At 35.8% G+C, this 57,671-nt stretch carries 46 protein-coding genes (2 of these 46 cut by a window edge); 16 read left to right on the forward strand and 30 right to left on the reverse strand.

Annotation, left to right across the window (positions count from 1 at the left end; translation table 11 throughout):
- The 11 genes in view from JK139_RS03370 to mraZ are tightly spaced (at most 41 nt apart) and all read right to left on the reverse strand, a layout consistent with a single transcriptional unit that may run on beyond the window.
- Positions 1-261, reverse strand: partial view of a cell division protein FtsQ/DivIB gene (locus JK139_RS03370; RefSeq protein WP_218330594.1) — the beginning only. The gene continues 819 nt to the left of window position 1, outside the view; 261 of the gene's 1,080 nt are visible here — the first part of the coding sequence; it begins with the start codon at positions 259-261; the stop codon falls past the left edge of the window.
- 2 nt (positions 262-263) lie between these two features.
- Positions 264-1,625: a UDP-N-acetylmuramate--L-alanine ligase gene (gene murC, locus JK139_RS03375; RefSeq protein WP_074420708.1), complete on the reverse strand. Its 1,362-nt coding sequence runs from the start codon at positions 1,623-1,625 to the stop codon at positions 264-266.
- Positions 1,622-2,707, reverse strand: coding sequence for an undecaprenyldiphospho-muramoylpentapeptide beta-N-acetylglucosaminyltransferase (murG, locus tag JK139_RS03380; protein ID WP_218330595.1), 1,086 nt, complete (start codon positions 2,705-2,707; stop codon positions 1,622-1,624). Before murG ends, murC begins: the two co-directional genes overlap by 4 nt.
- 41 nt (positions 2,708-2,748) lie before the next feature.
- Positions 2,749-4,062 carry an FtsW/RodA/SpoVE family cell cycle protein gene (locus JK139_RS03385; RefSeq protein WP_081299039.1) on the reverse strand — a complete coding sequence of 438 codons (1,314 nt, stop codon included), beginning with the start codon at positions 4,060-4,062 and terminating at the stop codon, positions 2,749-2,751.
- A gap of 3 nt (positions 4,063-4,065) precedes the next feature.
- Positions 4,066-5,451 (reverse strand): UDP-N-acetylmuramoyl-L-alanine--D-glutamate ligase, encoded by a 1,386-nt coding sequence (gene murD, locus JK139_RS03390; protein WP_074417866.1) that lies wholly within the window; start codon positions 5,449-5,451, stop codon positions 4,066-4,068.
- Between the two features lie 9 nt (positions 5,452-5,460).
- Positions 5,461-6,774, reverse strand: coding sequence for a phospho-N-acetylmuramoyl-pentapeptide-transferase (gene mraY, locus JK139_RS03395; RefSeq protein WP_074417867.1), 1,314 nt, complete (start codon positions 6,772-6,774; stop codon positions 5,461-5,463).
- A gap of 30 nt (positions 6,775-6,804) precedes the next feature.
- A complete protein-coding gene (locus tag JK139_RS03400; protein ID WP_218330596.1) occupies positions 6,805-8,265 on the reverse strand; it encodes a UDP-N-acetylmuramoyl-L-alanyl-D-glutamate--2,6-diaminopimelate ligase in 1,461 nt (486 codons plus the stop codon).
- A 5-nt stretch (positions 8,266-8,270) separates the two neighbouring features.
- Positions 8,271-10,379 (reverse strand): penicillin-binding protein, encoded by a 2,109-nt coding sequence (locus JK139_RS03405; RefSeq protein WP_074420707.1) that lies wholly within the window; start codon positions 10,377-10,379, stop codon positions 8,271-8,273.
- Positions 10,380-10,385: 6 nt separating this feature from the next.
- Entirely contained in the window at positions 10,386-10,715 is a 330-nt protein-coding gene (locus tag JK139_RS03410) for an FtsL-like putative cell division protein (protein ID WP_074420706.1), read from the reverse strand.
- Between the two features lie 17 nt (positions 10,716-10,732).
- A complete protein-coding gene (rsmH, locus tag JK139_RS03415) occupies positions 10,733-11,632 on the reverse strand; it encodes a 16S rRNA (cytosine(1402)-N(4))-methyltransferase RsmH (protein WP_074420705.1) in 900 nt (299 codons plus the stop codon).
- Between the two features lie 30 nt (positions 11,633-11,662).
- Positions 11,663-12,121 carry a division/cell wall cluster transcriptional repressor MraZ gene (gene mraZ, locus JK139_RS03420; protein ID WP_074417871.1) on the reverse strand — a complete coding sequence of 153 codons (459 nt, stop codon included), beginning with the start codon at positions 12,119-12,121 and terminating at the stop codon, positions 11,663-11,665.
- Between the two features lie 362 nt (positions 12,122-12,483).
- Between mraZ and JK139_RS03425 the strand changes: the two genes are divergently transcribed.
- Positions 12,484-13,740 (forward strand): S-adenosylmethionine:tRNA ribosyltransferase-isomerase, encoded by a 1,257-nt coding sequence (locus tag JK139_RS03425; protein ID WP_074417872.1) that lies wholly within the window; start codon positions 12,484-12,486, stop codon positions 13,738-13,740.
- On the opposite strand, the gene JK139_RS03430 is transcribed toward JK139_RS03425, so the two are convergent.
- From JK139_RS03430 to JK139_RS03470, 9 genes are all read right to left on the reverse strand, one after another.
- Entirely contained in the window at positions 13,737-15,068 is a 1,332-nt protein-coding gene (locus JK139_RS03430; protein ID WP_228733102.1) for a sensor histidine kinase, read from the reverse strand. The genes JK139_RS03425 and JK139_RS03430 overlap by 4 nt on opposite strands.
- A gap of 110 nt (positions 15,069-15,178) precedes the next feature.
- Positions 15,179-15,835: a CoA transferase subunit B gene (locus JK139_RS03435; protein WP_074417873.1), complete on the reverse strand. Its 657-nt coding sequence runs from the start codon at positions 15,833-15,835 to the stop codon at positions 15,179-15,181.
- 42 nt (positions 15,836-15,877) lie between these two features.
- Complete coding sequence (locus tag JK139_RS03440; protein WP_074417874.1) at positions 15,878-16,576, reverse strand: CoA transferase subunit A; 699 nt, start codon at positions 16,574-16,576, stop codon at positions 15,878-15,880.
- A 163-nt stretch (positions 16,577-16,739) separates the two neighbouring features.
- On the reverse strand, positions 16,740-17,060 hold the full coding sequence (locus JK139_RS03445) for a DUF4296 domain-containing protein (RefSeq protein WP_074417875.1): 321 nt from the start codon (positions 17,058-17,060) through the stop codon (positions 16,740-16,742).
- Positions 17,061-17,182: 122 nt separating this feature from the next.
- Positions 17,183-18,106 (reverse strand): type IX secretion system protein PorD, encoded by a 924-nt coding sequence (gene porD / locus JK139_RS03450; protein ID WP_074417876.1) that lies wholly within the window; start codon positions 18,104-18,106, stop codon positions 17,183-17,185.
- Complete coding sequence (gene coaBC / locus JK139_RS03455; RefSeq protein WP_074419970.1) at positions 18,099-19,301, reverse strand: bifunctional phosphopantothenoylcysteine decarboxylase/phosphopantothenate--cysteine ligase CoaBC; 1,203 nt, start codon at positions 19,299-19,301, stop codon at positions 18,099-18,101. The genes porD and coaBC overlap by 8 nt, the downstream gene beginning before the upstream one ends.
- Positions 19,302-19,381: 80 nt before the next feature.
- Entirely contained in the window at positions 19,382-19,666 is a 285-nt protein-coding gene (locus JK139_RS03460; RefSeq protein ID WP_228733104.1) for a DNA-directed RNA polymerase subunit omega, read from the reverse strand.
- Positions 19,667-19,694: 28 nt separating this feature from the next.
- The gene (locus JK139_RS03465; protein WP_074419969.1) at positions 19,695-20,546 is read right to left on the reverse strand and encodes an outer membrane protein assembly factor BamD; all 852 of its coding nucleotides are present in this window, start codon (positions 20,544-20,546) and stop codon (positions 19,695-19,697) included.
- Between the two features lie 194 nt (positions 20,547-20,740).
- On the reverse strand, positions 20,741-22,252 hold the full coding sequence (locus JK139_RS03470; protein WP_074417879.1) for an OmpA family protein: 1,512 nt from the start codon (positions 22,250-22,252) through the stop codon (positions 20,741-20,743).
- A 217-nt stretch (positions 22,253-22,469) separates the two neighbouring features.
- Here JK139_RS03470 and JK139_RS03475 point away from each other — a divergent pair, with 217 nt between their 5' ends.
- From JK139_RS03475 to JK139_RS03485, 3 genes are all read left to right on the forward strand, one after another.
- Positions 22,470-23,432, forward strand: coding sequence for a polyprenyl synthetase family protein (locus tag JK139_RS03475; RefSeq protein ID WP_074417880.1), 963 nt, complete (start codon positions 22,470-22,472; stop codon positions 23,430-23,432).
- 331 nt (positions 23,433-23,763) lie between these two features.
- Entirely contained in the window at positions 23,764-25,461 is a 1,698-nt protein-coding gene (gene recJ / locus JK139_RS03480; RefSeq protein WP_074417881.1) for a single-stranded-DNA-specific exonuclease RecJ, read from the forward strand.
- 115 nt (positions 25,462-25,576) lie between these two features.
- Positions 25,577-26,269 (forward strand): methyltransferase domain-containing protein, encoded by a 693-nt coding sequence (locus JK139_RS03485; protein ID WP_218330597.1) that lies wholly within the window; start codon positions 25,577-25,579, stop codon positions 26,267-26,269.
- Positions 26,270-26,370: 101 nt separating this feature from the next.
- Here the strand turns inward: JK139_RS03485 and htpG are convergent, their stop codons facing one another.
- The 3 genes from htpG to JK139_RS03500 form a co-directional block, all read right to left on the reverse strand.
- Positions 26,371-28,269, reverse strand: a complete 1,899-nt coding sequence (gene htpG / locus JK139_RS03490) for a molecular chaperone HtpG (protein ID WP_176712986.1) — start codon at positions 28,267-28,269, stop codon at positions 26,371-26,373.
- Positions 28,270-28,428: 159 nt separating this feature from the next.
- Positions 28,429-30,504 carry a DUF5689 domain-containing protein gene (locus JK139_RS03495; protein WP_218330598.1) on the reverse strand — a complete coding sequence of 692 codons (2,076 nt, stop codon included), beginning with the start codon at positions 30,502-30,504 and terminating at the stop codon, positions 28,429-28,431.
- Positions 30,505-30,514: 10 nt separating this feature from the next.
- Positions 30,515-33,073: a TonB-dependent receptor gene (locus JK139_RS03500; protein WP_218330599.1), complete on the reverse strand. Its 2,559-nt coding sequence runs from the start codon at positions 33,071-33,073 to the stop codon at positions 30,515-30,517.
- Between the two features lie 176 nt (positions 33,074-33,249).
- On the opposite strand from JK139_RS03500, the gene JK139_RS03505 reads away from it, so the two are divergent.
- Positions 33,250-34,263 carry an endonuclease/exonuclease/phosphatase family protein gene (locus tag JK139_RS03505; RefSeq protein ID WP_074419205.1) on the forward strand — a complete coding sequence of 338 codons (1,014 nt, stop codon included), beginning with the start codon at positions 33,250-33,252 and terminating at the stop codon, positions 34,261-34,263.
- 466 nt (positions 34,264-34,729) lie between these two features.
- Here the strand turns inward: JK139_RS03505 and JK139_RS03510 are convergent, their stop codons facing one another.
- The 5 genes from JK139_RS03510 to JK139_RS03530 all read right to left on the reverse strand — a co-directional run bounded on the left by JK139_RS03510 (position 34,730) and on the right by JK139_RS03530 (position 40,939).
- A complete protein-coding gene (locus JK139_RS03510; RefSeq protein WP_074419206.1) occupies positions 34,730-35,695 on the reverse strand; it encodes a YitT family protein in 966 nt (321 codons plus the stop codon).
- A gap of 113 nt (positions 35,696-35,808) precedes the next feature.
- Positions 35,809-38,304: a M14 family metallopeptidase gene (locus JK139_RS03515; RefSeq protein WP_218330600.1), complete on the reverse strand. Its 2,496-nt coding sequence runs from the start codon at positions 38,302-38,304 to the stop codon at positions 35,809-35,811.
- A 136-nt stretch (positions 38,305-38,440) separates the two neighbouring features.
- Complete coding sequence (locus tag JK139_RS03520; protein ID WP_074419208.1) at positions 38,441-38,845, reverse strand: hypothetical protein; 405 nt, start codon at positions 38,843-38,845, stop codon at positions 38,441-38,443.
- 211 nt (positions 38,846-39,056) lie between these two features.
- Positions 39,057-40,214, reverse strand: coding sequence for a homogentisate 1,2-dioxygenase (locus JK139_RS03525; RefSeq protein WP_218330601.1), 1,158 nt, complete (start codon positions 40,212-40,214; stop codon positions 39,057-39,059).
- A 254-nt stretch (positions 40,215-40,468) separates the two neighbouring features.
- The gene (locus tag JK139_RS03530; RefSeq protein WP_218330602.1) at positions 40,469-40,939 is read right to left on the reverse strand and encodes a hypothetical protein; all 471 of its coding nucleotides are present in this window, start codon (positions 40,937-40,939) and stop codon (positions 40,469-40,471) included.
- 243 nt (positions 40,940-41,182) lie between these two features.
- On the opposite strand from JK139_RS03530, the gene JK139_RS03535 reads away from it, so the two are divergent.
- The 5 genes from JK139_RS03535 (at position 41,183) to JK139_RS03555 (ending at position 45,149) form a co-directional block, all read left to right on the forward strand.
- A complete protein-coding gene (locus JK139_RS03535) occupies positions 41,183-42,007 on the forward strand; it encodes a tetratricopeptide repeat protein (protein WP_218330603.1) in 825 nt (274 codons plus the stop codon).
- 51 nt (positions 42,008-42,058) lie between these two features.
- Entirely contained in the window at positions 42,059-42,709 is a 651-nt protein-coding gene (rpe, locus tag JK139_RS03540) for a ribulose-phosphate 3-epimerase (protein WP_075051631.1), read from the forward strand.
- 40 nt (positions 42,710-42,749) lie between these two features.
- Positions 42,750-43,199 carry a DUF1003 domain-containing protein gene (locus JK139_RS03545; RefSeq protein ID WP_075051630.1) on the forward strand — a complete coding sequence of 150 codons (450 nt, stop codon included), beginning with the start codon at positions 42,750-42,752 and terminating at the stop codon, positions 43,197-43,199.
- 33 nt (positions 43,200-43,232) lie between these two features.
- The gene (locus JK139_RS03550) at positions 43,233-43,904 is read left to right on the forward strand and encodes a MarC family protein (RefSeq protein WP_074419214.1); all 672 of its coding nucleotides are present in this window, start codon (positions 43,233-43,235) and stop codon (positions 43,902-43,904) included.
- A 264-nt stretch (positions 43,905-44,168) separates the two neighbouring features.
- Positions 44,169-45,149: a PhoH family protein gene (locus JK139_RS03555; protein ID WP_074419215.1), complete on the forward strand. Its 981-nt coding sequence runs from the start codon at positions 44,169-44,171 to the stop codon at positions 45,147-45,149.
- A 46-nt stretch (positions 45,150-45,195) separates the two neighbouring features.
- On the opposite strand, the gene JK139_RS03560 is transcribed toward JK139_RS03555, so the two are convergent.
- On the reverse strand, positions 45,196-46,401 hold the full coding sequence (locus JK139_RS03560; RefSeq protein WP_074419216.1) for a bifunctional 3,4-dihydroxy-2-butanone-4-phosphate synthase/GTP cyclohydrolase II: 1,206 nt from the start codon (positions 46,399-46,401) through the stop codon (positions 45,196-45,198).
- Between the two features lie 204 nt (positions 46,402-46,605).
- Here JK139_RS03560 and JK139_RS03565 point away from each other — a divergent pair, with 204 nt between their 5' ends.
- Both JK139_RS03565 and JK139_RS03570 read left to right on the forward strand, forming a co-directional pair.
- Complete coding sequence (locus JK139_RS03565) at positions 46,606-49,875, forward strand: TonB-dependent receptor (RefSeq protein ID WP_218330604.1); 3,270 nt, start codon at positions 46,606-46,608, stop codon at positions 49,873-49,875.
- A 168-nt stretch (positions 49,876-50,043) separates the two neighbouring features.
- Positions 50,044-53,325 (forward strand): TonB-dependent receptor, encoded by a 3,282-nt coding sequence (locus tag JK139_RS03570; protein ID WP_218330605.1) that lies wholly within the window; start codon positions 50,044-50,046, stop codon positions 53,323-53,325.
- Between the two features lie 73 nt (positions 53,326-53,398).
- Here the strand turns inward: JK139_RS03570 and JK139_RS03575 are convergent, their stop codons facing one another.
- Positions 53,399-54,214 (reverse strand): alpha/beta hydrolase, encoded by an 816-nt coding sequence (locus JK139_RS03575; RefSeq protein ID WP_075051627.1) that lies wholly within the window; start codon positions 54,212-54,214, stop codon positions 53,399-53,401.
- A gap of 267 nt (positions 54,215-54,481) precedes the next feature.
- On the opposite strand from JK139_RS03575, the gene JK139_RS03580 reads away from it, so the two are divergent.
- From JK139_RS03580 to JK139_RS03595, 4 genes are all read left to right on the forward strand, one after another.
- Positions 54,482-55,435 (forward strand): ATP-grasp domain-containing protein, encoded by a 954-nt coding sequence (locus JK139_RS03580; RefSeq protein WP_074419220.1) that lies wholly within the window; start codon positions 54,482-54,484, stop codon positions 55,433-55,435.
- A 41-nt stretch (positions 55,436-55,476) separates the two neighbouring features.
- Positions 55,477-56,586 (forward strand): carboxylate-amine ligase, encoded by a 1,110-nt coding sequence (locus JK139_RS03585; RefSeq protein WP_074419221.1) that lies wholly within the window; start codon positions 55,477-55,479, stop codon positions 56,584-56,586.
- Positions 56,587-56,816: 230 nt separating this feature from the next.
- Positions 56,817-57,296, forward strand: coding sequence for an RNA polymerase sigma factor (locus tag JK139_RS03590; RefSeq protein WP_218330606.1), 480 nt, complete (start codon positions 56,817-56,819; stop codon positions 57,294-57,296).
- Positions 57,296-57,671 carry the 5' end (the start) of an outer membrane beta-barrel protein gene (locus JK139_RS03595; protein ID WP_074419222.1) on the forward strand. It continues 1,064 nt past the right edge of the window, so 376 of the gene's 1,440 nt are visible here — the first part of the coding sequence; it begins with the start codon at positions 57,296-57,298; its stop codon lies off the right edge, out of view. Before JK139_RS03590 ends, JK139_RS03595 begins: the two co-directional genes overlap by 1 nt.

Raw genomic sequence — 57,671 nt, forward strand, 5'->3', positions numbered from 1 at the left:
TAAATAAATACTTTGGAGCGAATGCTGTGTAATTTTTCCATTCGTATTCAATAACGCTATAACATCTTTTTCATCTATAAAAGCATCCTCAAAATTTTTATCTAATTCAACACTTACGCCACTACACACCTGCTGGTTTTGCCTTTTAATGGCAGCTGACAATAAAACAATCATACCCACACCAAAAATTATCCAAAACAGATTGGCAATGCCTTTTCTGCTGAATAATTGTTTGAAACGAATATGAGTAAGTACGGCCATTTTTATTCTATTAGTTTTTCTTTTAAAGGTTCTATCATTTTATCAATATCTCCTGCACCGGCTGTTATCAGTAGCTCGGGCCGGTTCGTTGCTACCCAATGTATTAGTTCATCTTTCGATAGTAATAACACATTCGCACTATTCATTTTTTCTGTCAACAATGCAGCATCAACGCCAGGAATGGGTAATTCTCGTGCCGGATAAATTGGCAGTAGAATTACCTGATCTGCATTTTGTAAACTTTTTGCAAAAGCATCCGCAAAATCTTTTGTTCTACTGTATAAGTGTGGTTGAAAAACCAAGACCATTTTTTTATTTGGATAAAGACTGCGTACACCATGAATGAGTGCATCCAATTCAGCAGGATGATGTGCATAATCATCTATAAAAACATGTTGAGCTGTTTTTAAAATGAATTCAAATCTTCTTTTAACTCCTTTAAATGTGCTTATGCTTTCTTTGATTAAATGGTCGGCAATACCTAATTGTTTGGCTACGAGAATAGCAGCCAGGGCATTTTCAACATTATGCAAACCACCCATATTTAATTGAACGGATGTTAATTGCCAGTATTTTGCCTGAACCGTAAATACATAACCACCCTCCTGAATTTGAATTTGTGAAGCATGCACATCGGCGTCGGGAGTTGATAAAGCATAATTGTAGTGCACTACTGTTTTATTTAATTTGTCTGCACATGGTATTGTAGAATGATAAATTAAAGTTCCATCTTTTTTAATTTTTTTGGTAAAAGCAATAAAAGCCTCTTCTACTGCTTCAGCTGTACCATAAATATCTAAATGGTCTGGATCAATTGCAGTAACAATAGCAATATTGGGCAAAAGTTTTAAAAAGCTTCTATCATATTCATCGGCCTCTACCACTACTACATTATTTTCACTGCTCCAGAAATTAGATTGATAGTTAGTAGAAATACCACCTAAAAATGCATTACAACCATAGCCTGAATGTCTGAGAATGTGCGCAATCATGGTACTGGTAGTAGTTTTACCATGGGTACCACTAATACAAATATTAAAAGAATGAAGGGTAATCCATTGCAGCACATCGCTCCGTTTTACAATCAAATATTTTTTTTCGGCACAAAACACTAATTCTTTATTGTCTGCAGGTATTGCAGGTGTATATACCACCACATCTGTTTCAGCAGGAATAAGTTTGGTGTTTTCTTGATAATGTACAGCAATACCTTCAAGTTCTAATTGTTTCGTCAATGCGGTTTCGGTTCTGTCGTATCCACTTACATGTGCACCTTTAGCATGAAAATATCTTGCCAAAGCGCTCATGCCAATGCCGCCAATGCCAATAAAATAAACAGTCTGTATGTTTTTTAATTCAATCATTGAATCGTTTCTAAAATTTTTTCAGCAATCATATCTGCGGCATTCAACTTAGCCAGTGATGCAATATTTTTACTCAGTGTTTCCTGCAACGCCACATTTTGAATTAAATCAAGAATAGCAGGCACTAAGCCAGTATCAGCCTCATTGTCTTTTACCAAACGTGCAGCATTTTTTTGAACCAGATATTGTGCGTTAACGGTTTGATGATCTTCGGCTGCATATGGATAAGGTACAAATACAACAGGTTTCTTCACTACACACAACTCAGCAACAGACAGGGCTCCTGCTCTTGAAACCACCACATCGACAGCAGCATAAGCCATATTCATTTTTTCAATAAAAGCTTGAATACAAAATGAATTTGTTCCTTCTGACAAATGCTTATATTGTTGATAGGTATGTTGCCCGGTTTGCCAAATTAGCTGTAATCCATTGTCGGAAAACGATGCAATATTTTTTGCGATTGCATCATTAATACTTTTGGCACCAAGGCTTCCACCCAGAATTAAAATTGTTTTTTTGTTGTTCAATAACCCAAAATATTCCAGCGATTCATATTTTGAAATTTTGTTATTTATTATTTCCTCACGTACAGGATTACCTGAAATAATAATTTTTTCTTGAGGAAAATATTTTTGCATGTCCTCAAAAGCAACAAATACGTATTGTACTTTTTTTGCCAGAAGCTGATTAGATTTACCGGCTAAGGAATTACTTTCATGTATAAATGTTGGAATACCCTTACGCTGTGCTGTTCGCAATACCGGAAAACTGGAGTATCCACCTACACCAATCACAGCATCAGGTTTAAAATTGTTCAGTATTTGATTCACTTGCCAAAAACTTTTAATCAATTTAAAGGGCAAGGAAAAGTTTTTAAAGAGATTGGCTCTGTTATATCCGGCAATATCAATTCCATTAATTTTATAACCCGCCTGTGGTATTTTTTCCATTTCCATTTTTCCCTTCGCACCAACAAACAATAACGAAACAGCAGCTTTTTTTTCAAGTGCTTTTGCTATGGCCAATGCCGGAAAAATATGTCCGCCGGTTCCTCCTCCGGCAATCAAAATTTTAAGCATTCGTTATTAATTGTTGTATCATAATATTATACAATTTAGAATCAAGCGTTTTGTAATGGTACCTGAACTAACTTTTCATCTATATTTTGTTTCTCGTCTTCATTGGTTTTACCTTCTAACTGTTCAACATTTCTTGCTACACTTAGAATAATACCTATCGATGCGCAAGTAAATAAGAAAGAGCTTCCGCCCATACTAATTAAGGGTAGTGTAACGCCGGTAACGGGTACCATATTTACATTCACTGCCATATTTGCCATGGCCTGTATAACAAGGGTAAAGCTGAGTGCCAGCGCTAAAAATGCACCAAATGCATAAGGGCATCTTCTGAAAATACTGATACATCTGAATAAAAAAAGTAAGTAAATAAAAATAACAAACCCGCCTCCTAACAAGCCATACTCTTCAATAATGATGGCATAAATAAAATCATTATAAGCCTGCGGCAAATAATTCCGTTGTCTGCTATTACCAGGACCTAATCCCAATAAAACACCTCCATTGGCAATGGCAATTTTAGCCTGCTGTACCTGATAAGGTACTTCTGCATTGTTGGAATAAATAAAATCCTGTACCCTTTTTACCCAGGTAGATAACCGACCAAATGAATTGAGTTTTTCTATATTTTCTGTTTTATAGTTATTGCCGGGTTTTACCGGTTTGTAAGTAGTAATAGCAATGGTAATAATGATCATAACCGGAATGGAAGCCACCATCAATAATAAAAGAATGTGTTTAATACTTACACGGCCAATAAACATGAGTAATAAAGAAGTGGCACCTGTTAATAATGCATTTGACAAATTAGCAGGCATAATGAAAGCACAAACCAGAATAACCGGAATAACAATGGGGATAAACCCTTCTTTAAAATCTTTGATTACCCGTTGTTTTTTACTTAGCATTTTAGATAAATACATAAACAAAGCCAGCTTGGCAAAATCACTGGTTTGAAAAGTCATGTTAATAATGGGCAGTCTAATCCATCTGCTTCCATCATTAATTCGGGTACCAAATAATAAAGTATATAACAATAATGGAATGGAAACCAGAAACAATATTGTTGCTACTCTTGAAAAAATGGTATAATTAACTCTGTGCAAGAAATAAATAATCAGCATACCCATTACCATAAAAGCCAGTTGCTTAAATAAATAAATCTCATTATTGCCTTTATTCATTTTATAAGCAAGTGAACCGGTTGCACTATATACCACAAGTACTGATATTAAAGTCAGTAAAATAACGATACCCCATATGTATTTATCACCTCTTGTTTTTTGCAAGAGTTGTCCCTTCATACCTTCTATTGAAGATATTTGTGTAAAAAGTGTATCGCTATTTGCCTGACTCATTTTTTATAAATCTTTTACAGCAACTTTAAATTGATTACCCCTGTCTTCAAAATTTTTAAACAGGTCGAAGCTGGCACAGGCAGGGCTTAATAAGACAACATCACCCTTTGTTGCTAATTTAAAAGATTGTTCTACTGCATCTTTTGCGGAAGCTGTTTCGATGATTACCGGAACAACATTTTTAAAAGCAGTAACAATTTTTTTATTGTCGGTACCCATGCAAACAATTGCTTTTACCTTTTCTCTCACCAGGTCGGTAATCAGGCTATAATCGTTTCCTTTATCAATACCGCCCAGTATAAGAATAGTAGGCTTGTTCATACTCTCCAAAGCAAACCAGGTACTGTTTACATTGGTTGCCTTACTATCATTAATAAATTCAACACCGCGAACGGTTGCTACAAACTCCATTCGATGCGCAAGGCTTTGAAAATCATTCACCGCCTCTCTAATTTTTTCTTTTCTGATTCCTACTGTTGTTGCAGCAATACATGCAGCCATTGTGTTGTAAGTGTTATGCTTTCCTTTTAAAGCAAAATCATAAATGCTCATGCTTACGCGTTCTTCCTGAATGCGTAACATCATTTGATCTCCTTTTAGGTAAGCTCCGTTTTTAATTTCGTGTTTCATAGAGAATGATAAGGGGTTAGTATGAGTGATTGAAATTTTGTTTAATTCTTTTTTAATAACATCGTCATCATCGCAATAAATAAAATAATCATCGGTAGTTTGATTTTCAATAATCCTAAACTTACTGTTGACGTAGTTTTGAAAATTATATTCATATCTGTCTAAATGATCTTCTGTAATATTGAGCAGTACAGCAACATGTGGCTTAAAGGCAATAATATCATCTAATTGAAAAGAACTGATTTCGGCAACATACCATTGCTTAGGAGCTAATGCAACCTGTTTCGCAAATGAAATACCAATATTACCTACCATTGCACAATCCATTCCTGCCTTATCCAGAATATGATACATTAATGCTGTGGTAGTACTTTTGCCATTACTACCGGTTATTGCAATGATCTTGCTTTCGCCACAATACCGGTATGCCAATTCCACTTCACTGATAATGGGTATGCCTTTTTGTTTAACTTTTTTTATTATTTCATTTTTATCGGCTATTCCCGGACTTTTTACAACAATAGCTGCTTCCTCTATTTTATGAATTGAATGTAATTGCTCTTCAAACTCAATTCCAAATTGTTGCAACTCGAGTTTGTATTTTTCAGCAATTGTATTACCATCAGATACAAAGACTGAAAACCCTTTCTGCTTTGCAAGAATAGCAGCACCAACACCACTTTCGCCAGCACCTAATACTACTAACTTTCGATTAGCAGGGTTTTTAAAATCAATATGTTTAAATATATCTGGATGCATGGTATGATACTATCTAATTTTTAAGGTTACAATTGACAACAGCACACAAAAGATGGTTATAATCCAAAATCGTACAGCAATTTTACTTTCATGAAAACCTTTTTTCTGATAATGATGATGCAAAGGACTCATGAGAAAAATTCGCCTGCCTTCGCCAAACTTTTTCTTGGTGTATTTAAAATAAGCCACCTGAATAATTACACTTAATTCTTCAATTAAAAACACACCACAAAATATTGGTATCAATAATTCTTTCCGAACAATAATTGCCAATGAGGCAATAATTCCTCCTAACGCAAGGCTGCCGGTATCGCCCATGAAAACTTCTGCAGGATATGCATTGTACCATAAAAATCCAATACAGGCGCCAACAAATGCACCAACAAAAATGGAGAGTTCGCCCAAATTGGGGATATACATGATATTTAAATATTCAGCAAACTTTAAATTACCACTCACATAAACGAATATGCCCAATCCTGCACCAATAATGGCACTTACACCTGCTGCCAGTCCATCTAAACCGTCTGTTATATTTGCACCGTTCGAAACAGCAGCAATGATGAATGTTACAATTAATATATAAATAATCCAGGTATAAGCCTCGGCTCTGTTCCCCATCCAACTAATTAATTTACTATAATTAAATTCATGATTTTTGGTAAATGGAATGGTGGTGATGGGTGTTTTTACTTCAACAAATCTTCTGCTCTCGCCTTCAATATTTTTGGTAACAACATTAGAGCCTCTTGCTACAATTTCACCGGGATGCAACGATTTATTTACTTCTTTCGTAATAATTTCTCGTTCAACCGTTACATTACTATTAAAATATAAAGTGGCGCCAATAATAATACCCAAGCCAACCTGCCCAATAATTTTACTGACTCCGGCCAAACCATCACTGTTTTTCTTTTTGTATTGTTCACCCCGTTTACCTGCCAGCCTTCTTGCTTTAATTTTAAAATAATCATCTAAAAAACCAATTATTCCAAGCCATACTGTACAAAGCAACATGAGGCGTATGTAAACCTTACTTAAATCCGCAAATAATAAAGTTGGAATTATAATCGCCAATAAAATAATTATACCCCCCATAGTAGGAGTTCCCTTTTTCTGTTGCTCTCCTGCCAAACCCAAATCACGCACCGTTTCACCAATTTGTTTATCCTTCAAAAAAATAATTATCCTTTTACCATAAACTGTAGTAATAATTAACGATAATAATATAGCCATAGCTGCCCTGAAGGTGAGGTATTGAAATACACCTGCCCCCATTATGTTGAAGTGTTGTTTAAGCCAGCTAAATAATTCGTATAACATAGTTTATATTATTATCTATCATTTATAAATTCATTCAAACTTTGCAAACATTTCCCGCAATACTTGTTTATCATCGAATGGATATTTCACTCCGTTTATTTCCTGATATTTTTCGTGACCCTTTCCTGCTACAAGTATAATATCACCGGTATTTGCCATTTTAACGGCTTTTTCTATAGCCTGCCTTCTGTCGGGTATCGCAACATATTTTTTCTTTGCTGCAGTAGTCAATCCATTTTCCATATCAGCAAGAATATCCATTGGATTTTCGCTTCTGGGATTGTCGCTTGTAAAAATGGCCTTATTGCTTAAATCACATGCAACCTGCGCCATAATGGGTCTTTTGGTTTTATCCCTATCACCACCGCAACCCACTACAGTTATGATTTGCTGAAAATTTTTTTTTAATTTTATCAGTGTAGTTAATACATTTTCTAAAGCATCTGGTGTATGCGCATAATCAACAATTCCTATAACCTGATTTTTACTTATAATGTAATCAAACCTTCCCTCTGCTCCGGTTATACCACTGAGAACAGTTAATGTTTTTTCGGAATCTTCTTTTAAACATAATGCAGTACCATATACAGCCAATAAATTGTATGCATTAAATTCACCAATAAGCCTGAAATGAACCTCTTGCTTATTGATAAGCATTTGTAAACCCGTTAAAGCATTATCTAAAATTTTTCCTTTAAAATCAGATGAGGCTTTTAAACTGTAATAGTATTTTACAGCTCTGGTGTTTTGCAACATTACTTCACCACGTTTATCATCTTTATTAGAAAGTGCAAAAGCATTTTCTGTTAAATTATCAAAAAAGCTTTTTTTAACCCGGATATATTCTTCAAATGTTTTGTGGTAATCTAAATGATCGAGTGTAATATTGGTAAATATTGCTCCTTTAAACTGAAGACCTGTTATTCTATGTTGATGAATAGCATGGCTGCTGCATTCCATAAACACATGCGAACAATTTTCGGTAACCATTCTTTGCAATAATGCATTCAAGCTGATGGCATCTGGTGTGGTATGTGTGGCAGGAATAATGTTTTGATTGATTTGATTTTGAACAGTACTAATCAAACCGCATGAATATCCTAAACCTGAAAAAAGTTTGTACAACAATGTAGCCACCGTTGTTTTTCCATTGGTACCTGTAACACCCACCAATATCATTTTTTCGGAAGGATAATCATAAAAATTATGTGCCATATAAGCCACGGCTTCATGGGTACTGTTTACTTTAATGTAAGTAATATTTTTTTCAAATTGTAGTGGTAAAACTTCAGCAATAATTGCAATAGCACCATTAACAATAGCCGCATCAATGAATAAATGACCATCTGCCTTTTCGCCCTTTATGGCAATAAAAACTGAATTTTGTTCTACTTTACGTGAATCAATATATAAACCGGATATCGCAATATCGGTATTGCCATACACTTCCTGTAAACGCACTTTATATAATATATCCTGCAATAACTTCATGTTGCTTAATTTAATGCTACCGTTAATATTTGTCCTTTGGAAATTGTTTCGCCCGGTATAATGGACTGATCTATTACTTTACCTACTCCTTTGGCATTTACTTTTAAACCCATATTACCGCACAAATACATTACATCTTTTAAACCCATACCCTTTAAAGAAGGCATTCGATAAAGCTGTATTTTTTTTGTATATACAATTGCATGACTTGGGGTGCCTGCAATACCGGCCCAATCATCTACAATAGAAACCGAATCGGTTGTTTTTATTTTCAATGATTTTGCAATATTCAATAAGTCAGTTTTATAACCAATATAATTAAAATGCGTACTATCGTTTTTAGCAACTGCAAATTGCGTACTGCTTTGTTTAACGTAAAGGGTATATAGTCTGTCTGCAATTTCTTTAAACACAACACCAGCCACTGCTGCACCATAAAAAACTTTTGCAAAAGGCTTATTTTTGATTACCACAATGCAGGTATACTGCGGGTTGTTGGCGGGGAAATAACCTGCAAATGAAGATTGATAAACTTTATCTGCATATCCTTTATTTGCATCTGCTACCAGAGCGGTACCGGTTTTACCTGCAACAGTATAGGGTGTATTTTTAAAAAGCTCTTTAGCAGTACCATTTGTACATACGCCTTCCAAACATGATTGAACTTGTTTTAAAGTAGTATTACTGCAAACTTTATCAATAAGTGTTACTGGTTCAATTTTCTTTAATACATTACCTTCTTCTACAATTGCGTTGACCAAATAGGGTTTCATCATTACACCGTTGTTGGCAATAGCATTGTATAATGTGAGTATTTGCAAGGGGGTAACCTCCACATTGTATCCAAATGCCATCCAAGGTAGTGTAGTAGCACTCCAACTTCTGCTTCCGGGTTTAATGATGGTAGAATTTCTTTCTCCAACCAAATCAATTCCGGTAGTTTCATCCAATCTAAAATCATGTAATTTTTTAATGAATGATCGTGGATTATTTTTATAGGCATCCAACGCCATTTCGGCCACCCCAACATTTGAACTTAGTTCAAATGCATGTTTTGCAGTAACTTCAAAATGTCCATGTTGTTCTGCATCATAAATGGTTCTATCGGCAATTTTTAATGTACCGCCATGCAGGTTTACAGTTTGACCTAATGTAATTTTTTTATCTTCTAATAAAGCCATTAATGTTGCCAGCTTAAAAGTTGATCCCGGCTCTGATGCATTGATTGCATAGTTATAATTTTCATAATAACTACCATCAGTACCTTTACCCAGGTTGGCCATTGCTTTAATTTTACCAGTAGCTGTTTCCATTACAATGGCGCAACCGTGTTGTGCATCGTTTTGTACCAACATTTTCATGAGTGCATTTTCGGTAATTTCCTGAATCAACACATCAATATTTGTAATTATATCTTTTCCGTTTATTGCTTCTGTTTCGTAACCGGCATCTACCGGAACTCCCACTCCACCTGCAATGTATCGAACAAGGCGGCTTCCTGATTTGCCACGTAGAATACTATCATAACTTAATTCCAATCCCACTTTAAATGAATCCCGATCTAAGCCAATGGTTCTAAAAGCCAGCATTTTATATGGATTGAGCCGTATACTTTTATCATCAGCAATAAATCCGCTTTTATTTTTTCCCAAACGAACCAATGGAAAGTTTTTTAGTGTTGTGTATTGCTGATAGGTAATACTTCTTTTTAATAGAAAATAACGAAACTTCTCTCTGTAACCTTTCAGTAAAATTCTTTTATAACCTGCGGCAGATTCATCTTTAAAAAGATTGGCGAGTGAAATGCTGAGCGAATCAATATTTTCTCTGAACCTTTTTCCATTTCTTTCACGTAATCCATCAGCGCCAAAATCTACATATATATCAAATTGCGGAATACTGGTACTTAACATTTCGCCATCCTCACTATAAATGGTACCTCGCTCTGCATCGGTTTCTACATAACGTTCATGCAAACTGTCGCTTAAACTTTGCCAGTATTTTCCCTGTACCTGCTGAATATAAACAGCTTTGGCAAATATGGTAATACCAACCGCTACAATTAAAATGTAGGTTAGGTATACTCTCCATAATATGTCGCGTTTTACATCCATTTTATACTATTTCTTTTTAGTATATAATTTAACGGGTAATTCTTTGTTAATCTGAATACCCATTGGTTCAACTTTTTTTAAAATTTCTGTTTCTTCAGTTTTAAACATCACTTCACTTTTCAGTGTTTTATATTGATATTGTAAATCTTTGATATCATTTTTTGTTTTACTGATATTTCGAATTGTTTTATCAGCAACATGGCCATTAGCGATATACAGAACTGCCAAAAAACTAATGAATAAAATAAAAAACAGATTATTGGTAATCCATTCAGAATTAAAAAGCCTTTGCAATGGCTTTCCGTTTTTATTTTCTGTTTTATTATTCGTATTCATGGTATTGAATCATGCTTTTATAATTTTTCAGCTACTCTTAGCTTGGCACTTCTGCTCCTTGAATTCATTTTTATTTCACTCTCAGAAGGCACAATTGGTTTTTTGGATATCAGTTCAAACTCCTGTTTTTTGGGCGTTGAAATGAAAGGGTTTTCATCTTCAACTGTTGTTCCTTTAAAATAATTTTTCACCAGCCTGTCTTCTAATGAATGGAAAGTAATAAAAGCCGCACGGCCACTGGTTTTTAATATAGTCGGCAATTGCAGTAATAAATCATTGAGTGCCCCCAATTCATCATTTACTTCTATTCGTAATGCTTGAAATACCTGAGCAAAATATTTATTAGGATTACCCTTTACCATCTCTGCCAAAGCTGCTTTAAACTGTGCAACATTGCTTACGGAGGTATGCTGACGGTATTGAACAATATGCTTGGCTAAAGTTTTAGCATTGGTAACCTCACCGTATTTTTCAAATAACTTGTGTAATTGGTGTTCAGAATAAGTAGCAATAATTTTTTCAGCAGTTAATTCAGAACGACCGTCCATACGCATATCTAAAGGCCCATCGAATCGTATTGAAAACCCCCTTGATGCTTCATTGAACTGATGACTGCTTACACCTAAATCGGCTAAAATACCATCTACCTGAAACACACCATGCAATTTTAAAAATCGTTGTATGTGTCTGAAATTTTCAGGAACAAATACCATACGAGCATCATGCGGAAAATTTTGAAAAGCATCTGCATCCTGATCAAAAGCAAATAACCTACCCTCCGCATTCAGGTGCTTTAAAATTGCAGCAGAATGTCCACCTCCTCCAAAAGTGCAATCAACATAAATGCCATTGGGCTGAATGGCCAGCATATCAATTGTTTCTGAAAGAAGTACTGGTATATGGTAAGTATTATTCATTGTAGCGCAATTAAAAATGTAAAACCATGATTATATACCACCTTCTAAACCCGACATTACTTCTTTGGCTAAATCGCTAAAAGCTTCCGGTGAAAAATCTTCAAAGAGCTGTTTGTATTTACCTGCATCCCAAATTTCAAAACGATCAATAGCTGCTGCTAATACAATATCTTTTTGCAATCCTGCATACTCCTTTAAAGATGCCGGCAATAACATACGGCCGGCGCTATCCAATTCTACTTCAGTAGCACCTCCTAAAAACTGGCGACGGAATTGACGTACTTTTGGATCAAAATCATTTAACCGATTAATCTTAGCAATAATGACTTCCCAGCTTTTAAAAGGATATAGTGTGAGGCATTTTTCAAAACCACGACTGAGGATAAAACGAGACTCCCCTTCCGGCAACTGCTTTTTCAAGCCACCGGGCAAAAGGAAGCGACCTTTCGCATCTACTGTAGCCTCATATTCGCCGTGAAATCCGTTCATTTTTAAAATTGTGCTTTAAAATTACCATTTATTTACACAAAATAACACTTTTTCCCACTTTAAATACAAATTTTGAGTACTTGTATTTATCCACAAAAAATAACAGAGCCAAATCCTTACCTGCATTAACTTTCAGCGATTTTTGATGAAAATTAAGGTGAATTCAATGTGAATTAGTGTGGATAAGCTGCAAAAATGCTGTGAATACAGGCGTTTACAAAACTTATTTTTGAAAATTTAAATGATAAAAACCACCCAAACAGTATTTGCCGAAATGGCTATACCTTGAGTAAAAAAGGATGAATGGATGCTTTATTGAACATTAATCTTTCAAAACACCAGTTATAAAATATTATGTTGTTATGCAGAAATCTATCAACCCACAACAAATTGCTATTCAGGAATACCAGTATGAATTACCGGAAAATGCCATTGCTAAATATCCGTTAGCCAAACGTGATGAAAGTAAATTATTAGTATACAAACAATCAACTATACATACCTCAACCTACCAGCATTTACCTGATTTTTTACCTGAAGATAGTATTTTGATTTTCAACAATACAAAGGTGGTAGAAGCGAGATTGTTATTCACTAAATCAACCGGCAGCACTATTGAAATATTTTGTTTAGAACCTTTTGATACGCATAAAGATATTACAATAGCCATGCAACAAACCGGTAATGTACAATGGAAATGCCTGATTGGTGGTGCAAAAAAATGGAAAGAAACCATATTGGAAAAAGTAATTACAATGCCTAACGGTACTCTATTGCTGCAAGCAGCAAAAAAAGAGGTATTAGACGAGGCAGGAACTTATTTGGTAGAATTTAATTGGAATGATGCAAATGTCAGCTTCGCTGAAATATTGCATTTTGCCGGTATTATACCATTACCCCCCTACTTGAACAGAGCAACGGAACAAGAAGATGCTATTCGGTATCAGACTATTTATGCTGAGAAAGATGGTTCGGTAGCAGCACCTACTGCAGGGCTTCATTTTACACCAGAATTAATGGATGCATTGAAACAAAAAGGAATACAAACCGATTATGTAACATTGCATGTTGGCGCCGGAACCTTTAAACCCGTGAAAGCTGCTTATTTAGCCGCACATGAAATGCATGCTGAGTTTATAGATGTTTCAAAACAGTTTATACAACATATACAAATGCAATTGAATTATCCAATTGTTGCAGTTGGCACCACTTCATTAAGAACCCTGGAATCACTTTATTGGATTGGTATAAAAATTCATCAGTATTATCAAAAAAACAAAACACTCAATTCTTTACAGGATATCACAGTAGAGCAATGGCTACCCTATCAACAACAGGAAAATGTTTCTATAGATCAGGCACTTAACTATATTCTACAATGGATGGATATTCAGGGTAAAGAAAGGCTCATTACAAAAACAAGTATCATCATTGTTCCAGGGTATGATTTTAAATTAGCAAAAGGTATTATTACTAATTTTCATCAACCACAATCTACTTTACTGTTATTAATTGCAGCGATGATTGGTGATGACTGGAAGCGTGTTTATGATTATGCACTGAACAATTCTTTCAGATTTTTAAGTTATGGTGATGGCAGTTTGCTTTGGAGGATTTAAGCAGTTACACCAACAGGCATTTCTATAGTAAAGGTTGTTCCCTTACCAAGGGTACTATCCACTCTTATTTTACCCTTGTGCGCATCAATTACGGTTTTAACATAACTCATGCCCAAGCCGAACCCTTTTACATTGTGCACATTACCGGTATGGGCCCTGTAAAATTTTTCGAAGACACGCTTCATGGTTTCCTTACTCATTCCAATACCATTGTCTTCTATCATAATAACAATATATTTATTGGTACTGTGTGTTGTAATTTTTATTTCAAGATTATCTTTTGAATATTTAATGGCATTATCAATCAGGTTCGATAATAAGTTGGAAAAATGAACTTCATCGGCCACCAGCATATCATTTTTTGCATTGAGTTGTAATACTACTTTGGCTTCTTTTTCCTTCAGTTGTAATTGATAATTTTCTACAATTTTACGTATCAGTTCATGCAAATGCAGTTGTATCTTTTTTAATTGCAGCTCCTGTTTTTCTGTAATAGCAGCCTGCAATATGGTTTCAACATGCTTATTCATTCTTTTATTTTCTTCTTTGATAATGCCACTGAAATAATTCAGCTTTTCTCTATCACTCTGCACTTTTTCATTTCTGATAGCATCAACCGCCAAGGATATGGTAGCCAATGGTGTTTTAAACTCATGCGTCATATTATTAATAAAATCACTCTTAATTTCGCTCAATTTTTTTTGATTTAAAAGTGTTCGCAGTGTAACAAAGAAAGCAGCAATAATTATAAGCATGAAAACTGCAGCACCGGCAATGATCCATTTCAGTGAATCCCAAACCTGTTTTTGAAAATCAGGAACAATGATAATTAAATTTTCATAAGGTCCAATCCCTTCTAAATCGCTGCCAGTTTCAGGTACCACCGGTACAAAAATTCTTCTGTTGTGTAATGTATCCCAGAATTCTTTTTCAAAGCCTGCTGATTTCATTTCTATTTCATCATTATTATTGGTAATGGCAAACTCAAAATTCAAATCTTTAATATTGGCTTTGTGAAATGCACTGCGTAATTTATGATCAACATCTTGTTGTGAAAATCGGTCGCTGATGGCAGGTGGTTTTATTAAACTTAAAAAATCATTGGCAATTCTAAAACCGGGTCGTTTTGGAAAACGAAGCGAAGGGGTATAATGCATACTCTTACTTAAATCAATAGCCACATTTACACAGGCTTCTTTTACATTTCGCTGTAACTGTTCCTGTCTTACTGCCAGTAAATTTTTTAACCAGGATGCTTGTAGAAGAAAAAGCCCGAAAAGGGAAAGAGATATCAAAACAACAATAAGCGGTAATGTTTTCTTCATCATGTATTTCAAATATAAAACCCTGACAAGAAATATGGAACAATCTGTTGGTTATTATCATGCTTTTAACTTATTTACCGGATATACCAGGTAAATAGAGTTTACTTAGAAAGTTAAATATGCATATCCGGAACATTAGCCGGGCAAACTAACCTGCCCAATGTTTTGGCTTTAATTTCTTCAACAGATACGCCCGGAGCCTTTTCTTTTAATAAAAAACCTTTGGGTGTAATTTCTAATACTGCTAAATCGGTTACAATTTTCTTCACGCATCGCAGTCCGGTAAGGGGCAAAGTACACGCAGGCAAGAGTTTGCTCTCACCTTTTGGATTGGTATGCATCATTGCTACAATAATATTTTTGGCACTGGCCACTAAGTCCATAGCGCCACCCATTCCTTTCACCATTTTACCCGGTATTTTCCAATTGGCAATATCTCCATTTTCACTCACCTCCATCGCACCTAATACAGTTAAATCTATCTTACCCGCCCGAATCATGCCAAAACTTTCTGCACTATCAAACAAAGCGGCACCTTTAATGAGTGTTACGGTTTCTTTTCCGGCATTAATTAAATCAGGATCTATTTCAGCTTCGGCAGGGTAAGGCCCCATTCCTAAAATGCCATTCTCTGATTGAAATATAACGGTGATGGATTGGGGTACATAATTGGCAACTAATGTTGGTATACCAATTCCTAAATTAACATACATGCCGTCTTGCAGTTCCTGCGCAATTCTTTTGGCAATTCCATATTTATCTAATGCCATAAAAAATGATTTAATGATGTTGAGAGAAATTTGAAAAAATATTTACTTCTCCATTCTTACTGTTCTTTTTTCAATTCTTTTTTGATAATGCCACCCCTGAAAAATCCTGTGTATATAAATGCCGGCAACATGTACCTCATCGGGATCTATTTCACCGGGTTGAACCAATTCTTCTACTTCTGCAATGGTAATATTACCGGCCTTTGCCATTGAAGTTGAAAAATTACGGGTTGTTTTTCTGAATACAAGATTTCCCATAGTATCTCCTTTCCAGGCTTTAACTATTGCAAAATCGGCATGCAGGGCTAACTCCATTAAATAGGGTTTATTATTAAAGTACCGTACTTCTTTACCAATTGCTACTTCTGTACCAAAACCTGCTGGTGTATAAAAGGCAGGAATGCCCATGGCGGCCATTTGTATTCTTGTGGCAAGTGTACCTTGTGGAATTAAATCAACTTCTAATTCTCCTTCCAATAATTGCCTTTCGAACTCTGCATTCTCGCCTACATAACTGCTAATCATTTTTTTTATCTGTTTTTTTTGCAGCAGAAGGCCTAAACCAAAATCATCTACTCCTGCATTATTGGAAATACAGGTTAAATTTTGAATACCCTTTTGTACAAGGGCAGCAATACTATTTTCAGGAATACCATTTAAGCCAAAACCACCCAACATAATGGTGGCACCTTCATGAATATCTTTGATGGCTTCTTGTGCATTTAAAACAACCTTATTCATACCTTACCATTTAAAATATGTATTGCAGCAATGCATGCATCATTCAAAAAAAACGAACATCTGCTTAGATGGTATGATGCATTTGATTATAACCGTTCTTATGCAAGATAAGGCAAATAATTAAGCCATAAAACGTAATGTTCTATAAAAAATTAATCTGTGCCTATTTATGAGTAGGTTGGGTATCAACAGATTTAAGTGTAACTCTTCTACCATATGCAGAAAGTGAGTCCACTAGTTTTTTCATTTTATCAGGATGTTGTTCATAATATGAGAGGCTATGATAAAAACTGCTTTTGGTAATATGATGCCAATAGAAAACCTGTTCAAATTGTTTACGGTCGTCTCTAATTTTTTTAAAAACGGTATCCTGCCCGGCTTTCATATTATTCCATTCATTTACATTCAGCAAATCCCACATTACCACTTTCATGGTATCAAAATTCAGTACAGGCATTTCTGATTTATGGCTATTACAGGCCATCAGGTAAATTATTAAACAAATTATCATTAATATCTTCTTCATTTTATCTATTCATGCAGGTGTTTGGCAAAATTTTATAAGCTTTAGTTATTTTATTTTTTATCAATACATTTTAAATTATATTATTGTAATTGTTCTTTATATTTTGTTGCATTTCCAACATCTAAATTGGTAAAAACATCCAGCGCTTTTAGTTTGTCATCGGAATTTGCTTTTACAAAAAGGCCAATTAATTCCTGCACTTTTGTTTGCATAAAAAATTGAACAAACATGGTATTGGGATGTTCTCTGTTAAATGACTGTAATAAATTCAAAGCCTGTAAAATTCCGGAGCGTGCCTGCAATTCATTATCATACATATTATCAAGTCCCAATCGGTAATAATCATAAATTACAGTATGAATAATATTGTTGGCATTGTTGGTTAAATTATCTACCAGCCAATATCTGTTTCTCAATCCATCAAATGCACGCCATCCGCTAATACTGGCATCTTCAGGTGCATTGTTTACTATATTTTGTGCTTTTAAAAAATAGGGTTGTCCTGCTTTGGGAGCAAATGAATCATAATCCAATCCAATGATTACATAGGCATAATAAGCCAGCACAGCAGTTAAGTTAGCTACCAAAGGGTCATTGCCCTGTACTCTGCTATCATTAAATTCTATGGGTTGAAATTCTATGTACTTGAATGTTATATCCTGATCTTGAAAATTTACCAATGCTGCCTGATAGGTACTATTGTATACAGGCCTTGCTGCCTGAATAATCAATGATGCACTAAATACATTGGTTTGTGGCATTGATTCAATATTGAATAAAAAACTGCAAACAATTTTTTCAGCAGGATTAAATTGATCATCTGTCCACTTCCTGCTATTTAAAAAATTGGTTAATTGCGATTGAAGTGTATTGAATATTTTTTTATCGATGGTAGTATTTACCCTGCTTGCATTAATGGTTACTTTGGCCTGTAATTCCTGTGCCGTAATGCCAGTACTTAAACCCAAGCAAAGCAATAAAAATATGATAAATATGCTACGCATCTAATTCTTCACTTATGTATAAAACAATGTCTTTTGCCAGTTCTGTTTTAGACTTTAATGCCATCTTTTCTGTTCTGCCATTTTTTGAAATAATGGTAATTTGATTGGTGTCATATCCAAAACCGGCTTGTGCATCATTGAGTGAATTTAGTACAATACTATCAATTTTTTTTACATTTAATTTTTCTAAGGAATTTTTAAGTTCTTGCTCTGTTTCTAAGGCAAAACCCATAATGTATTGATGCGCAGTTTTCTGCTTTCCGAGCAATGCAAGGATATCAATAGTTTTAACCAATGGAAGAAGCCATTCCGATTCGTTTTTACCCTTTTTAATTTTTTGAGTTTCTTTTTTTAGTGGTGTATAATCTGCCACAGCTGCATTCATGATAATAATTTGTGCTTGCCGCGCTTCTATCATGCACTGTTCCAACAATTCATTGGCAGTAGTAATATGAACCAACTTAATTTCTTTGAATGAAGAATACAATGCAGTGGGGCCGGTTATTAAAACAACGTTGGCACCTTCCAGATAACAGGCTTCAGCTATGGCGAAACCCATTTTTCCGGAAGAATGATTTCCAATAAATCGAACAGGGTCTATTGGTTCATATGTAGGACCAGCAGTTACCAGAACAGTTTTGTTTTTTAATAATGTACCTCTAAAAAACTGACTAATTAAAAAGTTTACAATGGTTTCAGGTTCAGCCATTCGGCCCTCACCTACTAAGCCACTGGCCAACTCACCATTTTCAATAGGAATAAAATGAACACCATCTGATGCTGCATGCTGAATATTTCGTTTTGTAGCAGGATGTAACCACATGTCTTCGTCCATAGCAGGAGCCGCTACAACCGGACAAGTAGCAGAAAGATAAACGGCCATCAATAAATTATCGCATATTCCGTTGGCAATTTTTGCAAGACTGTTTGCACTGAGTGGTGCAATTAAAAATACATCGGCCCAACGGCCTAACGCCACATGGTTTGCCCAGGTTGACGATTCGGTTAAATTTTCTAATACCGCATTTTTACTGAGTGTTTCTAATACCAACGGACTCACAAAATTTTTTGCAGATGCAGTCATAATAACCTTTACTTCTGCACCGGATTTTACCAGCAACCGAACCAAATAAATTACTTTATAGGCAGCAATACTACCGGTAATACCTATTAATATTTTTTTCCCTTTCAACATGGTATTTTAATTAAACTGCAAATAACAAAAAAGGCAGTATATATACTGCCCTTTTATCAATTTTAATACATTTTGTTGCTTTATCTGAATAAATCGTTATCGTTATTTAAACGGTAGTAAATTTTTCCTTCCATAAATTCATTTAAAGCAAGAATTGCCGGATTGGGCATTTTCTCGTAGGCACGAGAAATCTCTATTTGTTCTTTATTTTCATGAATTTCTTCCAGACTGTCGGTATGGCTAGCAAATTCATCTAATTTATTATGCAACTCTTCCCGAATGGTAATGTTAATTTGATTGGCCCTTCTGGCAACAATTGCAATAGACTCATAAAGATTACCGGTGATATCTTTAATATCTTTCAAACTTTTAGGTTCAACAGAGCTAGGTATATTAGCGCTGAGCTGTCTTCTTAGTTTGCTCATTTTGTAGGTTTTTAATTAAATTATTTGTTTCTGTATTAATTTTTGTAATTTCTGTAGTGTATTTACTTCCCTGAAAACGATCCAAAAAATCTGAACAATCGGCTTTTACTTTTTCAAATCTTTCCAATTGTTTATCAGGATAACTCATTTCGGCATATTTAAAATATGAACGTACTGACTGATATTTATATAAATCACCATTTTTTGAATCGGGATAATTATCTAAAACTCCTGAAAATGTTATAGCAGCCGCCTTAAAATAACCTAAATTATAATAGAGCTGGGCATTTAAGAAATCTTTTGTTTCTAATTTTTCCCGACATAAATCAATAATATTATTTGCTTCTTTTATTTTAGATGAACCGGGATGCATGTTAATGAATGCCTGCATTAAACCAATTGCCTTATTGGTATTTGTTTGATCTAATTCCGGTTTGGGCGATTGCTTATAATAAGTATATGCCCGCATGTACTCACACTCTTCGCTTTTTGCACTGGAAGGAAACGTTTCAGTGAATGTTTTAAAATAATTTTCAGCGTTCAAATAATCTTTTTGATAATAATAACAATAAGCCAGTTTGTAGTACATGTCTTCATACCGATCAGTTCCTTTTACATAAGGGAACAAATCTTCAAAGAGCTGCTGAGCAAAATTATATTTTTTATTTACATAATATTGTTCGGCCATTTTGAATTTATAGTCAATATCCTTACTCTTTAAAATCTGCGAGAATCGGTGACTTTTTTGAAACTTCACTCCTTTTCTGGAACAAGCAGCAAATCCCAAAATTATTAATGAAAACAATACAAGTTTCTTCATACAAGTTTGCGAAGGTAAATAATTTTGGCAATATAAATACGCAGCTTTAAAACATACGTTAATATTCTTGAAAAGTACCCCAATTTACAGGAAAATGAAGCTATTATGGATAGGCAAGGTAAAAACCTTCTCTTTATCTAAACATAAAAAAGCCCCAAAATTGGGGCTTTTTTAAAAATATGCTGATTAATTATTTAGTTTCTGCTTCTCAAGTTCGGATGTGGAGCAGGTACTGTATTAGGACCTTCTTCGGTTGTGCCTTGCAAATCAATGGTATTAGCATCACCGGAACCACCATCGTAAGAGAAAATGAATCTGCTTTCAGAAATACCTTGTTTATCAACTAAGTATTTAATTACAGCATTTACTCTTTCCCATGCCATTTGCTGAGCTGCTTTGCTGGCAGCGGGGTGACCAATTACTTTTACTTTACAATCTGGGTTTGCTTTAATGCTTGCGGCGGCAGCATCTAATAATTGCATTGCTTCTTTGGTTAATTTATCACCTCTTTTAAATTGTATGCTGGGTAAGCTACTGATGTTACAAACCGGTGCTTTTTGCATGTTTGCAATCATATCTCTTAACTCTTTGCAACAAGCTGGTTCAGGACAAGTACCAACACCATCTGCATTTACCGGGAAACAACTTTGTGGTGTTAAAATTTCTTTATCTCTGTAGTCAGGAACGCCATCACCATCAGTATCTTTTGCTCTACCATGGCTATCAACAGGTGCACCGGCTGGTGTATTGGGTTCTAAGTCGAATTGATCAGTTACACCATCACCATCTGCATCAGGCAATACAACCTTTGGCATTTTCATATGCTTGGGGCTATTCAGCTCATTGTACTCATAATTGTAAGGGTTAATCCACCATAAGGGTTGTACTCTTTTGGCAGTTTTACCTAAGTTAATGTTTAAATGAGCAGTTGAGAAGCTGTATTGGTCTCCTGAATTACCTACTTTGTTACCATCTAAATAATCATTACCGAACATGGGAACAGTGAATCTTTGTTCAATTCCGATATTTACACGGTTACTGATTTTATAAGATACACCACCACCATAGCTTAAGCCATGCATTAAAGCCCAGGTATGTCTGCCATTTACAGCAGGTGCATCATTGGGAAAATTAGAGGTACCAATTAAATTAGTTTGTGGATAATACAAGTTATGCAGTGAACCACCCTGGTTGGTCATTACTCTGGTATAAATTAAAGAATAACCTCCAAAAACATAAACATCCCATTTTGGATTGCCTCTGTAATGACTCATAGAATTTAAAGACGCGATGGCATCAATAGAACCCATGTGGGTATAGTTTTTAGCCCATACGGTAGTTTTACTGCTGGGAATAGAAACAATGGAACCATTGTAAGCACCTCTAATCGAGAATACATGACTGATGGATTTACGAAGAGAAATTCCACCTACAATACCACCATTGTATCCGCCAGCTAAAATGGCCCGGTCACCTAAAATGAAAGAACTACCGGCACTTAAACCTAACTCCCACTGATCGCGGGGTTTAGCCGGGTAAGGGTATTGGTTGTTTAGAAACTCATTGTACTGAGGTATCCTTTTAGTAGGAACTTTAGAACTGTCTTTCCAGTCCCAACCCCAATCAGTTGATGTTTGCGCAAATCCAATGCTCTGAAACAGAACAAACATTGCTGCAAATAACGAAATGTACTTTTTGCTTGCCATAGCTTATGTTTAATGTTGATGATAAAATTCCCGACAAAAGTATTATAATCGGAATGAACAATCAAATTTTATATTATGTTTTTACAGAACTGCCTAAAAAGACAGTTTATTTCTGAAAAACGTTGCATCTGCAAAATTATTGTAAGTTATGGCTAATTAACACACTATATTATTCTGCTGCACATAATTATTATATTGCACCACTATACAAAAAGCTATGAAATTAGCCCTTCAGGTAATAAAAGACGAGTTGGATGAATTTGAAAAGCACTTTAAAGAGGCTGTACAAAGCAGGGTACCGCTGTTAGATCGGATTATGCAATATATTGTTAAAAGAAAAGGAAAGCAATTGCGGCCTATGTTTGTTTTACTCAGCGCCAAACTAGGGGCACCGGTAAATAAAAGTACATATAGGGCTGCTTCTTTGGTAGAATTATTGCATACGGCCACTTTGGTTCATGATGATGTGGTGGATGAATCAATGGAAAGACGTGGTTTTTTTTCCATCAATGCCTTATGGAAAAATAAAGTTGCCGTTTTAGTAGGCGATTACCTTTTATCAAAAGGTTTATTGCTTTCGCTGAGCAATCATGATTTTGGCGTTTTACAAATTATGTCAGAGGCAGTTAAACAAATGAGTGAAGGCGAATTGCTACAAATGGAAAAATCGCGAAACCTGAATATAAATGAGGCCATTTATTTTAACATTATTAAAGGAAAAACTGCCTCATTATTAGCCTCTGCCTGTGCCGCAGGTGCCTCTACCACATTCAATAATCCGGAGCAAATTGAACAAATGCGTTTGTTTGGCGAAAAAGTAGGCATGGCGTTCCAAATAAAAGACGACCTTTTTGATTATGGCACTTATAATATAGGCAAACCTACCGGCAATGATATAAAAGAAAAAAAATTAACCTTACCACTCATTTATACCTTGAATAATATACCTATAAAGGAAAGGAAAGCTTTGATGTACATACTGAAAAACGAAAATAAAAACAAGGTAAAAGTGCAACAGGTGATTCAAGAAGTCATGAAACACGGCGGTATTCAATACACCATTGAAATCATGAATCAATACAGGGATGAAGCTTTAAAAATTTTACACCAATTTCCTGAATCAGAAGTACGCAGTGCATTAGAAGAATTGGTTCGTTTTACTACAGACAGAAAATATTAGTACCTCACTTATTTTTTACCTAACGTGTTGTGCTATTAAAATCAGTTTTCGTTTGAAACTCATTGCCTAATGGTGTTTCAGTAAACTATGTATAACTAATTGATATTGAGCAAAGTTTATTGAAACCTATGCCCAGTAAGATTTTCAGGGCGTAATAGCACAACACGTTTTTTACCTAATCATTTTCAGAAACATCAGCATATACATTGGTTCTTCATGCTGTAACTGTTTTTTTTGATTCATTGAAAAGCCAGAGCCTGAAAATGAATTGTATAAAATTAAATGATATCTTCATTCCCATTGTTTGTTGTACCAATAAAGTAATTTAAATATGGAGAAACGATGGAAAATGCCCGTTTGGGATGCCAATGCTGTTTTGCAATTACAATCTTCTTTAAAAGTAAATCAGGTTATCTGCCAAATTTTGGTTCAAAGAGGTATTGATAATTTTGAGAAAGCCAAACAATTTTTTCGCCCACAATTAACCGATTTACACAGCCCCTGGCTAATGAAAGATATGGATAAGGCTGTACAGCGTATTCTGAATGCTTTTCAACAAAACGAAAAAATTTTAGTGTATGGCGATTACGATGTAGATGGCACCACTTCTGTTGCCTGCATGTTCCGATTCTTACAATCTGTTTATCCGAATGTGGCTTTTTATATTCCCCATCGTTACAGAGAAGGATATGGTGTTAGTCAACAAGGCATTCATTATGCCCAAGAGCATGGATTTTCATTAATTATTTCATTAGACTGTGGTATAAAAAGCATAGAACTTATTCAATATGCAAAAGATCTATCAATAGATTTTATTGTTTGCGACCACCATTTACCAGACAAACAACTACCCCCTGCGGTTGCCATCCTTAATCCGAAACAAAAAAATTGTGCTTATCCCTACAAAGAACTGTGTGGCTGCGGAGTAGGGTTTAAATTAATTACAGCATTGGCTGAAAAACTCGGATTATCTGATACAATACCATTTCAATATATTGATTTGGTTGCCTGTGCCATTGCTGCAGATATTGTGCCCCTTACAGGGGAAAACAGAACACTGGCTTATTTTGGATTAAAAAAAGTAAATGAAAACCCTTGTATAGGCATTAAAGCCCTGTTGCAACTTGCCGGCATCCAAAAAGAACTACATATTAATAATCTTGTTTTCATTATTGCTCCAAGAGTAAATGCAGCCGGTAGAATGGATGATGCTAAAAAAGCCGTTCAGTTATTCATTGAACAGGATATGCAAGCAGCATTGCAATTAGCAGAAATGTTGCACAACGACAATACTGACCGAAAAGAAGCAGATACCACTATTACAGCAGAAGCACTGTCATTAATTCAGGATGATGCAAATCACACACATAAAAAAACGACCGTAGTATATCAGGAACACTGGCATAAAGGAGTAGTAGGCATTGTGGCAAGCAGATTAATTGAAAAACATTATCGCCCCACAATTGTACTGACCAAAAGTGGCGAATACCTTACCGGCAGTGCAAGAAGTGTGGCCGGTTTTAACCTGTATGAAGCCATTCATGCCTGCAGGGATTATTTAATTGGTTATGGCGGCCATTTTGCCGCTGCAGGATTAACTTTAAAACCCGAAAACTTAATTACATTCAGCAATGCATTTGAAGCCATTGTAAATGAAACCATTGATCCAGATCTGCTTACCCCCGAAATTATAGTTGATGCGGTGATTACACTCAATGATATTACAATGGGGTTCTATAATATCATTTGCCAAATGGAGCCTTTTGGACCGGAAAACATGCAACCTGTTTTTATGATAGAAAAACTTACTGATACCGGCTACTCTAAAATTGTAAAAGAGGAACACATTCGCTTTGTATTAAAACAAAATAATAGTACTATTACCGGCATTGGCTTTAATATGGCGCATTTTTTTTCTTTATTAGAATCACAACAGCCTATAGATATTGTTTGCACAATTGACCTGAATGAATATATGGGAGAAAAAAAATTACAATTACGGGTAATGGATATTAGACCGTCAAAATAAATTGTACATCGCAGTAAAAAAATACTATTATTCTTTCACAATTTTAAATAGAACATTTGAAAAACTTTATTCAAAAACAGCATTGTTCCTGTGTTCACACCAAAAATATTTGCAGATGAAAATATTGCAACACATATCTTATTTCTGGTACATTGCCATTAACTGGAATACTAGGATTGCCTGGTATATTGTTAGAAACGAATGGCGCGGAGAAAAAAAATATAGCATTCATTCAACCGGCCATGATGAATTAAAACATTTAGCACTTGCTGATGTAAACATAGAGCACGCAAGTATTTATATGCCCGCCGATTTTACACTTTTAGAAACCGGATTTCAACAATTACAGTTACCACATTTGCATTTCATAGATTTCGGATGTGGCAAAGGAAGAGCCTTATGTGTTGCAGCTCATTTTGGTTTCAACAACATTACCGGAATTGAACTATCACCGCAATTGTATAAGGATGCGCAAAATAATATTGCCGTAACGCAACATTTGTTTCCGCATGTAAATTTTCATTTGATAAATAACGATGCCTTTTACACTCCAATCCCATCTACCGCAAATTGCTTATTCTTTTACAATCCCTTTGATGAAATGATTATGCAGCAGGTTGTTTTGAATATCGATAAAAGTCTGCTCGAACATCCACGATCTATTGAAGTTATCTACATAACCCCCATGCACAAAAATTTATTTCTTGAAAAAGGGTATACTGAAACATTCCATCAACGAATTCAGAAATATATGGAAATCAGCATTCTAAAAAAAGAGGATGTATCTAAAGCAAAAAGAAGGGGCTGAGATTTACATAAACGAAAATTTTCTCCATCCCCCCTCCTTACAGAATAAAAAGAGGCTGCATAGCACTTTTGATGCAGCCTCCCTGAAAAAAATACAAAGTTTTATGCAGAAGCCTCTGCCTGCTGATGCATGAGTTCAATATTACGATCAATAAATCCGGTTAAATAATTTCCTTTTAACAAGCCTTGCGATAATAGCGCTAAATCTGCCAGATTTCTTACCTGCTTTTCCTGTTTTTCTTTATCATCCAACTTCAAAATATGTTGAAAAATTGGATGATTACCATTAACGGTAAGTGTAACTTCATCGGGCATTTGCGCATAGAATGATGCCATACCACCGCCAACAGCACCCATATCTTTCATACGACGCATAAATTCGGGCCTAGTAGCTACAACGGGTGTACTTTGTGAACTTAACCCTTTTAGCTCTACTGTAACATGTAAATCGTTGATGGGAAAACTAAAGAGATTTTTCAGATTTTCCTGCTCATCTTTTGAAAGTACCATTTCATTGTGTTCCTGTTTATCAATCAAATTATCTACAATATCTGCGTCCACTCTCACAAAATGTACATTTTCCCATTTCATTTCCATTGTATTAATGAAAGCCGCATCTACCAATGTTTCCATTTTAACTACTACATAGCCTTTATCTACACAGGCTTTAATAAAAGCATGTTGCTGTACCGGTTGGGTAGTGTATAAAATTACATTTTTACCATCTTTATTTTTTTGTAATGCATTCGTTGCATTCTTGTATTCCTCTATAGTATAAAATTTAGCTTTTGTTTTTTCTGCTTCGCTTTTTGCGGTATCTTCTAACACTGTCTCTTCCATAATGAGGAAACGATTGGCCTTCTCTAAAAACTTATCGTCCGTCATCATACCATACTTCACAAATAAGCCAAGGCTTTCCCATTTCTCTTCAAATGAAGCACGATCATTATTAAAAATTTCTTCTAACTTATCGGCCACTTTCTTGGTAATGTGGTTGTTGATTTTTCGAACATTCGGATCGCCTTGTAAATAACTGCGGCTTACGTTTAATGGAATATCCGGGCTATCAATTACACCATGCAGTAACATTAAAAATTCGGGAACAATATCTTTCACCTCATCGGTTACAAATACCTGATTGCTATACAACTGTATTTTGTCTTTTTGTATTTCGTAACTCTGCTTAATTTTCGGAAAGTATAAAATACCGGTTAAATTAAACGGATAATCTACATTCAGGTGTATCCAGAACAATGGCGTTTCGCCAAAAGGATATAATTCCTTATAAAACTTTTCGTAATCTTCTTTATTTAATTCACTTGGCTTTTTGGTCCAAATAGGTGCTGTATTATTAATAGGTTTTATTTTCTCATCTTCTTTCTTTTCGGCAGCAACATCAATAAAATAAATCGGAACCGGTAAGAACTTACAGAACTTTTCTAAAATACCCTTAAGCCGGTATGCATCCAAAAATTCTTTACTATCCTCGCCTACATGTAAAATAATTTTTGTACCGCGATTCCTTTTTTCTACCTCAAACAATTCAAACTCAGGGCTGCCATCACAACTCCAATAAACGGTAGGCGCATCTGCATTGTGGCTTTGGGTTAATAATTCCACTTTTTCTGCCACCATAAATGAGCTGTAAAAACCTAAACCAAAATGTCCAATAATGTTGGCATCTTTATATTTTGCTAAAAACTCTTCGGCACCACTAAAAGCCACCTGATTCAGGTATTTATCTACTTCCTCCTTTGTCATTCCCACACCGGTATCAGTAATGCTGATGGTTTTTTCTTTCGCATCTAATTCAACTTCAATTTTCAAATCGCCCAGTTCACCTTTAAACTCGCCTATTGAGGCCAATGTTTTCAATTTTTGAACCGCATCAACTGCATTACTTACCAATTCCCGAAGAAAAATTTCATGATCACTGTAAAGAAATTTTTTAATGATGGGGAAAATGTTTTCTGTTTGTACCCTAATTTGTCCTTTTTGCATAATAATAGTATTTGAAATCTTTTAAGTTGAAATTTTGACAGGCCGATATTTTTCAAATAGGTGAGGCATAACTATTCATCCAAGAAAAATTAGCCTATTGTTTGTAGACAAATTAAATACCAAAGCAACTTAAACTGACAAGCTGACAAACAAACCCATTTATTCCCAAGTGAATGAAAGATCATCTATTGCGGTAACCGGCCTACTTCCAGTTCCGGATGTGGTCGATTTTGCAACAATTCTTATCCAAATTTCTGTAGGTATATTATTGAGTAGCGAACCAAAATTTATTTGAACAGTTCCCGAACCGAATTGGCTATTTCCCGATTGCAATAATCCGGTTGCAGTAATGCTGCTGAATGTGGTTGGATTGTCGCCTAATCCGTATTCCACCGTCCAGTTAGTGGTGCGGGTACTGCTTACATCGAGCGATTGCAGTTGAAAGGATATTTGAATATTTTTTTTACCGGTAGTATTGGCCAAATGCAGTACAAAAGCCGCACCGGGATCGTACCCACCGGTTCCTGTTTGCCGAAGTGCTAATGCTCTGTTTGTTGCATTATCTTGTTGTATAGTAGTTGCATTTGAAGAAAGGCCAATTGCTGAGGCGCAGTTTTTAAACCCGCCGGTGGTATTTCCCCAACTTGTTTTTGAAGTAGCAAAATTGGTAACATTGCCCAAACTATTGCTACCTGCATTTGTGTAAACAGAACAACCGTTTGGTAAACCATTGGCAATATCATCAAAGTTGATGAGAAGAGGAGATTGATTTAATTGAATAACATTGTTCAAATTACCACTACCTCCTGAAAGCAATTCAACATCATTCAAATTACGCAACATTATAACAGCTCCGGTTTGATGAAGGCTTACAATTGCTGTTAGTTTATTAACTGCTTGAGTAGGAACCGGTGTATTATAAAAATTTGCTGTTGAATAAGTAAATAAATCAATGCTGCCGGATGGGTCTGATAAACGAACAGCATTATTCCAGAATGTTCCACTGATTGCCGGATAGTTCAATTGAATCAATGTAGATTCCCAATCGGTAATATTTTCCTGTAATTGCTGAATAGTAACCATTCGGGGAATAATTTTTTTTGAACCGGCAATTTTTGTAATAGCGGTAGTATCCATATTTTTCAGCAATAATATATTGTTTTCTTTGGTTAGCATGGCCTGATTTAATTGAACAGTTACCGAATCGCCCATTTTAAAACCATGCCCGGTATTTAATTGGAGCAGAATACCCGGCATATTTGAATCTTCCTGCAAAATCACTTCATTTTCAGGAATATTTCCCGCAGTTGCATCTGAAATAACAATACCATTGATGAATTTATCTTCCTGATAAGTATATGCAGTACCTTTATAACTATTGCGAACAGCAGCAATTGAAATTTTACTGACAGTGCTGTTCCCACATCGGGCATTTTGAAAATGAACATCTGAAGTATCACGAATCAACAATTGTTTGGTCGTTCCAAATATTGCAAAAACCGCAACCAGATTACCATTGCCTGCCGGAATTTTATTGGAAGCAAAATCTGCATAACCACTTGTTCGTAATATAATACTGTTACCGGAACAATTTTTTATGGTTAGGTTTGCAGCCTGCTTACCCACTGCATCGGCATAGGTTTTATCTAATTCATTTACAGCAAATTCTACATCGGCTAACTGAATTAAAGTACTTTGTAATGTATCCTGCAAGTTTGCAGAAAGTGTATTGATATTTACTAACCTGGGGATAACCTGATTGTTCAAACTACCTTTCAAAACATATTTATCGAATAAAGATGTTGGAAGCGGAATTAGGCTTGGATTATTGGGATCGCTGTTATCAATACCTGCTCCCAATTGTATCACGCCGCCATAATCACCCAAATACAAACCTTTTGCTTTCACTGCAATTTTTCTTCCTACAGGGTAATTGTTAAACAAATTATTACCATCCATTCGTACAGTAATTCCTCCGGTTTCATCCTGAATAATAATTTGCTTGTACCAATTACCTGATTGATCATTTGCAATTACAATACCACTAACAATTAAATCATCTGTTATCCTTTCAAAATTATTTTTAACATGCAATAATTTTAACTGCCGGATAGTAGTATTTGCGTTAAGTGTTAGTGTATCATTTGCAGGAGGTGCATCAAATGGTTTTGCGCAACTATTCATTAAAAAAAAACAGGCCGCAAAATAAAAAAATGGTGCATATTTTTTCATCATACCATTGGATTTAAAATTTTAAACTAGTACTCAAAAAATATTGTATGCCATAAGCATAATAATATTTTGGAGGAAATTTTTCCGGATTTTGTGTGGCAAAATCAAATCGCATTTGTTCATACCCACCGGCAATCATTGCTTTGTTATTGAGCAAATTGGTAATACCTAAACTCACAAACAAATGGTTTGATTTTATTTTTGATTGAATTGCAGGCATTACAAACTGGTAACCCGTAAACAAATTCACAACAAAATAATCGGGTAATTTTTCGGGACGAATAATAGCATTGAACGCATTACTTTTTGTATCTAAGCCCTGCACTGCCCTTTCGGTTCTTCTAACCCGATTTAAATTAAGCCAGTTATCAGCCATATAATTACCGGATACTGTTATAAAACCCTTGCGGGTAGGCCGGTATGTTGCTGCTATATTCACAGCCTGTTGCGGCGATCCGGGCACTTTAAAATTTTTAATATAAACGGTTTCTTTTTGAATGATTTCAGAAGAATTGTCGAAAGTTACGATGGCCTGAGGCCTGTTGGTATAGCGGTTATTGGCCAAAGTAAAAGCGCCTGCAAATTGTAGCTTGTCATTCCATCTCAATTCAGCACCCAATTCTATACCCGCATTCATCTGGTTAATATTACTTAAAGCATCATTCACAAAACCCTTTACACCATCATCATAAAATGTATAAATTTTTAATGCATCTTGAATTGTGGTTAAATAGCCGGTAATACGTAATTTAATGAATGAAGTATTTAAATGATAGTTTAATTCATATGCTGCATATTTTGTGCTGGTAATATTGTCCTGAGTAGCAGCTCTTGTTCGGGGTGATAGAAATACATCTGAATAATAAGGTGGCATTGAAAGCCAGGCCATATTTAAACTGAAGTAATTTTTACCATTTAATTTGTAAGTAATCCCCGATTTAAATGCATAATTGAGAAAAGTATTTGTTGTAGAATGGCCATAAGAGCTTTGGGGGAACAGACCATTTTTAACTAAACCTAATCGTTGAAAACCGGTATAACTCAATGCCTCGGCAGCAAAAAAATCAAAGTGTCTGAATTGTTTGGAAATCTGAAAAAAACGGGAAGCCTTCCAGATATTCATTTGAAAATCGTATCCATATTTTTCGCCTTTCTTTACCAACCGGTTAGGATGCAATATATCATTTTGTAAAGCATTTGTATTCGCAACCAGATTCTGGTCAGCAAACTGATTCCAATTCACAAAAAAATCGCCCCCTAATAAATCGTTTACCGTTTGAAAATAATGGCTTTGCTGATATTGAACAGTGCCTCCGGCAGTGAGCTGCCAGTTTCCTGAATAGTTTTTATGTAATACAGGAGAAAGTACAAAAAAAGTATTCAGTACATTATTATCTCTTAATATATAACGACTTCTTAACCCGTTAATATTATTGCCATTTATACCATTTACATTGGCAATGGTTTCTTTACTATTTTGGTTAATTTCATAAAAATTTTCCCAATTCAGTTGCAATAAATTCGGTTCATTTTCCAATCGTTTTTTTACCTGCATTTGTAAATCCGGATCTGTTTGAAAAGAGGGTAAATACCGATAATAATCGGGACGAGGGTCAGGTGCATTGTGCCAATCTAAACCTCTGCTTTTTTGTAGCCCTATACTAACTAATGCCCCCAAATTAAAAGTGCTTTGCTGATCAATCCTCCATTGATAATTCGATACAATTAGTGGTTGTATATTTCGATATTCAGCTGCATTGCGCTTCCGGTTATTCTGATATCCCCAATTGGGATTATAATAACGATTACCTGCCAATTGCATAGCTTCTAAAGTTGTGGCTGCAGCCTGACCATTTATTGCAGAAGACCCTAAAAAACTAAATGTGAGCAAATGTTTAGATGAAATGATTTTATTGGCAGCAAAAAAGAGTGATAAATAATTGGTATAAGTACCTGGAACATAAGATTCTTTTGCCCATTGCCATGCAGTGCTGTATATAAATGACCATCCCTTTTTTAACTGGCCACTGTAATGCGCATAATTGAAGCGATGGGAATAATTTTTATTGGCAACGCTGTAGTTTAAAATATTTTGTCGTTGTTGCTGAATGGGTGCAATATGAATATTGATGACATTACCCAGATTGCCGAAAGAAAATTGATTGGGTTGTAACCCTATTACCATTTCACGTGATTTAAATACGCCTGTTAACCCCATCCATAAATTCACCAACGTATTGCCATTAGCCAGATCCTCGAGTGGCACTCCATTTAAATAAGTAGTAAATAAAGATTTAGAATAGCCACGCATTTTAAAACGAGCTATATTCCAATTGAAAGCTGCAGCATTGTAAAATGCATCTCTTCCGGCTGAAAGTAAAGATGCATACTGTTGATTATTTTCACCATCCAATGTAGCATCTTCTAATACTACCAACGCCATTTCATCAGCAGTTTGTTGGCGAAGTTGCTGCCAGTAAACACTTTCCGTATTTTTTGATGTATCTGTAACCGGCTGGGCCATGAGCATACTAAAGCCACCCAGACAAAAAAAGAGAAAAACATAATGCATATAGATATTGTATTTAAGCAAAGCAGTTTTACCCACTTACCTAACGCACTATCCGGCATCAATCCGCTCACACCAAAACAGAACAATTGCCATCTAAAAAATTAAATTTAATAAATCTTTTAATTACTATAACTATTTTTTAATATTTTTATTTTTTAAGCATAATCCTCTGTGAAATGAAACCAATATTCTCACTATTTCTTGTAACATGCCTGCTTGCAAATAGCCAACAAAAATCCATTTTCAAATCAGCTACCATTATTTTTTATAATACAGAAAATTTATATGATACGATTCAAAACCCGTTATACAGAGATGAGGAGTTTACCCCAACAGGAGCAAGAAAATATTCCGGTACTATATATACCAGTAAATTAAATAACATTGTTCAGACATTGGCCAGTATTGGCAGCAATTTGCCTGCATTCATTGGGCTGGCAGAAATAGAAAATGATTGGGTACTAAACGATATCGTCAACCATTCCAGGTTGAGAACTGCCAACTACTCGTTTGTGCATTATGACAGCAGAGATGCCAGAGGAATTGATGTTGCCCTGCTCTACCAACCCTCCTATTTCAAAGTCATTCAAAGCAAAGCCATTCAGGTAATTTTACCGGAAGGAAGTAAAACAAGCAGATATACCAGAGATATTTTATGGGTGGAAGGATTTCTGGACGGAGAACTCATTGACATATACATCAACCACTGGCCATCCAGATATGGAGGAACCAATGCCAGTGAACCGGCAAGAATGTATGCTGCGAATGTATTAAAACGGCATATAGACAGCATTAAACAAATTGAGATAGGAAGAAAAATTATCATCATGGGCGACTTCAACGACAATCCATCCAACAAAAGTATTTATCAGATTTTAGGCGCAAAAGAAAAAGCCATTGCCAATAATTTGTATAACCCATTTCATGCGCTTTATATGAAAGGCATTGGCACACTTGCTTTTCAGGATGCCTGGGCGCTTTTTGATCAGATTATTTTGTCGCAGGAATGGTTAGATAAAAAACAGAAAGGTTTTTTTTATTATAGAAGTGGTATTTATAATGCTTCTTTTTTAACCGAAAATATTGGCAAGTATAAAGGATATCCAATGCGTTCATGGGATGGATATCAATTCAGAAATGGTTATAGTGACCACTACCCGGTTTATCTCAGTTTATTGAAATCGTTCTGATTGAAGGTACAATGAAATTAGATAACATGATCAAATTCATTGCCAATAAAAATACTGACTTTTAATGTACAGCCATTTCCCGGAGAAGATTCAATTAACAATTTACCATTGTGCAGCAAAAGCCGGTTCGCAATATTTCTTAGGCCAATTCCTTTGGTTTTTTTGAGGTATCAAATCCCTGTCCGTTATCTTTCAAAATAAGATTTACATAACTATGCTCGGAAGAGCGTTCAATAATAGCTTCGGCAGCATATGCATGTTTTAAAATATTAACGCGTTGTGCTATTAAGCTCTGAAAAACTTACTGAGCATATGTTTCAATAAACTTGGCTCAACAGCCATTAGTTATACAGAGTTTACTGAAACACTATTAGGCAATGAGTTTCAAACGAAAACAGATTTTAATAGCATAACACTTTAAAACATTAGATCAAAAATCTAATTCAAAGCTTTGATTTACAATCGTCTATAATCCTCTTTTTTTAATCATTCCACCTTTGGTGTCTTTTACACTGCTCATTACAACAAATGCATTTGAATCTACCCGTTCAATTTCTGCACTTAATTTATTCAACTCCAAACGGGTTACTACTGTATAAATGATATCTACTTCTTTGGTTTCGCCATTTTTGCCAAATCCGCGTTTACCGTTATACACCGTTACGCCTCTTCCCATTTTATGAATAATCATTTGCCGGATAGTTTCATGATAAGGCGAAATAATGGTAACACCAATGTATTCATCAATACCTTCTACAATAAAATCTAAGGTTTTAGAAGCTGCCAAATAAGTAATGAGTGAATACATAGCTGCTTCAATAGAAAGTAAATACGCTGCAGCACAAAATATGATTACATTAATTACAACAATTATATCCCCAATGGTAGTTCGTAATTTTTTACTTAAAAAAATAGCCAAAATTTCGGTACCATCAATTACTGCACCCCCCCGAACAGAAAGTCCGATACCGGCGCCCAAAAAAAATCCGCCAAATACTGCTACCAACAAATGATCTTTTGTAATTACCGGAAACTGAATAAATGCCAAACACATGGCCAAACCTGTAATTGCGAAAGTAGTTTTAATGGCAAATGCCCGATTGATAACTTTAAATGCCATTAAAATAAAAGGTATGTTGATTAGAATAATATAAACATAAATGGGCAAATGGGTAAGTGCGGCCATCAATAATGAAATACCGGTTACACCACCATCAATAAACTTATTGGGTAATAAAAAGCCTTTTAATCCAAAGGCTGCTGAAAAAATTCCACCCAACATCAATGCCACATCTTTTATCAATCGAAAGAAAAGCAGCTTGAAAAAACGGAATCCTTTGGCTTTTTTATAACTGGAATCGTCTTTGTTTATAAAAAAGCTTTTCTTTTTTAAAATTTGATGATAAATAAATTGCGACCAAAGTGGATTCATTTTTTATGAACAATATACAAAATTTAAGCGAAAAATCGGGTATAATTTAAGAATGAAACCCAACAAAAATGCCAGATAAATTCGGGTATTTCATAAAAAATATATTATAATAATTAATTAACCATGAAAACAGCATTGGCAAACATCAATTTTCCATTTTCCCAAAACATTCTGAAAATTGGATCATCAGCCATAAATACATAAATGCCTTTTCCTACAGGTTGTGTGCCAAACAATACGCCATTTTTAATTTTATCTTTTAACTGGTTACCTACAAAACCGGCCACATAATTGTTATCTGCAATTGTTCCTACATTCCATCCATTGTTAACATATTCGTATACCTGCTCATTTTGTTTTAATGTATAATAAACTTTATCGTAACCATACGCCAATGGGTTGGTATTATCTAACTGAACACTATAAATACTGCCGGGAATGGAAAAAGATAAACGATCTCTGTCTTGCTGATCATAAACAGGTAATTTATTTACTGAAATGGTGTCGTCTGTTTTTTGCCTTTTTAATTTTAGGCCAAATAAATTGGTTCCAACAATTGCGGTAGCATTTTGCAGGGTAATTAACTTACCGCCGCTTTGTACAAAATTTTTCAATTTTTCTGATACAGCTTTATCATTCAATACCCTATAATATCCATCCGGTATGATGATAACGGTATAAGCACTTAAATTCAAACGGTACAAATCAACAGCATTTAATAAGGTAAGCGGATATTGCAATGCTTTATCAAAATAATTCCATACTTCGCCTGCATCGGTTGCAGAACTTTGTTCACCGGTTATTAAAGCTACTTTAGGTGCATGAATAACCTGAATATCAGGACTTCCAAAATCAGGCCCCTTCTGCATTAATCCGGTGTTTACAGGAACGGGTGTAATATTATACAAAGTTGCAGCCGACTGAACTAACGATACCCAGTTTACGTTATCGTTACTGGTTTTTAAAACCAATAGCGTTCCATCGGGATAAGTAATATTATTGTAGGTAATTGGTTTGGCAGTTACCCGTACTTTCACTTTGTTTTTTATTAAGTATGCCAGCAATTTTGCAGCATTAAATGATTGATAGGGAATAATATAGCCATAATCACTTGCAACAACATTGGCAACATTTACTGCACCAGGAAATTGCTTTAAAGTTATCTTTTCATTGATAGCGTAAGCATCTAACCCAAAAGTATAGGGAATACTCCAGGCAGTAATATCGTAAGTAGCACTGTCTGAAAGTTTTGATTTCGGTTCAAATAAAACCCTTGCCAAACTACTTTTAGGCTGGTACATGGATACCGCTAATTGATATTTCTGCAATTTTACATCTTCCACAGCATTGTTAACATAATGATAGCCTTTGTAGTTTCCTTCCATCACACCATATTCAATTCGATTATTATCGAGTAATTTTTTTACTGCATTGATTTTATTGAGATCATTACTGCTAACAACATAGGTTTTGTATACACTATTGGCAGCATTGTTATTATTCTCGTAGTATTTCTTAAAATTATCTATTAATTGCTGATGTTGGAGTGCAGATACCTGAACTGTTGAGATACCGGTTGTAAAATGATGCATTACCCTGTCGCGAAGTGTAAGTGTATCACCATCATCATTAATTACACCAAGGCCTGCACGTATACCACCCTGCTCAAACGTCATTCCTATTGCGCCATTGTATAATGGATAAGTATCACCATAAGATGGGTAAAATAAATCGAAGCGCTCTTTGGTAAAATATAGCCATCCATTTTTATCAAAATAAGATGCATTGTTTTTACCTATCAATACCTGAAAATCCCTCTGCCATTTTGTAATTACTTCATGATAAGGCTCTGCAGCCGGTGCAAAATAGTAAGGTTCATTAAAACCCTGTTCATGATAATCAACATGTACTTCCGGCATCCATTGCTGGTATAAATTCAGGCGTTGTTGTGTTTCAATTTGTGTTTGCCATGCCCAATCGCGGTTTAAATCAAAATTATAGTGATTGGTTCTGCCACCAGGCCAGGGTTCTGCATGCTCTCTTGACTGCACATCCACATTCATATTTACGCCAACTACGCTATTATACCAATTAATGTAACGGTCGCGACCATCGGGATTAATACAGGGATCCATGATAATGACTTCATGTTGTAACCATTCCTGGGCATCTTTATTATCGGGTTTCAATAAAGTATATAAAGTTAGCATAGCAGCTTCGCTTGATGCGGCTTCATTACCATGCACATTATAACTTAACCACACAATGGGGGGCACATTATTGGATACGGGTGCCACAATATCCTGCAATAAACCGGTTAAGCGTAAATTATTTTTTCGGATTTCTTCCAGTTGCTTATGATTTTCCGGATTGGCAATGATGGCAACCATTAATTCCCTGCCTTCGTTGGTTGTACCATAAGGTTGAATGGTTACCCAATCTGGCCGTTCTTTTGCAATAAGTTTAAAATAATCTACAATTTGATAGTGCCTGGTAAAGCGGCTTCCAATAGGATAACCCAAAAATTCTTCAGGACTGGTAATGGTGTTTTGTGCCATTAAACTTCCTGACACCAAAAGCAAAACAAATAACATAAGCCATTTTCTCATACAATCAATTATTTATAAGCTTCAATAATTTAATCTACTGCCGATTATGCAGTTAAAGTTGTGAATATAGGTAAAGAAAAAAAGCAGTCCAAAAGACTGCTCTTGTTTTTGATGAAAGGAAAAATTACAACTACTGTTACATGGGTGCAGTTGTTAAATGAATTTTAGTCATATCTGCATAATGGTTTTGCAATTGATGGATGTAATGAACGTTGGGATGATATCTTCTATCTTCTCTGTACCACATATCTAAACCTGAAAAATCGCCTTCACCGGGTATTAACATTCTAAAAGCACCCTTACTATATTTTATGGAACCATCTGCCTGAACTTCTTTTTTAAAATGTAGTTTTTGTAATTGTTCATCATTCAGTGGCAGGGGTTCTAAATCATCAGGTTCATACCAAAATTCCTGTACTTCAGTTGCTACACATACCTGTTTTTCATCATGGTTAAGGTCGGTTACTTCCCCTTCCCATTGTTTTCCTTCAAAGGTGCATTTTACATAATCACCTATTTTAAGATCGTTGAATGGTATCATATTGGCAAATTTTTAGAACATGAATATAAAAAAATTATTCGGACAAAAAACAGACTAATTTGGCTCATTTGTAATTGCAATAATGTTTTTTAGTGCCAAATTTCGCTGCAAGGCAGTTTGAATAAAGATTGCAACACAAATCTTTCATCCGAAACAAACAAACAAACTTTATCAACGCCTTACCATCCGGGCAGGCTTTTTTCTGTAAATTTTATTCTGCCCAACTCATTACATAGCCTTTATTTTCAATATTAATAGCTGTTTCTGTGAGTTGCAGTGGATGAAAAGTATCAACCATTACCGCCAGTTCCCGTGTTTCTTTTTTACCGATACTTTTTTCAACTGCTCCAGGATGTGGACCATGTGGTATTCCTGCAGGATGTAAAGTAATCATTCCTCTGCTAACATTTTTACGGCTCATAAAATCACCATCTACATAATACAAAACTTCATCACTATCAATATTACTGTGATTATAAGGTGCCGGAATTGCGAGTGGATGATAATCATATAACCGGGGCACAAAACTACAAATCACAAAATTATTGGCTTCAAATGTTAAATGAATGGGAGGGGGTTGGTGTACCCTGCCAGTGATGGGTTCAAAATCGTGAATACTTAAAATATAGGGATAGCAACAGCCATCCCACCCTATCACATCAAACGGGTGATGTGCATAATGAACACCATACAGCATGCCTTGTTTTTTTGTTTGAATCAAAAAATCGCCTTTAGCATCAACGGGCTCTTTAAATTCAGGTACTTTTAAATCGCGTTCTGTATAAGGAGAATGTTCTAACAACTGGCCATTTTTACTCACATATTTTTTGGGGAAACGAATGGGGCTAAAAGATTCCACTATCAGTAATCTGTTACTGTTGTTTTGAAAACTAATTTGGTAAATGGTTCCTCTGGGTATAACAATATAATCACCATACTGAAAATAAAGATCTCCATATTGCGTATGTAGAATACCATTTCCTTCATGAATAAAAAGCAGCTCATCTGCATCTGCATTTTTATAAAAATAGTCTTCCATACTTTTTTCCGGGGCAGCTACAGTTACCATGCAATCACGATTTACCAGTAAAGGTTTACGGCTCTCCAAAAAATCGGGCACCGGTTTTATATTAAATGTTTCAAAACACCGGTGATGCAGCATTTTTTCTTCGGCTATTACCGGTGTAACATTTACAGCAGCATCTGTTTTTATTATTTGAGTGGGCGGGTGATAATGATACAGCAGGGCATAATCGTTACTAAAGCCTTCAGTAGAAAATAATTGTTCTGAATATAATGATCCATCAGATTTTTTAAACTGGGTATGTCGTTTAGGCGGGATATTCCCTCTTTGAATATAATATGACATTGTGTTGATTTTATTGTGATAGAATATGCAAAACCATTAGCTATGCTGGTTTGTTTAATAAAAGCCACGGGGCACGTTGAAAGTGCCAACATAGAATGCAGGAAAACATATTTCCAGCCACGCTTATCTATCCAGTAGTAAAGAATATTCCTGCAATAAGGCATAAGGCAATCGTATTCACTCAAAGATACAAAAACAAAAGAGGCCGAAGCCTCTTATAATAATAAAATGGATTGGAGTGAATGAAATTGAAATTAAAAACCTCTGAACAATGGAACATCGCCAAAACGACCGGGCCAGGGTATAGAAGATAGAATAATAACAAGGGCCAACACATAGAATAACAGTAGTTTTTTGTTCTTTTTTGAAGGTTCTGCTTCCTTTTTGGCTACCCCGCGGGTAAGAGTAATCAATATAATGGCAATTATCATCCCTGTAATATGTTCCACCGCCCAAAAACGTAGTACTGCATCTTTCATAACCGTTGCAGCACCCATTGTTCTAAAAAAAACGAAGCCTTTGGGACCAAAAAAATATTGATATAACCCAATTAATAAAGTAATGTGTGCGGCAATCATTAGCCATAAATTCATTTTTTTGGCCACGCTGCTCAAAGGTTTTTGCATTTTGGCAATGCTGTTAATAATGCCAACTATTAACAGAATTAAAATAATCCAGCGTAACCAGCTGTGTAAAACAAGCAGAAAACTATCCAAAGCACTCATATTTAAAATATTGAAGATTTAAAAAATATACTGCCCGAAGATATAACTTTCAATTACAAAACAACCGATAAGTAGTAATATTTTCTTATAAACAACAGAACTTGGCATTCAACGGCTTACACTGATTTTTATAACATTTTTTATGCGCAGGCACTTGTACTTTTGTACAATACAGGAAAAGAATAACAAAACGTTTTTTCATTTAACAAATAATGATTATTTTAACAAAGTAAATAGTGCTTCATGAAAATATTGCCCGCTATAATATCAAGCATCCTGATTGTATTATTAATGGCAGGATGTACCAACCGCAACTCAGAAAAGCAGGCTAAAACAGACAGCAATCAAACAATAGTACTAACACCCTATATTAAAAATTTAAAAACAGCAATTGCCACACATCCGGATAGTGTAGGTATTCGTTTGAAATTGATTGATGCTTATGACAGCTTGAACTTATTTAAACCGGCAATAATGGAGTTAGATTCACTCATTGCAAAAGATGAATTCAATTACGGCCTTTGGTACCGTAAAGGACGTTTATCTGAAAATGCAGAAGATACCGCTGCTGCCATAGATGCCTACAGGCACGCAACTGAAATATATCCTGCACCAGATGCTTTGCTTTCATTGGCAAATTTATACGCAGAAAAAAAGAATAAAGAAGCCCTGAAACTATGTAATCAAGTAGCTGAATTAAGATTAGGCCGCGAAACAAATGCTAATTGCTTATTTATAACCGGCGTTTATTATGCTCGAACAGGACAAAAGAATAAGGCACTGCAGGCATTTGATCAATGCATTAATCAAAACTTCGCATACATGGAGGCATATTTAGAAAAAGGATTTATTTATTATGATCAAAAAGATTATGCCATCGCCTTAAAAATTTTTCATATGGCATCGAATGTAAACAATACTTATCCTGACGCTTATTACTGGCAGGCCAAATGCTATGAGGCCCTGCAACAAACAAACGATGCCATAAAAAATTACCAAACATCCCTTACTTTAGATCCTACCCTACATGAAGCTGCCACTGCCATTAAAAGATTAGAAAAGCATTAGGCAACTGCAAAAAGAAAATTTAATTGCTCAACACATAAACAACATTGTACTATGCCAATTATAGCCCCTTCAATTTTAGCTGCCAATTTCTTGCAACTACAACAAACCTGTACTATGCTGAATGAAAGTAAAGCAGACTGGTTTCATTTAGATATTATGGATGGCCGCTTTGTACCCAATATTAGTTTTGGTATTCCGGTAGTAAACGCCATTAAAAAGGCTACTTCAAAAATATTGGATGTACATTTAATGATTGTGGAACCTGAAAAATATATTGATGATTTTAAAAAAGCCGGTGCAGATAGTATAACGGTTCATGTAGAAGCCTGCCCGCATTTACACCGTAATATTCAACAAATAAAAGATGCAGGTTTAAAAGCAGGTGTTGCTCTAAATCCACACACCCCAATTTGCATGTTAGAAAATATTCTTTCGGATATTGATATGGTTTTAATAATGAGTGTAAATCCCGGTTTTGGCGGACAATCTTTTATTCCTAATAGTTTACACAAAATAAAAGAATTAAGAAAGTTACTAAACAAAGTTGCTCCGGAAGTTTTAATTGAAGTAGACGGTGGCATTACATTAAAAAATGCAGCAGCTGTTATACAAAGCGGCGCCAATGTTTTGGTGGCTGGAAGCGCTATCTTCAATACCCAGCACCCTGATGCTACAATAGAACAATTTAAAATGGTGGTATAATAGTTTACCAATAATAATGTAACCCTGAACTTGTAAATATATGAACGAGTATAATAAAGAAAGCAATCATTCACAACACACAACTAGTCCGGTAGTAAATGTGAATGTTGCTTACAAAGAACATCTTACCTCATTAAATAAATTAGCCTTATGGATTACCATCAGAGTAGGCAGTATGGGGTTTTTCATTATCATTTTTACCTGGTCGGCCTTATGGTTACTGTGGAATACCGTTGGACCAAAGTCGCTTAGATTTGATCCTTATCCTGCCTTTGTGTTTTGGTTATTTATTTCAAACCTGATTCAAATTTTATTGATGCCACTCATTATGGTAGGCCAAAACCTGCAAGGCATACATGCAGAAATAAGAGCTGAAACAGATTTTAGAATTAACCAAAAAGCTGAGGCTGAAATTGAATCAATTTTGGTTCACTTAGAAAAACAAAATGAGTTGATTTTAGAAATATTGAAGAAATTAGATTCGAAATAAAAGTAAAAAAATACAAACTGCATCGAAACCATCATGGAGCTTATACTATCGTTTTTAAATCTTGTATTCATTGGATTTGTGGCATTATTTCCACCGGTAAATCCTATTGGAACTGCATTGGTAATGGATCCTTTACTGCACAATTTGGAAGAAAAACAAAGAAGAATAGCAGCAAAAAAAATTGCCACTTATAGTTTTATCATTTGTGCGGTTTCAACCATTACCGGGAGTTGGATTTTTAAATTATTTGGCATTTCCATTCCGGTTGTACAAGTAGCAGGCGGTATATTAATTTGCAAAATGGGATGGCAACTGCTATCTTCTGACAATGACATCAAAACATCGGAAGAAACGAAAAGCCCCGATACCAAAACTGATATGGAAAGTGTCAATAAAATTTTATTTTATCCATTATCATTTCCCATGACTACCGGTGCAGGAACTATATCTGTTTTGCTAACCTTAAGTGCACATGGGCATGCCAAAAAAGTATCTACTTATTTTATTAATTTGGGCGCTTTGCTTTTTGCTGTGCTTTTAATGGCTGTACTTATTTTTTTGAGCTACGCTTATACACCCATTCTCATCAAAAAACTGGGTGCCAAAGGCGGTCAAATTGTAAACAGATTAAGTGCCTTTTTAGTTTTTTGCGTAGGCTTACAAATTGCTACCAGTGGAATCATACACCTCATCAAACCTGCATAATTTTGCATTTGAACACAATAATTGTTTGAAATAGGGGGAATGCTGTTAACATAAAAATAATTGCATTGCATTTTCTGTTTTCAATACCATTCAATCAAGAAAAAAGGTTTATAGTTATTTTTAAAAGCGTGATACTTAAACTTCAATAATTCTTTCCACAATATGTGCAAAAACAAGTTTGTTATTTCATCGATAAAATAAATTAAATTTGAGAAAGCAGCAAACAGAAATAAATAATTTTATTCAACCTAAAACGAATAAACATTGACAGACACCATTATTAGCCTTAACAGCGTTAATCCCATTGAATTCTTCGGCGTTAACAACGGCAAATTAGATTTATTAAAAAAGAAATTTCCATTATTAAAAATTTTATCAAGAGGTACTCAAATAAAAATTAGTGGTGCTCCGGAACAAATAGAAGTAGCCAAAGAAAAAATTGAACTCATTCTGCAATACTTAGAACGGAATGGGCATTTAAGTGAAAATTATTTTGAACAGATATTAGGTGGAGATGATGCAGAAACCGTTGACAATTTTGTAGACCGGCACCCCAATGACATTTTAGTTTTTGGACCAAATGGCAAAACAGTACGTGCCAGAACGGCCAACCAGAAAAAAATGGTACAGGCTATTGATAAAAATGATATTGTTTTTGCCATTGGGCCGGCAGGTACCGGTAAAACTTATACTGCTGTTGCATTAGCGGTTAGAGCTTTAAAAAATAAAGTGGTAAAAAAAATTATTCTTACCCGGCCTGCTGTTGAAGCAGGCGAAAGTTTGGGTTTTTTACCCGGCGATTTAAAAGAAAAAATTGACCCGTATTTACGCCCTTTATATGATGCTTTGGATGATATGATTCCTGCGGATAAACTGGGATATTATATGACTACCCGTACTATTGAGATTGCTCCGTTGGCTTACATGCGTGGCCGTACATTAGACAATGCCTTCATTATTTTAGATGAAGCGCAAAACACCAATGATTTGCAGTTGAAAATGTTTTTAACACGTATTGGTGCCAATGCAAAAGCCATTATTACCGGCGATCCTACGCAAATAGACTTACCCCGCAATCAACGCAGTGGTTTGCATAAAGCTTCACGCATTTTGCAAAATATTGATGGCATAGCACATGTTGAATTATCGGAAGAAGATGTAGTACGGCATAAGTTGGTAAAAGCCATTATTAAAGCCTATGAAAAGGAATATGAAAAAGAGGAAGCATTTTTAAAAGAAAGATAAATTAATGCAAAAAAGGTAAGCGAATAATGGCTACCTTTTTTTTAAGTTATTTCTTTTTCAAAATTTCGTGCCCCATTTTGTCGCGTTTGGTTTGTAAATATTTTTCATTGAATGGGTTGGGTGGAATTTCAATGGGAATAATATCAACAATTTCTAAGCCATAACCTTTTAATGCTGCTCTTTTCTTGGGGTTATTACTCATTAAACGAAGTTTGGTTACGCCTAAAGCCCGCAACATTTGTGCACCTACACCATAATCACGCTCATCCATGGCAAAACCCAGATGCAGATTGGCCTCTACAGTATCCATACCTTCTTCCTGTAAGCGATAAGCTTTTAATTTATTCATCAACCCAATGCCTCTGCCTTCCTGATTCATGTATAAAATAACACCTTTACCTTCAGCCTGTACCATTTGCATGGCTTTGTGCAACTGATCGCCACAATCGCAACGAAAACTGCCTAAAATATCGCCGGTAAAACAACTGCTGTGTACACGGGTTAAAACGGGCTCATCCGGCTTCCACTCCCCTTTTATTAATGCCAGGTGCTCACCACCGGAAATTTTTTCTTTAAAAGCCACCAATTTAAAATAGCCATATTTGGTGGGCATTTCTACCCGGGTAACTTCTTCAATCAATGAATCGGATTGCAGCCTGTATTCAATCAAATCTTTAATTGAAATAATTTTCAAATCAAATTTTTTTGCAATTTTTAACAACTGCGGCAATCGAGCCATAGTGCCATCTTCATTCATAATTTCAACCAGCACGCCGGCTTCTTCAAAACCTGCCAAACGTGCCAAATCAACAGTTGCTTCGGTATGTCCGGTACGGCGCAAAACGCCACCTCTCTTCGCTCTCAGCGGAAAAATATGACCGGGCCTACCCAAATCATCCGGTTTTGTATTAGGGTCAATTAAAGCCTGAATGGTTTTGGCCCTGTCATGGGCACTGATGCCGGTGGTGCAACCATGCCCCAGCAAATCAACACTCACGGTAAAGGGCGTTTCGTGCAATGCGGTATTTTGGTTCACCATTAAATTGAGTCGAAGCTTATCGGCCAATGCTTCTGAAATGGGGGCACAAATCAATCCACGACCTTCCTTGCTCATAAAATTGATGATTTCCGGTGTTACATTTCGTGCAGCAGTAATAAAATCTCCTTCATTTTCACGGTCTTCATCATCTACAACAATCACTAATTTGCCATTTTTAATGGCTTCAATTCCTTCTTGGATAGAATGCAACATGTTTCAATATTATCTTACAAAAGTACAGATTAGGTACTGTTTTATTTAAAAATATAAAATCTGCGAGCACATCGGATGTGTTTAAAACAGTTCAAATTTCACCTTAAAACCGGTAAACGTTCATAAAAAGCAACAATTTGTTAATATTTTAATGTGGTTCAACGTAAATAATTCACTTTATTTGCCTCAGAAAAAATTAACATTATGCTTAGTAAAAAACTACTGCGAGCCTTTGTATTGCTGTTATTGTGCTTGCCGGCAACCTTGATTGCCCAGGTAACCACCAGTAGCATTAAAGGTTTTGTAAAAATGTCAGACGGGAAACCTTTAGAAGGTGTTTCCATTACTGCAACCCACATTCCTTCTGGAACTGTTTACAGTACCGTATCCCGCAAAAGCGGTGAATACACTTTACCGAACGTAAGAATTGGCGGCCCCTACAAAATTGAATTTAAATATGTAGGATTAAGGCCTGAAACTGTGGAGGACTTTTACCTGAATTTGGGTGAACCTTACATTGCCAACGTTTCAATGCAGGATATATCGAACAATTTAAGTGAAGTGGTGGTAACATCTCAAGCCCGTAGAATTAACACGGACCGCACGGGAGCTTCCACACAAATTTCTCAACGGCAATTATCTACCCTGCCTACCATTGGCAGAAGCATTACCGACTTTACACGTATTACACCACAAGCCAACGGTACCAGCTTTGCTGGAAGAGACGGCCGTTATAACAATGTGGTAATTGACGGTGCCAACCTGAATAATAATTTTGGTTTAAGTTCTGACCCTTTACCGGGTGGTGGTAGTCAGCCTATTTCATTAGATGCCATTGAAGAAGTTTCAGTAAACATTGCCCCATTTGATGTTCGCCAATCAGGCTTTACAGGTGCCGGTATTTTTGCAGTTACCAAAAGTGGTACCAATACCTTCCATGGTTCAGCTTATGGTTTGTACAGAAATCAGGATTACAATGGTAAAAAAGTAGGTTCTGTAACCTTAACAGACCCGGCTCCTTCTACTAAAAAAATCTATGGTTTTACCTTGGGTGGTCCAATTATTAAAAATAAATTGTTCTTCTTTGCCAACTATGAGCATGAAGAAAATACTTCACCTGGTATTACTTTTTCTCCAACAGGCGGTAGTGGTATTGGAAATATATCACAAACACCCATCGATTCTTTAAAGAAATTTGCTGATTATTTAAAATCGCGATACAATTACGACCCGGGTGCGTATGATAATTTTCCGAATTTTGTTACTGCCAACCATAAATTATTAATTAAGGTAGACTGGAATATTAACAAAGTGCACAAACTCAGTGTAAAATACAATGAGTTGATTGGTACAGACATGAACCCGCTGAATGGCACTAGTATCCCAAACGCTGCACCATTCTCAGTGGTAGGAGGAAGTGGACAAATCAGCCGTTTACCCAATAACAGGTTTAGTTTACGATCAATGGCATTCAGTAATTCAAACTATGGGTTTAAGCATTTGGTAAAATCAGGTGCATTTGAATTGAACTCTAACTTCAACAGCCGCTTCTCTAATCAGTTTATTGCTACCATTACTAAAATACAGGATACCAGAACCATTCCCGGCGGACAAGCTTTCCCTACTATTGATATTTTTAACAATAACGGGCAAAACTATATGTCTGCAGGAACGGATCCTTTTACCAGGAATAATGACGTAATTAACGATATATACAATGCTACGGATAACTTTACCTATTATGCCGGTAAACACACATTAACCTTTGGTGCTACTTATGAATATCAACGTGTAGGCAATATGTTTATGCCGGGTTCTTCCAGTTATTATGCTTTTAATTCTTTAAGCGATTTCATGAATAACCGGGCACCTGCATTTTTCTCTTATAACTTCTCTTTGGTACCGGGCACACCGGCCGTTTATTCTGCCGATTTAAAAATTGGTCAGTTGGGTTTATATGCACAGGACGAGTTTAACGTGAATGATAAATTAAAGATTACTTATGGTTTAAGGATCGATAAACCTGTTTATCCGCAACAACCATTAGAAAATCCAAATATTACGGCTTTAACTTTCCCTGATAAAAATGGTAATCCAACCCATTATAGCACAGGAAAATGGCCCAAAAGCACCTTGTACTTCTCACCCAGAGTAGGTTTCCGTTATAAAATTGATGAAGAGAATATTGTATTTCGCGGTGGTACCGGATTGTTTACCGGAAGAATACCCTTTGTATTCTTAACCAACATGCCCTCTAATAGCTTCATGTATCAGTCTGGTCAGGCAGTGAATAATGCTGCACAGTTGCAGAATTTTTTATTCAATCCTAACCCTGATGCGTATGCCAGCAAATTTAATCCAACACCCGGTACATTACCCAATAATGCCAATATTGTTTTGATTGATCCTAATTTTAAATTCCCGCAGGTATGGCGCTCTAATTTAGCCTTCGACAAAAAAATTGGGAAGGGCTGGTTAATTACTACTGAGTTTTTGTATACAAAAGATGTGAATGCAGTAGTAATGCGTAATGCAAATTTAAAAAATCCGGATGGAACTATTAATGGTATTGATTACAGAGGCAGATTTTCATCTCCAGCGGCCAGAAACGTTTATAGCAATATCAATACGGCTATTGTGTTAGAAAATACCAGTATGGGTTCCAGTGGTTCTGCTACCTTCCAAATTCAGAAATCAGCAGCAAAAGGTTTTTATGGCTCATTTGCTTACACTGCCAGCTTTGCTTCAGAAGTTACCGCCAACCCGGGTGCTCAGGCAACTTCTGTATGGAACAGCAATGCAACAACTGGAACGCCTAATACATTACAATTGGCCACATCATCTTATGTTACACCCCATCGTTTTATTGGTACGCTTTCATACAGATGGGAATACTTAAATCACTTAGCTACTACTGTAAGTATTTTCGGTCAATTAGCCAAACAAAACAATTATAGCTATGTATATGGTGGCGATATTAATAATGATGGGTTAAGTGGTATTGATTTGATGTATATTCCTAAAGATCCACCTCAGGTTATATTTGTACAATCTGGAAGTTCTTTCACACCGGCTCAACAGGCTGCAGCTTTCCAGCAATTTATACAAAACACGCCTTATTTAAACAATAACAAAGGAAAAGATGCAGAAAGAAATGCTGCTTACTTACCTTGGTTAAGCACATTTGACGTGAGAATTTTGCAGGATTTCTACGCTAAAGTGGGTGATAGGAAACACACTTTACAACTTTCTGTAGACATTTTAAATGCCGGCAACCTGATTAATAAAATGTGGGGAGTACGCCAAATTACCACCACTACACAGCCTTTAATTTTTAGAGGATTAGATAGTCAGGGAAGACCCACTTTTAATATGCAAACCTTAAATGGGCAATTGATAACCAAGCCATGGCAAAACTCATTAAGTACATTAAGTACCTGGGGTATGCAGTTAGGTTTGAAATACTTTTTCTAAATTTCAGCTTAATACAAATTAAATTTTAATAAAGAAGCTCCGAATATTTCGGGGCTTCTGCTTTTTAACGGAATATTTGCGCTTTGTTAATAAAACGGTAACATTAGTATAAGGTTGTGTTAAAACTTAACCATCAAATTTGCACCTGAAATTAAAAAATCAAATCACATGCTAAAAAAACTACTACTTATGGTAGCTCTGTTTATCGGAGCAATCAATTATGTAATGGCCCAGGAAACCACTTCCGATGTTCAGGGAAGGGTAACCGATGGCAAAAATCCGGTAGCAGGTGCTGTTGTTACAGCCATTCATCAGCCTACCGGTACCAAATATGTAACCACAACACGTAAAGATGGCCGCTATAATTTGGCCAATATGAAAGTGGGAGGTCCCTACCAAATTACCGTTACTTTTTTGGGTTACAGAACAGAGCAACAAGACAATGTTTTTTTGGTGTTAGGCCAGGAATTTAAAGCTGACTTTTCTTTAACTGAAACCAGTAATCAGCTAAATGCGGTAGAAGTAAAAGGTATAAGGCAAGATAAAGTATTTAATACCGGCCATACCGGCAGCCAGGAAATTATTAGCCGCAGCCAAATTGAACGCTTACCCACCATCAACAGAAGTTTACAGGATTTTACCCGTTTAACACCTTCTGCCAACGGTTTAAGCTTTGGTGGCATGAATAGTTCTTACAACAACATTACAGTAGATGGTGCCAATTTCAATAATGCTTTTGGTCTTTCATCAGTTTTAGGTGGTCAAACCAATTCGCAACCTATTAGCTTAGATGCAATAGAACAAATTCAAGTAAACATTTCTCCCTACGACGTTCGTCAGGGTGGCTTTGCAGGAGCCGGTGTTAACACCGTTACCCGCAGCGGTACCAATCAGGTAAAAGGTTCAGTTTATACCTACATTAGAACCCCCGGATTACAGGGTTATAATGTTAGAACCAATACAGTACCCCGACCCAGTTATACCTATAATTTACGTGGTGCATCCATTGGTGCCCCCATTATAGAAAATAAATTGTTCATTTTTGTTAGTGCTGAACAGGAAAGAATTAGCCAACCTGCTACCACTTTTGTTGCTGCCAAGCCGGGACAAGCGCCTGTACCGGGTGTGGTTTCGCAAGCAGTAGCAGATACTTTAGATGCTTTAAAAAATTTTCTGATTCAAAAATACAATTACAATCCAGGCAATTATCAGAACTATAACTATAATACCTATAGTGATAAATTGACTGCCCGTTTAGACTGGAACGTAGGTAAAAACAGTACATTTACCCTAAAATACAATTACCTCAAATCATATCGCGATATTTCAGCCAGTAACAGTGGTGCGCCAAATGGTAACCGCCAACCCAGTAATACCGGTTTACCTTTTAGTGGCAGTGGTTATAGAATTAACAACAACTTCAACATTGTTATTGGTGAATTAAATACCCGTTTCAGCAATCGAGTATCTAACAAATTACAAGTAGGTTATACCGCTTTAAGAGATTTCAGATCAAGCCTTTCCGGTGCCAACTTCCCATTGGTAGATATCCTGAATGGTTTAGGCCAAAGCTATACTGCTTTCGGTTATGAGCCATTTACTTACAATAACGTTTTAAATACCAATGTATTCCAATTTTCAGACATAGTAACTGTTTATAAAGGCAACCATGAAATTACCTTGGGAACACAAAATTATATCAAGCGCTTTAAAAATGGTTTTTCGCCCAACTATGCCGGAGCCTACCAATTTAATACTTTAACTGATTTTTATAATAGTGCAATGAATGGTGCTCCTACTGCAGCTAATTATACTTTATCATATGCGCTGACTAAAGATGGTTCTTTCCCATTTGCGCAGGTAGGTTCAAATGAATTGGGTTTCTTTGCACAAGATAAATGGCGTGCAAAAGATAATTTAACCATTACTTATGGTTTAAGATTAGATTTACCCATCTTCACCAATAGCTTCACTGCAAACCCTTATGCCTCTCAATTGGTATTTAGAGATGGTAAAACTTACGATGTAGGTCATAAACCGGACAATAATTTGTTGGTTTCTCCAAGATTAGGTGTTAACTGGGATGTATTTCATGACCACAAAACACAGGTTCGTGGTGGTATCGGTTTATTTACAGGACCCCCACCATTTGTATGGATTAGCAATCAGGCCAGCAACAATGGTGTATTGTTTGGGTCTTTCTTCCAAGCTAAAACCAATCCTTCCACAGGTAAACCCTGGGTATTTAGCCCCGATATTAATGCATACAGACCTTCAGCAACTTCGCCCAATACTTCCTACAACTTAGTATTTACAGATCCTAAGTTTAAATACCCTCAGGTAATGAAGTTAAGTGCAGCAGTTGACCAAAAATTGCCCGGAAATATTGTAGCTACATTTGAATATACCTTCTCAAAAGATGTGAATGCAGTGTATTTCCAAAACGTTAACTTACCTTCAACAGGCACACCTTTGGTAGGATCTGATAATCGCTTACGTTATTCTTCTACCAAAATTTGGTCTGGCGCCGGTGGTGCTTCCGTAACCAATCCGAACATTAGCAGTGCAATCTTAATGGCCAATACCAATAAAGGCTATGCTTATACCGCCACCGCACAGTTTCAACGCTCAGTAAAAAACTTAACCACCAGTATAGCTTACACTTATAGCCAGGCTAAAAATGTAAATGATGGCGGTTCTATTGCACAAAGTATGTGGAGGGATCGGCCAACACACGGCGACTTAAACTCTGATGAATTAGGCTACGCAGGTTATTACCAACCACACCGTGTTATTGGTTATGCCCAATACCGTTTTGAATATGGTAAACATTATGCCACTTCAGTAGGTTTGGTGTTTGAAGCGGCTACTGCAGGTGTAGGTTCTTATACTTATCAGGGCGATTTAGTGAACGGTGGTACCGGAGGTAACAGTTCTTTAATTTATATTCCTAAAACACAATCCGATATTGTACTGGTTCCTGTAAATACAGGCGGTGGTACCATTACCGATACACGTACACCTGATATTATCTGGAACCAACTGAATAACTTTATTCAGCAAGACCCCTACATGAGCAAACACAGAGGCCAATATGCTGAAAGAAATGCCATTGTATTACCTTGGTACAAACATGTTGACTTAAACGTTACACAAGATTTTTATGTGAAATCAGGTAAAAACAAACATACCATTCGTTTAACTTTTGACCTGATTAACTTAGGTAACTTCTTAAATCCGAACTGGGGTATTGTTAAAACATTTAATAATACTTCATTCCTGAAATTTGAAGGCATTGCACAATCTGGCGTTAATGCAGGCAAACCGATGTTCTCCTTCCTGTATCAGGATCCTAAAAATCAAATTCCTTATGTAAACAGTTTTCAGGACAATACCGGCATCTTCTCTCGCTGGCAAGGGCAAATTGGTGTACGTTATTTATTTAACTAAGCGACCCAATCCAACACAAATAAAAACCTGTTAGTAAAAAGCTGACAGGTTTTTTTATGAAAATAATTTGACATTATTTACCCCAACCCCATTCTAAAAATTCAATCAAGGCAGTAGCCCAGATTGCCACATCATGCTTTCCATCTTCAATGATTAAATATTTTATATGTGCATCGGTATAGCCTTTTGCTTTCAATGCAATAATTAAATCAAGTGTATCATCAATACTATCAATTACACCGTTATTATTCCGGTCTGCCGTTTCATCTAAAGTGCCGCATTGCAAAAAAAACTGAAGCCATGGGAAAAAAGCCCCATTTCTTACCTGCAAATGCATCAGTCGATCGGTTTCATCATCATAACCATTGTCGTATGATTTTCTACGCCACCATAAACTACCGCTAAAAACACCCACTTTAGCAAATTCTAAAGCATGGTTCCATACAATATCCAATGCACTTAACCCACCCAATGAAAATCCAGCAAATGCTTTTTCTTTAAAAGATGGTGCATGGTATTTTTTTCGAAGAAACGGCAGTAATTCATCAAAAATAAATTTATGGTATAAACCGGCTTTATCGCCCCTGCCTAAATAATCGGCACTATAGGCAGTACCATATTCGCGTTTGCGTTCTTCCCCACAATAAATACCTATACACAAAACAGGCATCAATTTATTTTGAATATACAGTAGGTTCAATTGCTCCTGTAATGGCATTTTAATTAAATCCTGCCCATCATTCACCAATAACAAGCTCACTTCTTTCAACGTATGAAATTGAGGTGGCATGTAACTATCCACTATCACCTCTCTTTCCAAATATTGAGAAAATAAGGTGCTTTGTTCTACAATTACTTCGGTGGCGTGTTGAATGGTTTCGGTTGGCATATCTTCAAAAATAGTGTATCTAAATCTGCCTTCCCAAATTTCCTTTAAATTGGTTCGTTTTCAAGTTGAATATCAAATAAAATATAATTTGTTGAATCATTAAACCAGGAATAATTTTAGCATACCCCCATCCAAAAAAAATAAAAGCGAAACAATGTTGTTACTGTATTCAAAAATTTACTTATTTTAATGGTACCATCGTTAACTCCATCACTAATATATTTTATACAAGTATTTTTAATCAAATAATTTTTCAAATTTTACATTATGAAAAAAATAGGTATATTGTTTGGAAAAGAAAGAAGCTTTCCCGAAGCCATTATTCAACGCATTAATAGCAAACAAATTCCCAATATAATTGCCGAACCGGTTCATATAAGCAAAGTAATACAGGGCGAAGATGCAGGTTATAGTGTTATAATTGATAGAATTAGTCAGGATGTACCATTTTATCGCGCCTTTCTAAAAAACGCTGCGTTATGTGGTACTGCAGTTATTAATAATCCGTTTTGGTGGAGTGCCGATGAAAAATTTTTTAATAATTGTCTGGCTACAAAAATAAATGTCCCCGTTCCTAAAACAGTTATTCTACCCTCTAAGGAATTGCCAGATGATACGACAGATGCCTCGTTTTCTAATTTGGCCTATCCGTTAGACTGGGACCATATTTTTAGTTATGTAGGATTTCCTGCCTATATGAAACCATTTGCCGGCGGAGGTTGGAAGCATGTTTTTAAATTAGAAAACAAAGCAGAATTTTTTGAAAAATATAATACCACAGGGCATTTGGTAATGCTATTGCAGGAAGAAATTGTGTTTGAAGAATACTACCGTTGTTATTGTATAGGCGGAAAACATGTGCGTATTATGCCTTATGAACCACGCAACCCACACCATTTACGCTATGATGCCCATTTTAAACCATCGGCAGAAAAACTGCAGGAAATGACTGAAATAGTACTCCGTATTAATCAATATTTGGGGTATGATTTTAACACGGTAGAATTGGCACTTCGTAGCGGTGTACCCTTTGCTATTGATTTTTGTAATCCGGCACCGGATGCAGATAAACAAAGTGTGGGTGAAGAAAATTTTGAATGGGTAGTTGAAACAGCTGCCAACTTTGCCATTGAGCGTGCACAAATACAAGAAAACGGAAAAGACAATTTAACCTGGGGTGAATATTTGAAAAGAAGCACTACCAAAACAAAACTATTTTAACAGCATTAACCGGGTAATTTTTAATGATTTAAATGCACCTTATGCCATCTCTTAACTTTCATCAATTTACATTAGGTATTGAAGAAGAATACATGGTAATAGACCCTGTTACCAGAGAGTTGAAAAGCCATGAACAAAAAATTGTTCAGGAAGGGCAAAAGCTATTGAAAGATAAAGTAAAAGCAGAAATGCACCAGGCCGTGGTAGAAGTGGGAACCGACATTTGCAAAAATGCAGCAGAAGCTTTGGAAGATGTAGCTTCACTGCGCGGCAATATTGCTGCTATTGCAAATAGTATGGGTTTGGGAATAGGTGCAGCAGGTACCCATCCCTTCAGCCACTGGAACAGCCAGTTAATTACCGATCACGACCGTTATCATCAAATTGTAAATGAATTGCAGGAAGCAGCCCGTAGCAATTTAATTTTTGGGCTGCATGTACATGTAGGTGTTGAAGATAGAAAAATGGCCATACATATTGCAAATAGTGCCCGTTATTTTTTACCCCACGTGTACGCTTTAAGCACCAACTCGCCTTTTTGGGAGGGCAGGTATACCGGCTATAAATCATTCCGCTCTAAAGTTTTTGATAAATTTCCCCGAACCGGAATACCCGATCATTTTCAAAGCATTGAAGCCTACGAAGCTTATGTTAATCTGTTGATTAAAACCAATTGCATCGATAATGCAAAGAAAATATGGTGGGATGTAAGAGTGCATCCCTTTTTCAACACGGTTGAGTTTCGCATTTGCGATGTGCCATTAAAAATAAAGGAAACTATTGCCATAGCTGCATTATTTCAGACAATTTGTGCTAAATTGTATTTGTTACGTACCCAAAACCTCAACTTCATTTCATACCAACGTGCATTATTGAATGAAAATAAATGGCGGGCAAGCAGGTATGGGATTGACAGTATGCTGATTGATTTTGGTAAAGAAACCGAAGTACCTACCCGACAACTGATTATAGAATTACTCGATTTTGTAGATGATGTAGTGGATGCATTAGATGCACGTGAGGCTTTGCAATACATTCATACAATTTTACAGGAAGGTACCGGCGCCGATAAACAACTTCAGGTATACCAAACTACCAATAGTTTGCAAACAGTGGTCGATTTTATTCAATCCCAATTCCTTTTACGTTAACCTTTATTACCTGCAACTTTCGTCGTACTTTAAACAATCCGGTGTATTTAAAAGTCTATATTTCATTCATTTTAACTGCAATTAGGTAATTTTATGAAAATATCAGATACTTGGGCAGCATTGCTATGTTGTTGGGCATCTGATGATTGTTAACATATATAAACCTGCCCCCGTTGACAGAGTTTGAATTAATTAAAGGTTGTATAAAGCAACAGGCAAATTGCCAGCGTATGCTCTATGAGCAATATGCCGGTAAATTAATGGCTGTTTGTTTGCGTTATGCCAATGATGCCATGGAAGCGGAAGATATTTTGCAGGATGCATTTGTAAGAATCTTTAACTACATCAACCAATTTAAATTTGAAGGATCATTTGAGGGCTGGATGCGAAGAATAACAGTGAATGTGGCTTTAAAATATATTCAGAAAAAAAAATTACAGTTTACCGAAGTAAGTGAGCATCATGATTCAGCAGCTACTATTCCTGCAATGGCTTATAGCCAGTTGGGTGAAGAAGTGCTGCTGCAGCTGATTCAACAATTACCAACAGGTTATAAAATTGTATTTAACCTGAATGTGATAGAAGGATATAGCCATGAAGAAATAGCTAAAATGCTGAATATTAAAGCCAGTACCAGTAGAAGCCAATTAGTAAAAGCCAGAAAAATTTTACAGGAACAAATTATACAATTACAAAAAATTGCTGTGTAATGAATGATCAATTAATGGATGATTTTATCAGAAACAAACTGAAAAATTACTCCGCTCCCGTTCCACCCGATCTATGGGAGAAAATAATGGCTGATACCAATAAAAAGCCCAAAGGCTTTTGGATAAATCAGCACAAAACTATACTTGCCATAGCAGCACTTTTCCTGATATTGGCCGGTAGTCTTGCTTTTTATTTTTTTAATAAAAATGCTTCTTCTATTGATCAAAAATCTACGCTTCAACAAACAATAGTTTCTACCCCTGGTCAATCTAATGTTCACACACACAATTCTCCTGAAAATCAGCAATTAAATGGAGCTGTTTTAACTGATAGTTTGCAAAGTTCAAACAACCTGAACAAAAGTACTTCCAAAC

It is taken from the genome of Hydrotalea lipotrueae (assembly GCF_019249625.1).
In the GTDB taxonomy this organism is placed as follows: Bacteria; Bacteroidota; Bacteroidia; order Chitinophagales; family Chitinophagaceae; genus Hydrotalea; species Hydrotalea flava.

What these genes read in the sequence shown, in the direction of transcription:
- coaBC (WP_074419970.1), bottom strand. Translation starts at nt 19,301, where the DNA reads ATGTTGAAAGGGAAAAAAATATTAATAGGTATTACCGGTAGTATTGCT.
- JK139_RS03465 (WP_074419969.1), bottom strand. Translation starts at nt 20,546, where the DNA reads ATGAAGAAACTTGTATTGTTTTCATTAATAATTTTGGGATTTGCTGCT.
- murC (WP_074420708.1), bottom strand. Translation starts at nt 1,625, where the DNA reads ATGATTGAATTAAAAAACATACAGACTGTTTATTTTATTGGCATTGGC.
- JK139_RS03485 (WP_218330597.1), top strand. Translation starts at nt 25,577, where the DNA reads ATGAAAATATTGCAACACATATCTTATTTCTGGTACATTGCCATTAAC.
- JK139_RS03475 (WP_074417880.1), top strand. Translation starts at nt 22,470, where the DNA reads ATGAAATTAGCCCTTCAGGTAATAAAAGACGAGTTGGATGAATTTGAA.
- recJ (WP_074417881.1), top strand. Translation starts at nt 23,764, where the DNA reads ATGGAGAAACGATGGAAAATGCCCGTTTGGGATGCCAATGCTGTTTTG.
- JK139_RS03565 (WP_218330604.1), top strand. Translation starts at nt 46,606, where the DNA reads ATGCTTAGTAAAAAACTACTGCGAGCCTTTGTATTGCTGTTATTGTGC.
- JK139_RS03510 (WP_074419206.1), bottom strand. Translation starts at nt 35,695, where the DNA reads ATGAATCCACTTTGGTCGCAATTTATTTATCATCAAATTTTAAAAAAG.
- JK139_RS03445 (WP_074417875.1), bottom strand. Translation starts at nt 17,060, where the DNA reads ATGGCCTGTAATAGCCATAAATCAGAAATGCCTGTACTGAATTTTGAT.
- JK139_RS03400 (WP_218330596.1), bottom strand. Translation starts at nt 8,265, where the DNA reads ATGAAGTTATTGCAGGATATATTATATAAAGTGCGTTTACAGGAAGTG.
- JK139_RS03580 (WP_074419220.1), top strand. Translation starts at nt 54,482, where the DNA reads ATGAAAAAAATAGGTATATTGTTTGGAAAAGAAAGAAGCTTTCCCGAA.
- JK139_RS03520 (WP_074419208.1), bottom strand. Translation starts at nt 38,845, where the DNA reads ATGATACCATTCAACGATCTTAAAATAGGTGATTATGTAAAATGCACC.
- mraY (WP_074417867.1), bottom strand. Translation starts at nt 6,774, where the DNA reads ATGTTATACGAATTATTTAGCTGGCTTAAACAACACTTCAACATAATG.
- JK139_RS03585 (WP_074419221.1), top strand. Translation starts at nt 55,477, where the DNA reads ATGCCATCTCTTAACTTTCATCAATTTACATTAGGTATTGAAGAAGAA.
- JK139_RS03560 (WP_074419216.1), bottom strand. Translation starts at nt 46,401, where the DNA reads ATGTTGCATTCTATCCAAGAAGGAATTGAAGCCATTAAAAATGGCAAA.
- JK139_RS03440 (WP_074417874.1), bottom strand. Translation starts at nt 16,576, where the DNA reads ATGAATAAGGTTGTTTTAAATGCACAAGAAGCCATCAAAGATATTCAT.
- JK139_RS03575 (WP_075051627.1), bottom strand. Translation starts at nt 54,214, where the DNA reads ATGCCAACCGAAACCATTCAACACGCCACCGAAGTAATTGTAGAACAA.
- JK139_RS03545 (WP_075051630.1), top strand. Translation starts at nt 42,750, where the DNA reads ATGAACGAGTATAATAAAGAAAGCAATCATTCACAACACACAACTAGT.
- JK139_RS03500 (WP_218330599.1), bottom strand. Translation starts at nt 33,073, where the DNA reads ATGCATTATGTTTTTCTCTTTTTTTGTCTGGGTGGCTTTAGTATGCTC.
- JK139_RS03410 (WP_074420706.1), bottom strand. Translation starts at nt 10,715, where the DNA reads ATGAATACGAATAATAAAACAGAAAATAAAAACGGAAAGCCATTGCAA.
- mraZ (WP_074417871.1), bottom strand. Translation starts at nt 12,121, where the DNA reads ATGAACGGATTTCACGGCGAATATGAGGCTACAGTAGATGCGAAAGGT.
- JK139_RS03505 (WP_074419205.1), top strand. Translation starts at nt 33,250, where the DNA reads ATGAAACCAATATTCTCACTATTTCTTGTAACATGCCTGCTTGCAAAT.
- porD (WP_074417876.1), bottom strand. Translation starts at nt 18,106, where the DNA reads ATGCGTAGCATATTTATCATATTTTTATTGCTTTGCTTGGGTTTAAGT.
- murG (WP_218330595.1), bottom strand. Translation starts at nt 2,707, where the DNA reads ATGCTTAAAATTTTGATTGCCGGAGGAGGAACCGGCGGACATATTTTT.
- JK139_RS03385 (WP_081299039.1), bottom strand. Translation starts at nt 4,062, where the DNA reads ATGAGTCAGGCAAATAGCGATACACTTTTTACACAAATATCTTCAATA.
- JK139_RS03590 (WP_218330606.1), top strand. Translation starts at nt 56,817, where the DNA reads ATGCTCTATGAGCAATATGCCGGTAAATTAATGGCTGTTTGTTTGCGT.
- JK139_RS03550 (WP_074419214.1), top strand. Translation starts at nt 43,233, where the DNA reads ATGGAGCTTATACTATCGTTTTTAAATCTTGTATTCATTGGATTTGTG.
- rsmH (WP_074420705.1), bottom strand. Translation starts at nt 11,632, where the DNA reads ATGAATAATACTTACCATATACCAGTACTTCTTTCAGAAACAATTGAT.
- JK139_RS03525 (WP_218330601.1), bottom strand. Translation starts at nt 40,214, where the DNA reads ATGTCATATTATATTCAAAGAGGGAATATCCCGCCTAAACGACATACC.
- JK139_RS03430 (WP_228733102.1), bottom strand. Translation starts at nt 15,068, where the DNA reads ATGATGAAGAAAACATTACCGCTTATTGTTGTTTTGATATCTCTTTCC.
- JK139_RS03530 (WP_218330602.1), bottom strand. Translation starts at nt 40,939, where the DNA reads ATGAGTGCTTTGGATAGTTTTCTGCTTGTTTTACACAGCTGGTTACGC.
- JK139_RS03515 (WP_218330600.1), bottom strand. Translation starts at nt 38,304, where the DNA reads ATGAGAAAATGGCTTATGTTATTTGTTTTGCTTTTGGTGTCAGGAAGT.
- JK139_RS03535 (WP_218330603.1), top strand. Translation starts at nt 41,183, where the DNA reads ATGAAAATATTGCCCGCTATAATATCAAGCATCCTGATTGTATTATTA.
- JK139_RS03570 (WP_218330605.1), top strand. Translation starts at nt 50,044, where the DNA reads ATGCTAAAAAAACTACTACTTATGGTAGCTCTGTTTATCGGAGCAATC.
- htpG (WP_176712986.1), bottom strand. Translation starts at nt 28,269, where the DNA reads ATGCAAAAAGGACAAATTAGGGTACAAACAGAAAACATTTTCCCCATC.
- JK139_RS03470 (WP_074417879.1), bottom strand. Translation starts at nt 22,252, where the DNA reads ATGGCAAGCAAAAAGTACATTTCGTTATTTGCAGCAATGTTTGTTCTG.
- JK139_RS03435 (WP_074417873.1), bottom strand. Translation starts at nt 15,835, where the DNA reads ATGGCATTAGATAAATATGGAATTGCCAAAAGAATTGCGCAGGAACTG.
- murD (WP_074417866.1), bottom strand. Translation starts at nt 5,451, where the DNA reads ATGCATCCAGATATATTTAAACATATTGATTTTAAAAACCCTGCTAAT.
- rpe (WP_075051631.1), top strand. Translation starts at nt 42,059, where the DNA reads ATGCCAATTATAGCCCCTTCAATTTTAGCTGCCAATTTCTTGCAACTA.
- JK139_RS03495 (WP_218330598.1), bottom strand. Translation starts at nt 30,504, where the DNA reads ATGATGAAAAAATATGCACCATTTTTTTATTTTGCGGCCTGTTTTTTT.
- JK139_RS03425 (WP_074417872.1), top strand. Translation starts at nt 12,484, where the DNA reads ATGCAGAAATCTATCAACCCACAACAAATTGCTATTCAGGAATACCAG.
- JK139_RS03405 (WP_074420707.1), bottom strand. Translation starts at nt 10,379, where the DNA reads ATGGATGTAAAACGCGACATATTATGGAGAGTATACCTAACCTACATT.